Here is a 57,671-nt window from a genome sequence, read left to right on the forward strand (position 1 = left end):
ACTTAAAATACGGTTTTTAGGCTATGAAACACAGGTAATTAAACTGGCACCCCTGCATGCAGGCGAGCATTTAGAAATAAAAGCAATCGAATTGAAACCATCCGCGACCTTTTTGAACGAGGTAATTATTTCTGATCAACCCACTCTAAATTACCATAAGATCGATAAACAAATATATAAGGCTAAGCAATTCGAAACGGCAAAAGGTGGCACCGCGATTGATCTCATTAAGAACATGCCGTCCATCGCAATTAACGGCCAAGGAGAAATTACCTTAAGAGGATCCAGCGGTTTTTTCGTGTTGATAAATGGCAAACCAGTACAAACGGATGCACAAACCATATTAAGTCAACTTCCCGCTAATGTTGTGGAAAACATTGAACTGATTACAGCGCCTTCGGCGAAATACGATCCGGACGGCAAAGGTGGAATTATCAACATTACTACAAAGACCGGGGTGGATAATGGCTCTTTCCTTGCAATAAACCTGCAAACGGGCTTTCCCAGCTTTAACGATTACAATAATAAAGAAAGTCAAAAACGTTATGGCGCCGATGTTTCCTTCAACTATAAAAATAACCGATGGGATCTCACGGCAAGTGCTAACTACCTGCGCAATGACAATGCAGGGTTCAGGGAAGGCGATGTTTATACCATTATCGATCAAATTAAAACAACGTTTCCCTCCAATGGCGAACGCAGCTTTGATAAGTATAATTACGGCGGGCGTTTTAATATTGAATTAAAGGCCGATGACAAGAACACGTTTTCGCTCGGTTTTTTTGCAGGACATAAATTTCAGGACCGGGTAGCTGATATTTACTACAACAATACAAAAACAGCTTTAGAAAGACAGGAAATTATAGGAAAAACTTCTTATTTCAATGCCAATCTCCAAACGAAACAAGGCAATTTTGTACTTGGAAATTTTGGCTACACCCATCAATTTAATGATCAATCGAATCTATCCCTTTCGGTGCTTTACGAATATGCCGATTTATACGGTTCGACAGATAATAAAAATATCGAGGGCAGTACGATCGTTCAACATACCTTGAACACCTATAAAAATCCGCTCAACGGATTACGAGCTAAACTGGATTATTCGGTAAAAATCGGTGAAGGGAATTGGGAAAGTGGTTATCAATTCAGAGAAGACAAACAAAATGGGGATTTTATTTACGCAACAAAACAAGGAGAAACTTTCATCGTTGATCCCGAATTTTCCGGTTTGATAAACACAAGAAATTCGATTCATTCCCTATATAGTCAGTATGCGGGTAAGCATAAAAAGCTCGAATATAGTGGTGGTCTCCGCTATGAACACGCTGAACGAAACGTAGATTTACAACAGGAAGAAGCACCTCATGCACTGACTTTGGACAACCTGTTTCCGTCTGCTAATATACGTTATACGCTCAGTCGAGGCTGGCAGAGCAAAGCTGGCTTCAGTAGAAGAGTGCAGCGCACAAATAACTTCGAATTAAACCCCATACCCGAACGCGAACATTCGGAGACATTGGAGCAGGGAGATGCAGATTTATTACCCGAGTTTATTTATCTAGCAGAATTCGGATTCATTAAAACTTTCAAAAAGGGATCATTTTTTTCAACCTTATACTACCAGGATATTAAAAACCCCATTCAACGCGTAAACAGCGTGTACACAGATACCATTTTAAATCGTATTTATACGAATGCAGGCAAGGCTTATAGCTATGGTCTAGAAGCCGGTATCAATGCGCAAGCAACGAAGCGATGGCAATTTTATGTCGGCGCAAACTTGTATAAATATCAGATAAAAGGAAGTTTATTTGACGAAGAAGTCCATGTTGAGAACAGCGATTGGGTCTATACCATCAATTTTAACACAAACTATCAAATAAATTCGACGCTTAACGTTCAGGGAAATCTGAATTATTTGTCGGCCCGTCCTACGGCTCAAGGGAAGGATTCGCGTTTTGTAACGCCCAACCTTGCATTGAAGAAAACTTTTATGGACGGTCGATTCAGTGCGCAGCTTCAATGGCAAAACATCGATATGGGATTCATTAACGCCAATGAGCAACGAATTACTACCGTTGGTACTGATTTTTATACAACTACGAACTATATTTACGAAAAAGATATCTTGCTTTTGAACCTTAGTTTTCAATTAAATAAGTTGAAAAATAAGCTAAAACTACCCGAAAGCGAATTCGGTAACAAGGAATTTTAGCTTATTTATTTTTGTCATATTATTGTCATCCCGTATTTTGCTATTTTTAATAGGTCTAAATAACTATACATTTGTGCCGATTAAATTTCAAGCATCTTACCCAGACGTAAATGAAGCAATTTTTACTTTTAGCCAGCTTATACTTATTAGCCGTGTCATTATCCTTTGCACAATCACAAGAGGGAACGTTAGAAGGTCATGTCACCGATGATAAAGGTTCGCCACTGCAAGATGTAACTATCAACCTACTTGACAGTACCGATCTACGAAAAACAAGTTTGAAAACCGATCAAGGAGGTAAGTTTACCTTAAATGGGTTGTCGGAAGGAACTTATAAACTTGTTGTTAGTTATATTGGCTACAAAGAAACGACAAAAACAATTCAACTCAGCTCCAGCAAAGCAGCCAAGGTCGAAATTATACTGAGCCAGGATATAGTGCTCAATGAGGTTGTGATTACGGCTGGACGTAAGCCGGAAAGCATTGATGAAGTGCCTTCATCTATCAGCATTCTCAATGCACAAGAGGTCAAAGAACAAAGCAATATCAATCCATCCATTTCAACCATCTTAGGAAATACCATTCCCGGCTTGGGCACCGGAACGAACAAAGCAACAAATAGCGGACAGACTTTACGCGGTCGACAAGTATTGGTACTGATCGATGGGATTCCTCAATCCACTCCCCTGATGAATGGTGCACGTGATATCCGCACACTTGATCCCGCGATTATAGAGCGAGTGGAAGTAATCAAAGGAGCTACCTCCATATACGGCAACGGATCAGGAGGCGGTATCATTAACTTTATTACCAAAACACCTGAGACCGGTAAACATTTCGGCGGAGCTACCAGTATTGGAACAAGCGGAAATTTGGCTTACCCCTCCAATACGATCGGATATCGGATATCACAACTATTTGAAGGCACAATTGATAAATTCTCCTATGTTGTAAGCGGAACCTACAATTATACAGGCGTATTAAAAGACGCCAAAGGGAAAGTGAACGCACAAGCCGATGGTCTAGGTGAAAACAAACTCTATAACACGTTTATTAAACTCGCTTATAAGCCAAATGAACACAGTGCTTTTACAGCATCGTATAACCTCTTTAGAAGCGTTCAACACAGTGATTATATCAATGCGATCGGAAAATATGGAGAAACACCTTCTGTCGGCATTAAAGGCGATGACCCGGGTGAACCTGCGGGAACACCTTACAACCACAACGTTCTTCTTTCTTATCACCATAATGCATTGCCCTATAACACCTCCCTGGACATAACAGCGTATTACAATCGCTTCGTGTCCATGAATCGCTATGTCGAACAGGGAACTGCTTGGTATGGCCCGGGGCAAACAAAAATTCAGTCTTTTAAAAAAGGGATACGCTTAAACCTCAATACGCCTTGGACGATAAATGATAACTTTCAGGCAGAGATTACCTATGGACTCGATCTGTTAAATGACCGAACCAATCAAATTTTAACGGATGGACGCGTCTATATCCCAGATATGGACATGGTTAACCTTGCACCCTACGCACAGCTTAAACTTGATATGTGGAATCATCTAGTGCTGAAGGGCGGTGTTCGTTATGAGAATGCCCGTGTAAAAGTAGAAGACTTCAATACCATTGCTACGGGGCCTAATGGAGAAGGTAGCATAGCCGTTTCCGGAGGAAAAATTCCTTACCACGCCACCATGTTCAATGTTGGCTTACGCTACAATAAATATGATTTCTTAAACCCGTTCATTAGCTTTTCGCAAGGTTTTGCCATTAATGAATTAGGACGTATTCTCCGCAGAGCCACACAAAGTACCTTGGAAAGTATTGAAACCGATCCCATCATCACCAATAATTACGAAATCGGTATCAGCAGTCGTTTTGATATCCTCCATCTTACCGCAGCTTATTACATAAGCACCTCTAATTTTGGCGCTAATTTGGTTGACGTAGGTGGTTATTTAGTACCACAACGCGAGCCTGAACGTGTATACGGTTACGAAGTAACTGCCGACGCTTTCCTCCATCCACAATGGACAGTTGGTGCCAGCTATTCCTTTGTAGAAGGTAAGTCAGAGCAGGAAGACGGAACCAAAGTATATATGAATGGTATTCGTATTGCTCCACCCAAAGCAACGGCTTACCTTGCTTTTCGTCCGTCAGCAGCTTTCGATCTTAAATTAAATTGGGTGTATACCAGTAGCCGAGATCGTTTCGAACCTCGGTCAAACGGTTTATATGCAAACAGCGAAGGCCCGGTAGATGCGGTCAGCTTAGTCAATTTATCTGCGCTGTATAGAATCAATAGCAAGCTTTCATTAGGAATGGGTGTCGAAAATCTCTTAAACAGTTCGTATTATCCAGTGGTTAGCCAATATCGCGCCATAGATGCAGAATATGTTCGTGGCAATGGTGCTACGCTGAGCATGAATTTGTCCTATCGTTTTTAACCGAAGAAGGAACGTGTCTGAAAAGCAGGATCCGATGATCAGTATTCCTTGGCTGTTTTTTTCTTAAATTCCTGCTCCACTTCATCTTTGAAATGCTTGATCTTTTCCTTCCAAGCAGGTGCTCTATCTTTTATATCATCCACCATCGATCGACCATTTGCGTCTTTTTTTGTCACATACTTATAAGCTCCGTAGGCCGCAGCACCAAGTATTATTGTCTTAAATAATCCCATTTTTTTATCGTTTCTGTGTTAACAAATCGAGCATCGAATTGTTTTACCGGATTTCCTTCCACCATTCCTGAAAACGTTGCGTATCGTCATCAAGTGCTACTATTTGGCCGATCATAGGTGTAATGAATGATAAGTTTTCCGATTTCGCGAGCGCGCTTATCCTTTTTAAAGGTTCGTCCCAAGGATGTAACGAAAGTGCAAATTTTGATGAGTGTACCGGAAAAAAGCGTTTAGCCCCTAAGTCTTTGGCAGCCATCACAACTTCTTCAGGAAGCATGTGTATGGCCTGCCACGCTACATTGTACTGCCCGTTATCGAGAATGGCCAAATCAATCGGTCCGAATTGCTTACCGATCGCAGAAAAGTGGGTATCATAACCACTATCCCCTCCTATATAAATTTTTCGTGTCGGTGTTTCGAGTAAAAAAGACAGCCAAAGCGTGTTGTTTCGGCTAAAGCTTCGGCCAGCGAAATGACGTGTAGGGAAGGTATGCAAGGTTGTTAGGGAATTTAATACGACACGTTCATTCCAATCTTTTTCAATAATGCGGTCAGTATCATAACCCCAATGCTCCAAGTGTGCCCCCACCCCCAATCCGCAAATCACCTTCGATACCTTGTTATTCAAAGCTACGATGGTTTCATAATCGAGGTGATCGTAATGATCGTGCGTAATTAACAGGTAATCAATAGGCGGCATGTCTGCAGCAGTATAAATGTCGGTTCCTTTAAAACTTCTATTCGATTTTGGAATAGGTGAGGCATTTCCGCAAAATACAGGATCTATCAAATAACGTTTACCATCCAGCTGCAGTAAATAGGAAGAGTGTCCAAACCAAATCAGGAGATTCGCGTCAGAATCCAATTGCAGCAAATTTGTTTTCACAGATGGAAGCCGGTCAACAGGCCTATTTCTTGGATCCCGACCAAAAAGAAAGTCATAAAGTATACCGAAAAAAGAGTATCCCTTTGTTAGATTAGGTGTAAAATGCAAGTTTTGAAATTGCCCGTCCCGATAATTCGGTGATTGCCTTATTCGCTCCAATCGTTCTCCCGAAGGTGCTTGACCGAATTTATCTTGGCGAATATAAAAGAAAACCGTAATCGTTAACAAAACGACGGCGCTGAGAAGAATGATTATCATATGTTTTAATATCCTTATTGATCTCTTCATTGTACGAGATCGTGCTTACCATCACTAATTATCACAATTGTCACTGCAGGGTTGGAAACATCAGCAGATAAAAAGCATAGCAAGATAACAATTAAATCTCTTTGATCGTGCTGCTCTCTCCATTCATCCGAATCTTTCTCAACACCTGCAACAGCGAAAATATCACAATAGCCATGGCAAAATAACAGATTGCCAAGGTACACTGGTCACTGACTTTAACTAGACTCACCGTACTATAACTTAATACGGATGTAATTAGATAAGAACCTCCGCTGGTAATACCGCTTGATATGCCGGCATTTTGCGGAAAACGTGTTAAGCAGAAGGTAAAATAAACATTGTAAACGAAACCCGAACAAATATGCATTATTAATACAAAAAACATCAGCACATATAGATTAGTAAACAAGGTACCGGTAAAAAACATCGTAATAGCGATGATGCATTCTGTAAAATTGGCCACACGCAGTTTTTTTAGTAATGGGCGACTGGTTAATTGTTTTGCTAGCATTCCTCCGATAAAAAGACCTAAACCCGAGATGAGCGCACAATAACCCGTTACGACAGAGGAGAAATGGAATTGGTCTTCAATAATAAAGGGAGCCGTCATACCAAAAATCAGAACCATGGAATAGCTTGCAGCCAAAACGAAGAGTCCCAATGAAAATTCAGCTGTTCCCAATACCTTACGATAGCTCCTAATAATAGTAGGTATGCGGAATGCTTGTGTCAGGCGCATGGCCTCTCCACAGAAAATATACTCTAACAGCCATGAAAACAAGGCATAGAAGCCCAAGAAAATAAAGTTGGATGTCCAACCCCAATAGGATTGCAAATATCCACCTAAAAAAGGAGCTGTAATAGGACCGAGTGCCCAAACGACCGAAAGTAAGCCCATATAATGCTTCAGCTTTTCACCAGCGTATATATCAACCAAGAAAGCGCGCTTGGCAACCACGATCAACGCAGTCAGTATCCCTTGCAATATGCGTATCGCATAGAGGAAGTAAAGATCATGTACATAAGCGATTGAAAAATTGCTCAATGCAAATAACAATAAAGCGCCTAATACAATCTTATATCTTCCATAACTATCTACCAAGCTCCCTGCAACGAACATGGTAATACCATAACTGATCAAAAAGCAAGAAAGTGTCAGCTGAATACCGGCCGCCGTGGTATGAAAAACGGATTGCATTTCGGGAAACGAGGGAATATAAACATCCGTAACAAGCCCCGACAAGGGAATTAGAATAAAAGTCGATATGGTACTTATCTTTTCATATTTACTGTTATATAGCTTCATGATACCCCACTTTTTAGAGATACAAAACTAGGAGGCAGGAATCGATAGAAAAATAAGCAAATCAAAGATTAGTTAATGAAATCAAATATCATGTAATAAAAGGCTCCGATATTCTTTTGGACTTTTACCAGTTTTCCGTTTAAAGAAATTATTAAAATGTTGTGGATATTCGAATCCTAGACTAAAGGCAATCTCCGTAATTCGCCAATGACTATACTGCAGTAAATCGAGTGCTTCCTGGATGATCCGCTCTTGAATAAGATCACTGGTTGTTTTACCGAAATACGATCGCAAACTATAGTTCAAATGGTTGACATGAACCTGCAGCTGTAATGCATAATCGGCCGGGCTTTTTAAAGTCAGTGCATTATCCGGTGATTCGATCGGAAATTGCTTTTCCAGCAGGCTACAGAACCTGTTCACCAAATCACTGTCGGGCACCTTTTTTTCCAATACGCCTTGCCCCATTCGCAACTTAATAGTCGTGTAAGTGATTAAACGAAGAAAATCTTCAATAATGTGCTTCTTATAAACAAACTCACTATTATACTCTTTGAGCATCCATTCAAAATACTGAGATAATAAATCGTATTGTTCCGTTTCCAAAAAAAGAAAAGAGTATACATCATTACGAAACAAATTAAATAGATTAGACAGGGCCTTCCTGAGTTCATTGCCTATAAATAAATCATTAAATAAACATACGTAACCCTTTTGTGCCGGCGACGTATTTTCCCAGCCAAATCTCACATTGGTATTGGAAAAGAAAATGGCGGGTTTATCAATGGCAATTGTACCGTTATCCGTATGTAAAACGGCCTTACCTTGTGTCAAACAGATCTTGTAATAATCTTTACGGGAAAAGTGCAAACTTGCATAACAATTGTTTCTTTTTAACACATTGAAGTGTGCATTATTACCACCTCCTTCTAACAAATCGGGTGGCATTTTCCGACATGTCCTCCTATAGTATTCCTGTAAGGTTTCTGCTTTCTCCATCCATCAATAAGTTAATTAATTCAAAGATACAAAAATTAGGCACCTCATTAATATTTTAGATTGGGGAGATTACAATCGTCATCTTCACCTAGCACATCAAGAATAATCGAATTCAAGTTTATATAAAAATACGGTCAAGTTGTATCCTAAGCTTATGAATCGTGCCAATTAATAATTGCAATTGTTCTTCAAATTCTTGATAGTGCCCCTCCTCCAAAGCCTCACGGATGCCAGGTAATGTTTTAACTCCATAGCCCGTATAAAATCCAGGTGCATAAATACTATGCCGATACCAGGGGCGTCGGGGCAAGCCTTTTTCTAATAGCAAAGATTTTTCCGCTTGAAAAAGCTGTTGGTTTGCTATTTCCAGCGTTTTTTTACCTCCTTCGAAACGTTGCTGCCTTTGCTTGAGACGTTCAATAGCCTTGCCGAGGCTATCTATACCATTTTGTAAGCCATCAAAAGAAAATGTAGGCACGGCTGTCTTGAGTTTAGGCTGTACGAAAGTTTCCTTCGGATCAGCTGCGAATGCATATACAGAGTCATTTATTAAACGGTTTTCAACTGCAGAAGAAAGACGAAGATCATCAGTCAGTTTTTTTATCTCCTTTATATAGTTTTTAACAGCCTCCTGCAGACCTTCAAAGTGAAAAGGTAAGACATCGGCTTCCGATAATCGTAAAACAGCTCTACCTGCAACCTGAGACAAGGCAACTCCATAACTGAAGTCCGGATCTTTGAATCGGGTATAATGTGCATATGAGTCGTAGATGCTATGATAATCACCTCCTTCGCTTTCTCCACCAAAAGAAAAGTTAAGGCTTGGTATTCCAAGATGCTGTAAAAACGCAGAATAATCGGAACCGGTCCCTAACGCCTGCAAATCAAAGTCTTTTTTTTCGAGCAAGCTTTGTTTTTGTTGTAAAGAACTTGCCGATACAATCGAGTGCGCCAGTTTTCGGTCCAATACCGTTTTACCTGTTAAGGGATCGCGCACCCTGCCTGCTATCTCCGTTACAAAATCCTTCAATGCATGTGACCCACCGGCACTTAAAAAACCACGGCCGTTACCGTCTGTATTAATATATGCTATCGCTTTCTGCTCCAACTCCTTTGCATGTTGTTCTACCCATTCCGTTGATCCGAGCAAAGATTGCTCCTCACCATCCCAAGCACAATAAACAAGTGTCCTTTTTGGCTTAAACCCCTGCTTAACCAACGTTCCAATAGCTTTTGCTTCTTCTAACATAGCAGATAAACCCGCCACCGGATCGTCAGCGCCATTAACCCACGCATCGTGATGATTGCCACGAACAACCCACTCATCAGGAAAGGTACTGCCCTTGATCTTGGCGATCACATTATAGGCCGGTACAATGTTCCAATTTTGCTTTACCTTCAAATGCACTTTAGACTGGCTCCCACCCCCTACTCTGTAGGTAATAGGAAGCGCACCCCGCCAGGCTGCCGGCACCACAGGTCCGTCGAGGGCCTCTAATAAAGGTTTCGCATCGTGGTAACTGATGGGTAATACAGGAATCTTAAGAATAGTGGTCGCTTCTTCTTTCGTCAGACGCTTTGCATCCTTTGTTGCGCCGACCCAAGGAGTTAACGGATCCCCGGGATAAACGACCATATCCATAACAGAGCCTCGCTGCACCATGTATTCATTTTTAAAAGGTCCATCCGGATAACCAGCACCTTGGAAATAACCATCCTCTTTCGGATCAGAGTAAATGATACAGCCTATGGCACCGTGCTCATAAGCAATCTTGGGTTTTATACCGCGCCAGCTATTCCCATACTTGGCAATCACGATTTTCCCCTTTACATTCACTCCCAGACGCTCCAATTGCTCATAATCAGCCGGTAAACCGTAATTTACAAACACAAGTGGCGCCGTTACATCGCCGTCAGCACCCCAAGCATTATAGGTCGGCAATTGATCTTCCTGATTGGACACAGGGTCTCCTGTGACAGGCATTTCCTTCAATACGGCCCGGTAATGCGTTGGAGCCAATAATTCAAGTTGCCGTTCAAGGGGGGTCGGGAACAACACATGGTAAGTTTCTAATTCGGCATTCCAACCGTATTTTTTAAACCAATCTAAAATTTTCTCCGCAACCACCTTTCCTCTGGCGGACCCCAGATGATGGGGAAAGGCCGATAATTCCTGAATATTACTACCAATGCTCTCTTTCTGTAATAAGGCATCGAAGCGCTCTTCCAACACCTCCCCTGGTTGCGCCTTAAGTGCGGTAATTGTGCAGGTAAAAAAAAGGAAGAGAAAAGAAAATAGTTTAGTGAAATGTACTTGCATATAATTGGTCATCGTTACGATTTGGGTTATTCTTTTGTTAATTCATCCACTGCCTGAACCAATTGGGCAAACTCAGTTTCATCATACAACCGAGTCAGAAAACGTATTTTACCTGTGCGATCAATCAGCACATTTCGCGTCACCCCGGCTTTTTTATTGGCAAATTGTTGAAAGATGGCAGCCCCTGGATCCAGCGCCAAGGGATATGTAATCCCCATGTCCTGATGAAACTTTAAAACCGTCTCTAGCGGTTCGTCACGATCAACGCCAATCAATACTACATCTTTATTCTTATAAGCTTGCCAGATATCACGCTCGAGAAAAGGCATCTCTTTCCTACAAACAACACACCAAGAAGCTGTAAACTGCAGGATAACAATCCTCCCTCGTAAGGCCTTTAACGAAGTCTTACGACCATCGTGTAACACCAATTCAAAATCATCTGGCGCCTGGTCGCCAACCTGAACAATATAACCGCGGTCAACATCTTTGACTTGCGCGGAATCTCGCACTTCTTTAGCCATTGCGCAAAAAACAAGGCTCGTAAATAGTCCGATTAATAAGAGTCGTCTTATTTTCATCTCAGGCGTCTTTAGTATCTTATTTACTAATTTACTTATTGAAAGGTTCGGCAGGAATTTCTGCAATTCGACCTATAATAAGCAAATATATATAAAATCCACCATTATTATAGATTTTAGTCTAAAAACCACCTCGTTTATTAGAATACCATTAAAATCACATCATATTAGTTGCGAAAGCTTAACAATTTGCTGACATCTTCGTATAATAGCGCCGCTAAATTTGTAACATGTTGCAATTCTTCAGAAGTGCCCTTTTACGTCACACCATCGGATTATTCTTAATCAGCTTATTTGCATTGAAAATGATCGGAACTGTAACCGCTATTGTAAAGGAGAAATACTTTTCGAGCTTTAAGATTTGCACCGATTCGGAAAAGTCCGAAAAAGAGGAAAAGAAAGATCCGGAAAAGCAACAAAAAACCTTTGAATTTTTTGCGAAAAATGAAGAGAGCAATGCCCGGGTCGTAGAGCTAAGTAGCGAAAATTCGGGAAATTCACATGATTTTGCCTATTGTATTCCACATTTCGCTTCGGTTCCATCGCCGCCTCCCGACCTAGCCTGTTAAATTCCCTTTTTTCGAACGAGAAAATCACCCTAACATTTTATTTATATTTTATGAAGAAAAAGCACGCAGGTTTTACGCCTACGCCATTGCAACGGCTTCTCAGCATGTTGCATCCCGAACGTAAGACCATTAATTACATCTTTCTATATGCAATTATCATCGGGATATTTAGTCTAAGCATTCCCATTGGAATTACCGCCATTTTCAACCTGCTCAGCAATGGTGCTATGTATAGTTCGACCTATATTCTCATCATGATCGTCATTGCCGGTGTTGTACTCGGAGGAAGTTTACTCATCGGACAACTGAGTTTGGTCGAATACCTCGAACAAAAAATCTTTTTAAAATCGTCACTCGAATTTGCTTACCGTCTCCCACGGATCAAGCCCTCAGAATTGGAAGGTGAGAATTTATCTGAGCTTGTGAACCGTTTCTTCGATGTTATTATCATTCAGAAAGGAATTATAAAATTATTGATTGATATTATGGCGGCAATCGTTACCATTTTCTTTAGTGTTATCCTCTTATCATTCTATCACCCCGTTTTCCTAAGTTTTGGTCTCGTTGTAATCGTTGCTATAGCCGTTATCTTGGTTATCTACTACAAGCGCGGGCTCGATTCAAGTATTGAAGAATCTGCACATAAATATGAAACCGTTGCCTATTTAGAAGACGTCGCCACCCATATTGACAATTATCGAGGTAACCACGAGATGATGAAAAAAGTAATTACCGATACGGATCATATTACGAGTAAATATCTTGCTTCTCGAAACGAACATTTCAAAGTGTTAAAGCGCTTTTTTGCAGGTTCTGTGCTCATTCGAACGATTCTTTTCGGTGCGATGTTATTACTCGGCTCTTATTTTGTGGTTGAACGGGAAATGACTTTCGGGCAATTCGTTGCCGCAGAGGTTGTCATTGTACAGATTGGATATGCCATCGAAAAGCTCCTAACGAATCTAGACACGATTTTCGACATGTTAACCGGTAGTGTCAAGCTAGCAACTGTAACAGATCTTGAACTGGATGAGGAGGCCGATCATGGAAACTAAAATGAGTAGCCGGATAGCGGCTAACAAGTGGGAAAGTCTTTCCACCGCAGGACGCGATCAATTATTAAAAAACCGAGGAGCGATTCTTCTTGGTAGAATATTGCTTTTCGCAGGAGCTCTTTTCTTAATTATATTATTTTTGCCCTGGCGACAGACGATCCCTGGTAGAGGAACCGTAACTGCATTAAAACCTGAGGAAAGACCACAAACCATTCAAAATCAAATTGGGGGTCGTATTGAACACTGGGCGGTACAAGATGGTGATGAAGTACAAGCAGGTGATACGATTTTGGTAATTTCCGAAACGGCACCCTCCTACTTTGATCCCGAATTACCACAACGATTGAACGAACAACTATCTGCCAAAAAGAGCAGTGAGATGGCTGCGGATCAAAAGATGGTAGCAACAAAAGCGCAGATCGAAGCCTTAACTAAGGGACTACATTATCAGCTAGAGGCTGCACGGAACAAGGTTATACAGGCGCGAAACATGGTAAAAATAGATAGTGCGGATCTGGTAGCTACCGAAAGTTTCTATGAAACCAGTAAAGCACGCTTGCTACGCTACGAACAAGGCTATAAGAATGGACTTTTTTCACTTACCGATATTGAAACTCGTCGTTTAAATCTGCAAAACGATGAGGCAAAAGTCATAAGTGCTCAAAATAAGCTCACAAATTCTCGGCAAAGTTTGATCAATGCTGCAATTGACCTCGATAATATTCAGGCTAAATATAATGAATCGTTGGCCAAAGCGCAATCAGATCTAGGTTCTGCACTCTCGGGTAAGGCTTCAGCACAGGGTGATATTGCTAAATTAAGAAACGAAATTGCTAACATCGATGTACGACGGGATCATTATGTTGTACGCGCTCCACAGAGCGGATATATTGTAAAAACACTGAAAGCAGGTATAGGTGAGAACATTAAAGAGGGCGAATCGATCGCTACCTTACAGCCTAGCATAACGGTGATGGCGGTAGAATTATACGTAAATGCGATGGATGTACCGCTCATTCTTGATGAAAGTGATACACGTCTTCAATTCGAAGGATGGCCATCCGTACAATTCTCGGGGTGGCCCTCTGTAGCTGTCGGTACGTTTGCCGGTAAAGTAGCTGTTATTGACAAAGTTAGCAGCAAGGATGGAAAATACCGCTTACTTATCAAACCAACCACGCCGGTTCCCGTTAAGGACGAACCTTGGCCAAAGCAATTAAGACTAGGCTCCGGTGTATACGGCCGAGTTATTTTAAATGCCGTACCACTCTGGTACGAAATATGGCGTCAGCTAAATGGCTTTCCACCAAGTTTAGAGAAAGAACCAAAACCAACGGAAAAGTAGGGATTATGACAGGGAAAACAATACTTATTTTATTGGCGATCTTCGTTGGATTATCAATAAGCCAAGCGCAAGAGAATATTCGCGGTTCCGAATTAAGGGAGTTTACGCTCGATGATTTAGAAGATCTTTTAATGGCCAATCATCCTGTAGTTAAGCAAGCGAAACTTTTAAGTGAAACAGCAAAGGCACAGGTTGCACAAGCGCGTGGAAAATTTGATCCTGCGTTGAAAGCAGCTTTTAATAACAAACATTTTGGTAATACGCACTATTACAATCATTGGAATAGCGAGCTGAAAATACCTGTCTGGTTAGCGGGAGCAGATTTAAAATTGGCTTATGATCGGAATGTAGGCGCCTACACAAATCCGGAAACCACCACCTCTACAGCGGGTTTGTCCGGACTTGGCATCAGTATTCCGCTAGGGCAGGGTTTGCTCATTGATAGCAGACGCAATACATTAAAGCAGGCCAAGATTATGGTCAGTTACGCAGAAGCAGAACAACTGAAACAAATAAATGCGATTTGGTTTCTGGCTGTTAAAGACTATTGGGATTGGTATTATGCATTCCAGCAATATACCTTGTTGGCAGATGGCGTCAAACTTGCGGAAGAAAGATTTAAGGCAATTAGTATGCAAACACGATTGGGTGACAAACCCCCAATTGATTCGGTAGAAGCAGCAATAACGGTTCAGGAACGAAAAATGCAGCTGGCAAAGTACACGGTTGTGTTGAAGAACAGTCGACTCATTCTATCCAATCATTTATGGGATGCTACGCAGCAACCGATGGAATTGCCTGACAATGCAGTTCCATCAACGATAGACCATACGGAACTATCACCAAACCCGGCTACCCTCGGAAATCTGTTGCGACAAGCAGAAGAAATACATCCCGAGCTATCAAAACTTTGGAGCAAAGAGCAACAATTGTACATCGAAGAACGTTATCGCAAAGAAATGCTGAAACCCAAATTAAATGTATCCAGTACTTTACTATCCAGTCGCAGGAACTTCAACGAATATATACCTGATTATTACGACTTCAATTGGAGTAATTACAAGTTTGGACTTGAGTTTGCTTTTCCCCTATTTCTTCGGACTGAACGAGGAAAACTTAAGGAAGTGAAGTTAAAGCAAGAACAGTTACAATATGATTTGCTCATAACGGGCCGTAATATTAAGAATGATATAACGAGTAAATATAACGATCTTACCGCTTATAGCGTACAACTTGAGTTACAGGCAGCAAGCATTCATAATCAAGAAGCACTCTTGACCGGCGAGTTGCAAAAATTCGATCTAGGGGAAAGCACACTTTTCATCATTAATACTCGGGAGAGTAAACTGATCGATATGAAAATGAAAAAGGAAGATCTGATCGCTACTTATAATAAGGCTCTTGCCGAACTGTATTATAAGGCAGGATCAAGATTTGAAACAAATTAAATTTTAATGCATATGGCCCAACTTCTTTGTCCTTAATAAAGGCAACGCAAACAACCAAATAATCATCATTATTATAGTAGATAATAATTTATATTATTTTTATAATATAAAATTGCCTTCTACTTTTGTGCTGTCAATAAAGAAAATGGACATGAAAAAAATATTTATTATTAATGCAGCACAAAGTTTCGGTCATTCCGGTGGCCGCTTTAACAATACAGTTACCCTCGAAACAGCCAACTTTTTCCGTAACCTTGGAGCGGAGGTAAAAATTACTAACATTGCCGATGGCTATGATCTTCAAGAAGAAGTAGATAAATATGTTTGGGCAGACTTCGTTGTTTATCACACACCGATCTGGTGGTTTCAAGTACCTTTTGGTTTTAAAAAGTACATAGACGAGGTTTTCACACAAGGACATCAACGCGGAATATACCGAAGTGATGGCCGCAGATCAGCTAATCCACAAATCAACTACGGAACAGGAGGAATGCTTCACGGCAGAAGATACATGCTAACAAGTAGCTGGAATGCTCCTGAAACCGCGTTTACACTTCCCGGTGAGTTCTTTAAACAGCACAGCGTAGATGAAGGTCCACTCTTCGGCTTTCACCGGATGAACGCGTTTACCGGTATGGAACCTCTGAAAAGCTTCCATTTTCACGATGTCGAAAAAAATGTGCAAGTGGATCGCGATATGACACGGTATCGCTCCCATTTACAGGAAGTGTTCACCCCCCTCTTGCATGAGCTAAAGGCTTCTTAATTCGTTAGAAAAGAAACAATGTATATGAAAATTCATTTAATAGCAATAATCAAAAGCAAGCCCGAGCATACAGAAGAAGTAAAAGATAAATTGCAGGGCATGGTCATGCACAGCCGACAGGAAAAAGCCTGCCTTCAATATGATCTACATCAAGATCTTGAAGATCCATCACGCTTCACCTTCTATGAAATCTGGCAAGATGAAGCTGCCTTAAGCTTGCATAACGAGCAACCGTACATCAAAGACTTTCAAGCCTTGGCAGAAACGAAGTTACAAGATGCGCCGCTCATTTACAAAACGAAACTAATTTAAAAATGGAATATAGAAAACTCGGAAATACAGATTTAAAATTATCCGTTATTACACATGGTGCTTTTGCCATTGGTGGAAATATGTGGGGAGGAAACAACAAACAAGATTCCATCAACTCGATTTTAGCCTCGCTCGATCACGGGGTAAGCGCTATTGATACCGCACCTTTTTATGGCTTTGGTTTAAGCGAAAAACTTGTTGGCGAAGCAATTAAAACACGAGATCGCTCAACCATTCAATTACTCACCAAATTTGGTTTGGTATGGGATGGCAGCAATAAAGGAAAAGGTGTTTTCTTTTTTGATGCAGAAGAAGATGGCAAAAAAATCCCTGTGTATCAATATGCCGGGCAAGATAACATCATCAAAGAGGTAGAAGAGAGTTTAAAAAGACTGGGTACTGATTACATCGATCTCTTACAATTACATTGGCCAGATCAAACAAGCCCCATAGGGGAAACCATGGAGGCTTTGGAAAAATTAATAAAACAAGGTAAAATTCGTGCAGCTGGGGTCAGCAACTACAGTACCTCACAACTAAAAGAGGCAACAACAACCTTTCCGCCGGCTAGCAACCAAGTTCCGTACAGCATGCTCAATCGCGAAATTGAAAAAGAATTAGTACCTCATGCTATCGCAAACAATATTGGAATCATTGCTTATAGCCCAATGGAAAGAGGTTTATTGAGTGGTAAGTATTTCCGTGACGGTAAATTAAAAGAAGATGATCATCGACATGGTTATTTTGCACAATTTAATCTGGATAAGGTTCAGGATTTAGTACAAACGCTGGAGCCAATTGCAATGGATAAGCAGGCGACCTTATCTCAATTAGTGCTAAGATGGACTAGTTTACAAACGGGTATTACTGCCGTGCTGGCTGGCGCTCGCAATGCACAACAAGCAAGAGAGAATGCACTGGCTGCGCAAATTAATTTATCTGCTGAAGATTTAAAAACGATAAACAACGCACTGGGAAAATTGTAGCAGAGATAATCAGCTGTCTAATTTTTTGACAGCTGATTTAAATAAAGAAGTTTAATCCAAAATACTTTAACGATGTCGAACCGGCCAGTATGCTTGGAAGCATAGCCTGGCAAGATGAGAAACCAAGTATCCCATTTGCACGGTGTAGTAGCGAGTAAGGATTTTATAGCTCAAGGTGGTCACATCCTTGAAGGTACAGTTAGCAAAGGTTTCTTAGAAATCATGATCATTCCACACGATAGCAAATTGGAGCGGGTATTTGAAAAAGATTTAGGAGCAAATGTATTACATTTGAAACGCTAAAACAGATGGTATAAATAAATGTTCCCTCAACATCACCGTAAAACGGTTTTTATTCTTGCACCTCCTGCTATCGTCTGGGAATTCCTGACAAATCCAACTTTAATGCAAAAGTGGCTGTCAGACGATTCTATAGAAGTCATTACGGACTGGAAAATCGGGGGGCCTATAAGGATACTAGTAGATTTACATGGAATTCCCATGGAAAATAGAGGTGTTATTCTACAGTTTGAGCCTTTCCGTCTTTTATGCTACAGTCACTTAAGCTCTATTTCCCAGCTTGAAGACAACCTTGAAAATTATACAAACCTTGCATTTAATCTCGAAGCCCATCCAACGCATACTGCACTAACCTTAGATCTATCTAATTTCCCTACAGCGTCAATCTACAAGCATTTGGCTTTTTATTGGAACGTTACGCTTGAGTTACTAAAAAAAGTAATCGAGGAGCACGGATAGCTAGCCGTAGTAATCGCTATGATGGAAATCATTAATGATTATAGGGTGGATTGACAACAAATTGTTGTCTTTTCTTGTTATTTTTAAGACTAACACCACCACATTATGAAAACGATGATCCTATTTAAAACGATGCTGTTCTCCGTTTTGCTTTTTAATTTACCTACAAAAGCAGGTGCGCAAACGATGAAACAAGAAGAACTGGATAAGCGGGTACTGCAGTTTCTGAAGGACAAACAACAGCAATGGCATAACCTAAATGTACCGTACGCAGATGGACAACTATTACATGATCTCATTATCAAGAACAACTATCAGTCCGCTTTAGAAATTGGCACGTCCACAGGGCATTCCACCGTCTGGATCGCTTGGGCACTAAGTAAAACCGGTGGAAAACTGACAACGATCGAGCTAAATAAAGAACGTCAACGGGAAGCCATCGAAAACCTGAAGACGATCGGCCTATCGCATATCGTTGAATTTAAGCTTGGTGATGCCCATCAGGTTGTCAAGGAGGTGAAAGGCCCTTTTGACTTTGTTTTCTCCGATGCGGATAAAGATTGGTATATTCAGTATTTTAAGGATATAGATCCTAAACTCAAAAAAGGGGGGACTTTCACGGCCCATAATGTACTTCAATCGATCTCCGGTATCAGCGAATATTTAGATTTTCTCAGCCAACAATCAAGCTATGAAACAACGATAGACAAAACGAGTCGCTCCGGTATTGCTATCAGTCGCAAAAAATAACTCCCGGCAGCACGTCCGGGAGCATAACCAATATAAACCAACAACCAACCCTGTGCATTTCCATAATGCTTCCATCTATTCTTCTAGCAAATTTAACATCGTCAGACAACCTACATGATGTTATAATCATCAAAAAAACAGTAAATATGTTTTAGCCAACCAACGCATAGTACAGCGTATTTCCCATAGACATTATTGCTACTATTTTAAACATTCGTGCTACCCGCATAGATCTCTATAGCATTAGCTTTGACGTAAGTGACTTTATATCGGGTTAACAGTTATCGAAACGATCTCAAACAGCCCCTACGTTAATCAAGACCACAAAAACCATATTATAAACTAAATTTTACGCAAATGAAGAAACACATGATACAAACAGCGCTTTATACCGTCGCAGTTTACATGCTTAGTATGGGGTTATTTTTCTCCACAGCTGTTGCGGTAGAGCCATCCATCCAAAAAACAATCGTTGGAAAGGTAAGTGATGAAAATGGGCAAGCACTTGCGGGTGTTAGCGTCAAATTGAAGGGAACCAATAGCAGTACAAGCACCGATCAAAATGGATCTTTCAGTATCAGCATTTCGGACGATCAAGCTGTTTTAATGTTTAGCTATGTAGGCTTTTTAGCCCAAGAAGTGTCAATAGACGGAAAAACAAGCCTCGAAGTGGTATTAAAGAGTGACTCACAGGCATTAAGTGAAGTTGTGGTGGTTGGTTACGGTACCCAGCGGCGATCAAGCATTACAGGGGCGGTATCCTCTGTAAGCGCCAAAACGCTCACCGAATTACCAGTAGCCAGCACCGATCAGGCCTTACAGGGGCGAGTTACCGGTTTAACCGTTACTAATAACGGCTCACCCGGAACTTCCCCTATTGTAGCGATAAGGGGTATCAGTTCGATCAGTTTTGCTTCCGACCCACTTTATGTAGTGGATGGTTTTCCCACCGCTATATCAAACATTGATGCCCGGGATATCGAATCAGTTGACGTCCTTAAGGACGCAAGTTCTGCTGCCATATATGGTTCCCGTGCTACCAATGGTGTGGTGATGATTACCACCAAAAAAGGCGCGGCACGCGATCGCATACAGGTAAATTTCGATTCTTATTTCGGCATACAAAGTCCGAGTAAGAAGTTCAACTTATTAAATACTGCACAGTATTTACAATATGAACGGGCACTGAACGGCGCCGATGCGGCACTTCCTCCTCGTTTGGAACCTGAAAATTTTAATCAACCGATCTATGATGGTGCTACACAAACTTTTGCGCAAACGAATACGGATTGGCAGGATGCCTATTTTCGCAATAACCAGCCCCTTCAGCAATACAACCTTTCATTGAACGGTGGAAATGAGCAGTCACATTTCTATACGGGTGCCGGTTATTTCGATCAACAAGGTATTGCCGAAGGTCTCTATTATAAACGACTTAATTATCGGCTTAATTCCGAACACGTGATCAGTAAACTTTTCTCTTTTGGTGAGAATTTTTATGTGAGTCAATCCAAGCAACGTTTTGATGTGCCTGCGGGCAATCGCACACCCATTGTGAATATGATCCGTATGCAACCCTACCTACCGGTTTATAATCCCCACAATCTCGGCGGCTTCATGGGACCTCAAAACAGCTTCGATGCATCCGATCCCGTCAATCCCGTAGAAATAGCCAATCTCGTCGAAAATATCAACAATACCACACGTATCTTGGGAACGGCATATATAAGATTGACGCTTACACCCTGGTTGAAATTTACGTCCACTTATGGCGTAGATCATTCCAACATTGCTATACAAAATTACACCCCTATACATAACGACGGAGGTACCTCCATTGTCAATATCGCTACGATTGAAAACCAACGGCAATTATATACTACGCATCTTTTTACACAACAGCTGAGTTTCGACAAATCTTTCAATAACCATAACCTAGGTGCTACCCTTGTTTACGAAAGCCAGGGCCAACGTTATCGTAACGAAACGGCCAGCGGCAACCAGAGTACCAATCTTGTTAAAACACTTAACGGTGCTACCAACGTCACAGCAAATAGCTTATATGAAACAAACCTAATCCGTTCGATGTTGGCTCGTGTAACCTACGATTATGATGGAAGGTACCTATTCACCGCTTCCATTCGACGCGATGGACTGTCTGTTTTCGCACCGGGAAACAAATATGAAAATTTCCCGGCGGTATCGGCTGGGTGGAAGATAGATCGTGAATCCTTCATGGAGAACACGCCTTGGATTTCCGAATTTAAAGTGCGCGGAGGTTATGGTATCACCGGCATCAACGGCATCTTGCTAGGTAACTATCCTTACTTACAGCCTATTCAACGAAATCAAGCTACTTATGCGTTCAATGGAACCATTGTAAATGGGAATGGATCATTTTATAATGGTTTGAGCAATCCTGATTTAGCCTGGGAGAAAACGAAACAAACCAATATTGGCTTGGATCTTGGCTTTTTGGACAATAGAATCACCTTGGTAGCGGAGTATTTTAAACGAAAAACGGACAACCTGATTCTTACGGTACCCACTCCCACCAGCTTTGGTTTTAATGGCACGGGTACGCTAGCCAATGTGGCTGCCATGCAGAATCAAGGATTTGAGTTTCAATTAGGATACCATAAAACCAGCGGTGATTTCACTTGGAATGTCACCGGCCTGATGAGCATTATCCGTAATAAAGTTTTACGTTTAAGTAGCGAAAACGCATCGATCACAGCCGGCGGGGATGCCGACTTCGGAGGGGGCGGTCCACTCACGAACACCGTTGTAGGCCAGCCCGTCCAATCATTTTACGGCTACATTGTCGACGGCATATTCCAAGATCAAACAGAAATCGATGCTCATGCTACGCAAAATGGGGCAGCACCTGGTGATCTGAAATTTAGGGATTTAGACGGCAATGGTATAATCAATGATGCAGATCGGACCTTTATTGGCAGCTTTATGCCTAAATTCAGCTATTCATTGAACTTTTCGGCTAATTATAAACATGTCGATCTTAGCTTATTTTTTCAAGGTGTGCAAGGCAACGACATCTTCAATGCCACCCGCATCATTCGCGAAGGTATGCCACGACTTTTCAACGCTGATCAATCGGTATTGAACGCTTGGACTCCACAAAACACCAACACCTCCATTCCGCGTGCCGTTAATGGAGATCCTAATCAAAACGTACGACCATCTACCCGTTGGATCGAAGATGGATCTTATTTGCGATTAAAGAATATTATGCTTGGGTACACTGCACCGGAACAATGGATAAAGGGACTCGGTTGGACAAGCATCAGCCAACTTCGGTTTTACGTATCCGCCCAGAATCTGTTCACGGTGACGGACTATACCGGGCTGGATCCGGAAATCGGTTCCAAAAACGGCACGCTAACCAACGGTGTCGACTATGGACAATATCCAAGTCCACGCTCTTTCCAAGTAGGCATTCAGGCATCATTTTAATTATAATCCGATGAAGACGAAAAAACGAATCATACAATTCCTTGCAATTTCAATAGGATTCAGTTTATATGCGTGTAAAAAAGACGCATTGAATACCAATAATGAAAATGTGGTATCAACTGATCAATACTTTAAAACAGCCAATGAGCTACAAGCTGGCACTAACGCCATTTATGCCACCGTAAGAGGCATCAATTTGGTTGCCCGTGAATGGTATTTTCTTCACGACCTACGTAGTGACGACGTCGCTGCCGGAGGAAGTCAACTGGAGGTACCCAGAGCGCAGATACTAAACGGGAACGTCGATCCGACCAATAGCGTGATGAATGCTGTTTGGAACGGACTTTATACGGTTGTTCATAGAGCCAATACCGTTATTGAAAACGGTCCTAATGTAAGCGATGATCCGGCATTACGCGACCGCTGTTTAGCAGAAGCTAAATTTTTACGCGCCTGGGCCTATTTTGAACTGGTATCGAAATGGGGTGCTGTGCCACTATACACTGAAACCGTTAAGTCACCTTCCGATTACCAAGCACGAGCGGAGGTTGGCACCGTGTATCAATTCATTATGCAAGACCTACAAGAGGCTGCGAATATATTACCAGGTAAATCCACTACAGAGAATGGCCGAATAACACATGCGGCAGCTAATGCCTTACTCGGACGCGTGCTGATGCAACAGGGCGATTATACAGGTGCCAAAGAAGCGCTTCTCAAAATTCCAACTGCCGGTGCAGATGGTTATCGTTTAACCGACCGTTATCTAGATAATTTTGAAGAGGAGACTGAATTTAACAGTGAATCAATTTTCGAAGTTATTTATGTCGATAAAGGCGATAATGATTTTAATTGGAGTACTGATGATACGCCAAATGCAGCTCAATCGACCATACGGAACCAAGAGTATAATCCCGTTGCCTGGCGCAACTTAATTCCTTCCAACAAGCTGCTAAATGAATTTGAAAATACAGAAACAGGTGCCGAAAAAACAGATCCGAGATTCTCTTATAGCTTTTATCAAACCGGTGACCGCTACAACAATGGCGCAGATGTACTCACCGATGCAGATCAAAACAACAATTCATCCATTGTAAACGGGGTCCGCAAGAAGGTTAGCTTTCGGAAATTCATGATTATTTACAAGGAAAGTAAAAGCAGAGCTAGTTATCACCCGGGTGGTAATAACCAGCGAATTATCCGCTATGCTGAAGTGCTGATCAATTTAGCAGAGTGCGAAGCAGAACTGGGCAACCTGACTGCAGCTGTGAACTATTTAAATCAAGTGCGCGCCAGAGCAAGTGTTGCAATGCCTCCCTACCCTACCGCTCAATTTCCGGTATCAACGAAGGAAGACATGATCAAAGCCATTATACACGAAAAGTCCGTTGAATTATCAAACGAATCGTTGCGCAATATCGATATTTTACGCTGGCGGTCAAAGGGCTACTTTAGCGTTGAGCCCATCGCTTATTTCCGTCCGGGCAGAGACGAGTTATTGCCCATCCCTCAAGCTGAACTAGACAACAACCCACAAATCAGTGGCAATCAAAACCCAGGTTACTAATATTCGTTTAAACAAAATAAGAAATCAATAAATATGAGAAAAAAGATGTCCGTTTGGCTACTAGCCGTTCCGTTTATCTATGCTTGTTCTGGAAATCATCAACAACAGCAATCACAGAAAATCGACAAAGCAGAACAGAAGAAGCAAAGCTTTCTATCCGCTCCATTGATTCATTCCATTTACACGGCCGACCCATCCGCCCACGTTTTCGATGGTAAAATTTATATTTATCCTTCGCATGATATTGACGCAGGAACGACTGAAAATGATAATGGAGACCACTTTGCCATGCGTGATTATCACGTCTTATCGATGGATAGTATCAGCGGATCGGCAACCGATCATGGTGTTACGCTATCGGTTGAAGATATTCCCTGGGCAAAGCGACAGCTGTGGGCTCCGGACGCTGCTTATAAAGACGGCACCTATTATCTATATTTCCCCGCAAAGGATAAGGAAGATGTTTTCCGGATCGGTGTAGCGAGGGCCACAAAGCCAACAGGTCCTTTCAAAGCTTTCAAAGAACCGATCGCAGGAAGTTATAGTATCGATCCAGCGGTATTTGTAGACGATGACGGCACCGCCTATATGTATTTTGGCGGTATTTGGGGAGGACAACTGCAGCGTTGGGAAACCGGCACCTACCAAGCAAATGGTTCGCTCACCGACTTAAAGCAGGATGATGCACCCGCTATTAGCTGCCGCGTGGCCAAACTGAAAGCAAATATGATTGAATTTGATGGACCCGTGGAGAAAGCCATGCTTATCGACAGTGCCGGGAAGCCTATTTTAGGAGGCGATCATGATCGACGTTTCTTCGAAGGTGCCTGGATGCATAAATATAAAGACCGATATTACTTCACTTATTCTACCGGCGACACCCATTTTTTAGCCTATGCGATAGGCGATTCTCCCATGGGCCCTTTTACTTATGCCGGTCATTTTATGAAGCCTGTTCAAGGTTGGACGACGCACCACTCCATTATAGAATTCAAAGGAAAATGGTATATATTTTATCATGACACGGAGTTGTCGGGAAAAACACATTTACGGAATATAAAAGTAACGGAGCTTACCCACAATCCAGACGGAACATTGGGAATGATCGATCCGTTTGAAACCAATACAGCCCTGAATCAATAAAACCATATCGTGAATCACATCTTAATACATGACACTGCGCACAACCGCCATATATCAAGCAAATACCGGCGCCTCTTAAGCTTATTTAGCTTCTTAACCATTATATCATTAACATCACAGGCGACGATTAAACTACCGAGGCTCATTGCGAATGACATGGTGCTTCAGCGCGGCCGGCCGATTCATCTCTGGGGCTGGGCAAAACCTGGAGAATTGATAACAATAAACTTCCAAGGGCATCAACGCACAACAAAAGCCAACTCGATAGGTGACTGGCAGGTCCACCTACCTGCTATGCCGGCAGGTGGACCTTATGACATGGTTATTCAGGGAGAGAATACGATCCAATTGAACAACATCTTATTGGGCGACGTATGGTTCTGTTCCGGCCAGTCGAATATGGAACTACCGATTTCACGGGTAGCACCAAAATATCAGCAGGAAATCGATACGGCCAGGTCATTTACTATTCGCCAGTTCAAAGTGCCTTTAGACTATGATTTTAATAGTACCGCAACTGACGTCGCTTCAGGGAGCTGGAAATCAGTTACGCCGGATGAAGTGCTTAATTTCTCAGCTGTTGGCTACTTCTTTGCTAAACATTTGCAAGAAAAGCTACAAGTTCCCATTGGTATCATCCACTGTGCTGTGGGAGGCTCTCCGATTGAGGCTTGGTTATCGGAAGAGACTATACAGAAATACCCTGATTTATTAGCCAAAACACACCTGTATAAAGACAGTTTAGTAGTTGATAGCATAAAAAAAATCGATCAACGAAAAACCGAAATTTGGCATGCAACTTTGGATGCAAAAGATAAAGGATTGACGGAAATTCCAAAATGGTATGAAAGTCCCTATAGGTTTCAAACAGATCAAGTTATTCAAATACCGGGGAGATGGAATGAGTGTGGAAGCGTTTGGTTAAAAAAAGATTTTAACGTACCATCTTCTCTTCTTAGGAAAGAAGCAATGCTGCACTTAGGAAGAATTATAGATAGCGACCAAGCTTATATCAATGGTATTTTAGTTGGCTCTACCGGATATCAATACCCACCGCGGCGCTATAAGATCCCGCCCGGGCTTTTAAAGCCGGGAAAAAACACCTTGGTGGTTCGTGTAGTAACTCAAAGCAAGCATGGTGAATTTATACCGGATAAAGATTATGCGCTAACAACCTATTCTGACACCATCAGCCTAAAAGGAGACTGGAGCTTTCAAGTCGGTGCCCTTACACAAGCCTTCCCAACCGATCTTGTAACCTTTCAATACCAACCAACCGGGCTATCTAATGCAATGGCAGCCCCTCTTTTTCCGTATAGCATCAAAGGCATATTATGGTACCAGGGTGAATCGAATATCGCAACTTATCAACGTTATACTGCTTTGCTTAGGGATTTAATCAATGAGTGGAGAAAAAAATGGAACGATCAGAACTTGCCTTTTCTATATGTGCAACTACCAAACTATAATCCCAAACAGCAACAACCGACAGAGAGCGCTTGGGCAAATTTACGCGAAGCGCAACGACTTGGCTTAAAAACTGCTCATACCAACATGGCTGTGGCCATTGATTTGGGGGAATGGAATGATATACATCCTTTGGATAAAAAAAATGTAGCCAAGCGACTGGCCTTATTGGCTCTGAAAGATGTATACCACCAGAAAGGGATTGTGGCTTCTGGTCCCGTACTGAAATCATGGAAAGTAAAGGGCAATCGGGTCGAACTTCTATTTGATAATCAAGGAGCGAGCTTGGATGTGCGACTTGAAAACAATTTATCAGGTTTTACATTAGCCGGTAAAGATGGTAAATTTGTTTGGGCGAACACTGAAATACAAGGAAACACGCTTATCCTTACAGCTCCTGATATTGAGCGACCGACAAAAGTACAATACGCCTGGGCGGACAATCCCATAGCAGGGCTTTACAATACTGCTGGTTTACCTGCTTCGCCATTTGAGATCGATTTAAGTAAACAAGCTCCTTGACAGGGTTTAGCCATTTCTATCACAATGAAGGTATACAATGAATACAATTGATCCTTGACGATAGCTTCGCATACGGTTTAAATGCGTATGATAAATATCGATTTACAAATTAGTTTTTGAAATCAACGACTTTATAGTAAGCTTTTTTACGTTCAAGATTGCGATCAAATAGCAAGGGATAATTCTTCCTACCCTGTACAGGATAATGATCTAACCACGAATAACGGTCCGATAAATTCCAGAAGGTCACACTCGTGATATGACTTTTATATTTTCTAAAAACGGAAAAGATCATTTCATACTGTGCTATTTGCTTTTCTTCAAGTGCTGGGGTTAAAGCATCGATCTCACCCGGGCGTTTCCTTCTTCTTTCTTTTTCCCAAGGATACACAGATACGTCCAGTTCAGTAAAATGTAGCTGCAAACCAAGCGAAGCGTAACGTTCAATGGCTTGTTCTAGATCAGAAGTTGAAGGCTCGAAAATTGACCAATGTCCCTGTAACCCTATCCCATGAATAGGGACACCGTCATCCACTAGTTTTTTCACCAAACGGTATATCCTTTCTCTCTTCTCCGGACGTTCGCTGTTATAATCGTTATAAAATAGGAGGGCATTCGGATCAACTTCATGCGCATACTCAAAAGCCTTCGCCAGTATCTCTTCACCGGCAATCTCCAACCACTTAGATTGGCGCAGAAACTGCTTCGGATTGTCATCGATCGCTTCATTCAGCACATCCCAAGCATAAACTTTCCCTTTGTAACGCCCAACCACCGTCGTAATATGGTCTTTCAATCTTTTTAACAATGTATCTTTAGAAACCAACGCTCCTTGATCATCAAGAAAAAACCAATCGGGAACTTGTTCATGCCAAAGCAGCGTATGGCCTCTAACACGCAACCGATTTTTCTGTGCAAAGGCAACGATACTATCCGCAAGGGCCCAGTTATACACGTGTTCTTGGGGGTGTATGACTTCCATTTTCATGGCATTCTCCAGTGTAACACTATTAAACTCTTTTTGTAATAAATGCGCCTCTTTTCCGGCAAGCGAATGTCCATTAACTGCTACACCTATGGGGAAAAAATTCTTATAGTAATCCTTTAATCCCTTCGTTTCATCTTGTGCTCTCAGTGACTGCATACCTAGTAGGATGAAGAATAAATAAATAGAGATTGTACGAGATGAAGAGATGGTATTCGTTTTTAATTTCTGATATAACATATTGGCTATAATAAGTCTGGTTACGAATATATTGTTAATAAGTACTTATCAAAAGTATCCGTTTACTGAATGATTACGCCGATGTTAATTGAGAAAAAAAAGATAAAAATGTTTAAATCTAGCTAAAATTTCAATTTCTTCCCTATACTTCCCTCACTCTACGAAGATCTCCCTGTTCTTGGAAACTGATTGCATAAACTCAGAAGGGGTTAACTGGTATTTCGCTTTAAAGACTTTAGTGAAATAATTAGGATTGGCAAAGCCGGTCTCATAAGCCACCTCAGCCACATTCATATCGCTCTTCTCCAGTAAATAGGCTGCTCGTTCTAATTTCGCGGTCCGTATAAATTCAACTGGCGTCATACCGGTAAATTCCAATAGGCGGTTATAAAGTGATGCCCTACTAATAAACAGGTGTGCACTTACACTTTCGACTGACAATTGGCTATTGCCCATATTTTCGTGTATATAAGCGACAACTTTCTGTAAAAACTTTTCTCGTTCAGAAACGACTTCATCTTCGGGTACGGTAACACTTATCTGCCTTGAATAAGTGTCTTTAAACGCTTGGTTTAAAGACAATAAATTAGCGATCTTCGTCTGCAAGACGGCAAAGTCAAAAGGCTTAGTCATATAATCCGTTGCTCCTGATTCCAAACCAAGCAAGAGCCCTTTTTCTTCATTCGATGCGGTCAGCAAAATAACCGGAATATGCTTCGTTCGTTTATCCGACTTCAATTTCCGCACCAAATCCAGTCCATTCATCACCGGCATTTGAATATCACAAACAATGATATCCGGGTGATGAAAAAGGGCCCGTTGCCATCCCTCCTTTCCATCGGTAGCTTCAAATACCCGATAGAAAGATTTTAAGTTATCTTTGATATAAAAGCGAAAATCATCGTCATCCTCTATAATAAGAACGGAAGCATGCGGAGCAACCAACTCATGTTCCATTGGCACCTTATCGTATAGCCTGGTCAGCGTTGTTTCGTGTGCCACCGGCATTGTTCCGTCTAATGAAGACGTTGCCCGTTTAAGCTTCACATCAAAAGAAAAAACACTTCCTTTACCGGGTTCGCTTATTACTTGTAATTTACCATCATGCATATTTACAAAGGTGCGAGCAATGGATAAGCCGATACCTGTCCCCTGGTTCAGTATCGCTACTCCTGTGTCATATTGAAAGAAACTATCAAATATTCGCTGTTGGGCTTTCTTCGGAATACCAATGCCCGAGTCTTTTACCGCAATATGCAAGGAAATAAACTCATCACTCGTATCATGCTGTACCTCCTCCAAGTTTACGGATATTGCTCCACCCTCCGGGGTAAATTTGAACGCATTGGATAAGAGATTGAACAAGATCCGTTCGATCTTATCGTGGTCGAACCATACGGATGCGGTTGATAAGGAGGTATAAAATGCATAATCGATTTTTTTTCGGTTTGCGAGATCGTTAAAGGAATCACTGACTTCTTCAATAAAGAAAACAAAATTACCCGGCGTACACTGCAGACGTAATTCCTTCTCCTCCATTTTTCTAAAATCAAGCAGTTGATTCACTAGGTTCAGTAATCGACGGGTATTTCGCTTAATCAAATTCAGCTGGCTGGATTGCCCTGGTTCCCGTGCCTGTTCTATCAAATTATCAACTGGGCCCATAATGAGCGAAATCGGCGTACGAAATTCGTGACTCAGATTTGTGAGGAATTTGATTTTCATCCGATCCAATTGATGTAAATGCTCGGCTTCTTTCCGTTCTTGCTCTAAAAGCTGTTTCGCATGCAGTCGCTCTTGTTCCAATGCAAACTTTGTTTCGAGTTTCTTTATACCGCGATGACGTATATACAATAAAACACCTCCTATTAGCAGTGTGTATACGATATAGGCATAGATGGTACGCCAAAAGGGAGGGGCCACCACAATCCGTATCTTTCTACCTTCGTAATTCCAAATGCCATCGTTATTACTTGCTTGTACATGGAATATATACTCGCCCGGATCCAAATTCGTATAATAGGCACGATGTTCCCTCTCTGCTGCAATCCAATTTTTGTCAAATCCCTCCAGTTTGTACCGATATCGATTCTCTTCGGGCACCGTAAAATTCAATGCTTCAAAAGAGATCGAAAAGTTTTGTTTATAGGCCAATCGTATCTCGTCAGCCATCAATAGCGAAATGCCAATTGGGCCTTCTTTTGCAGGTGAAATCTGCTGATTATCGATTTTCAGATCCGTTAAAATCACTGGCGGCACGTTTTTATTTATCTTTAATTGTGCCGGATTAAAATGGTTGAAGCCCTTTTGTCCACCGAAGAAAATTTCGCCGTCGCTAAGACACAAACCCGACCCCAACATGAAGGCACCTGTCTGCAAACCGGCATGATAAGAATAATTTTTAAAACTATTTTCTTTAACATCATACGAACTTAATCCTTTATTGGTACTGAACCACAACTTGCCGGAATTATCCTCAAGAATTTTCTGAACCACTCCGTTGATCAAACCATCATTTTCTGATAGGGTGATAAACTTTTCGCTTCCTTTTTTTAGATATCCTACTCCATTGCCTCCCGTGCCAACCCAAATATTCCCTGCTCGATCTTCCTTAATGGTTAACACGTAATTACTGGGCAACCCACTATTGCCTTTATTGTAAAATGAAAACCTGTTATTTTCAGGATGATAGATAGAGATCCCGGACCCAAAGGTACCGATCCAAATGCGACCGTCTTGATCCTCTTCAATGGACCGGATGTAATTACTCGCAGGTTGTTTCGGGTCATCTTCGCGTATCGCTGTATGGACAAATTTATCTATACGATCGCTGTCGACATACAGCAAATTAACCCCTCCACCATTTGTTCCAATCCAAAGGTTGCCCTTTCTGTCTTCTTTCAGACAAAAAATATCGGCATGGTTTAAATGCTTCTCCCCCTTGCCCTTTATATATTGCTTGCTACGTTTGCTTTTAGGATCGTATAAAAACAGGCCATCCATATAAGTTCCCAACCACAAGCGATTGTTATGTCCCATTTCCATAGCCAAGACGCTCAAGTCATGTTCGCAATCACGTTTTAGCTTAGGTATCTCCATATGTTTCAACAAATTCGAGGAACGATCATATAGATGTATCCCCCCTCCATCGGTACCGACAAATACCTTCTGGTCATATTCCGCAAAAGCCGTTACAATCGACGAATGCAGCCCATAAGGGTCGAAAATATTCCCCTCCTTCAAATTAAATTGACTCAGGTTTTTGTCATATTTATTGAGCCCGCCCTGATAAGTACCTACCCAGTAAATCCCTGCACTATCAATAAAAATAGAACGGATCGATCGGCTGCTTAAACTCTGCATATTTCGTTTATCCGGTTTAAAACTATGGATTTTGAGAGCGGACACATCCAATACATCTAAACCTTCGTCGGTACCTATCCAAAGCCCGTTGACACCATCGGGGGTCAAAGCATATACTTTATCACTACTGATTTTTAATGCCGCTGAGGTTGAATGATAGTTTACGAATGTCCATTTCTCCTTTTCCAACATACTGAGCCCCCCCATTGTTCCCACCCAAAGATGCCCCACCCCATCCTCTGCGATGGAGGTTACATAATCGTCTGCCAGGCTCCGCTTGTCGGAATCCCGATGTTTAAATGTACCCAATAATTTGAGCTTATGGTCATAAACATACAGACCGCTATCTGTACCGATCCACATTTGTTGTTTTTTATCTCTAAAAACAACAAATGTATTCTTTCCGGAAAAAGTGCGCATCAATTTAACATAGCCGTCATGATCAACGAGGCGCTTCGTATGGGGATTAAAGATATATAAAGCACCATAGGAAGCGACCCAAATATTTCCTCGGCTATCATCCCCGATGCTCGTAATAGCCGTACTGAATTTTTTTCGGAGCGGTTGTCCCCTGTAATTAATGATGGCATCTTTATGACGATCATAAAAACTCAAGGCACCCCCATTAGTTCCGATCCAAAGACATCCATCTTTACCTTCGTACAAAGCGGTAATGTGGTTTGCCCGGAGACTTCCATTTTGTTGGGGATTGTGCCGATATACCTTAAAATTCGTTCCATCAAACCGGTTGAGGCCATCTTCGGTAGCCAACCATAACAAACCAAAGCGGTCCTTCCAAATACCAAACACCGTATTGGAGGAAAGACCATCTTTTGTAGAATAGCTATTAAAACCAGTAGGTAACTCGAGCCCATGTATAACGCAAGCAAAAAAACATAGACAAAAAGTGACCAATATAGCGTAACGACAAGTATTGCTTCGCATCATAACAGGCTCCTTTCAGAAAAACTGATTAATTAGTTAGTTGATGCCAAAATAAGAAATTAGAACTATATTTTCATATAAAAATACTCAATAAACGTTTTAGCGACACTAAAAAATAAATATTTCATTATTAACATGTTACAAACACAACCAACGTTGGCAATTTTAACACTCATTTACAAGAAATAAGTACTATAATTTATTGATAGGACCATCGGCTTTTTGCTTTAAAACAAAGGTTTTGCTTTAATAATACAGGAGAAGGTGTCTATATTAAAGGAACCTTCTTCTTAATCAACTTTTCTTGATAAAAGTTGAGCAAAATCAAGGCGATCCAGTTCTCACTAAAAATTCGGTTTCCATCCCTCTGTTCTGCGGAGCCGCCCCCATTCACAGTTCCTTCCCTTCGCTTTTTCGCATAACACTTTGGCCTGCCCTGCTAACCGAATTTTCTTTACGCTCATCCTGGAAGGCCGTTGTGCCCTGCGTTATAGCCCCTTTGCAAAACCGTTCCGAAGGATGTCAATGGCCTAGTCTATTGAGGCAGCAACTGGCAGTCAAAGATGGCCTGCCCAGTTACCAAGCGAAGCATCCGAAAATCAGTGAATCGACGAACGAAGGGCATGGCCATTGCGCAAGAGGGTGACTCCGATTCACGGATGGACATCTGACCACGGGTTGCAACGGAATAGACAAGCCAAGCACCTTGCCCCACTTGGGTGCTTCCAAGTGGGATGTATAAAATAAAGGTTCGATAATCATTCTATTAAAACGCAACAACTTTTTGCGAGACACAATGGTCATTTAAATAATTTTTGGCTGAACCAGTACAGGTCGTTCTTCCATACTTTAAAATCGTGTCCACCGGATTCAACGTAATAAATATGGGGCACTTGGTGTTTTTCCAAATAATCATGCAGTCGGCTGCTAAAGGTGATTAAGCGATCTTCATCTCCACATGAAATCCATAGAAGCTTAAGCTTGCTTTTAGCGTAAGCGGCGTCAGGAACAAGTTCTTCGGGCATTTTAGTATTAGGGGCCGACGAGAAACCACCTATCCAAGCAAAGCTCTCAAGATGACCGAGGCCGAAATTTAATGACTGTCCCCCTCCCATTGAAAGCCCCGCCAATGCACGATGTTCCTGATCAGTATACACCGGATAATTTTGCTCGATAAAAGGTATCAAGTCCTGGAGCAGCTCTTGTTCAAATCGAGCAAAGGCTTGTACTTTTACACTGTCGAAAACATTGCCAACAGCACGATCATCCTCCATTGCACGGCCATTCGGGAGTACAACCAACATTGGTTCTATTTTCCCTTCTGCATATAGATTATCCAAGATGATATGCGGTTGCCCATTAATAAACCATTCTTTTTCATCTCCTCCAATGCCATGCAAAAGATATAAAACCGGATACTTTTTCTTGACGGAAAAGCCAGGCGGTGTATAGATGAGTGCCTTACGATCTTTCCCTACTACAGTAGATGGATAAGATATCGTATCAATTTTACCCTGTGGAATATTGTTCTGCAGTTTATCGAAGCCCACTGGTGCAGCTCCAAGCTTATCCTGTGCTAAACAACTGCATGTCAATGCAATTAGTCCAATTAAAAGAGCACAACCTGTTGTTTTCATCCAATTATTTTCTTTTATTTATTTTTTTACTCGCTTTTATAAGCACCATGCTGCCTTCGGCGTTTAATCGCTTTTTGGGCTTATATCATTTGCCTTGGTAGCATATAGTCCAATAAGTGCACCGGTAAAGCCACCGGCTACATCCGTTGACAGGATATCTCCCGAAACAGTCCCACCCAGGTTTTTAAAATTCTTTCCGTCAAAAGCATAGTTGAATTGGTAACGATCCCCTTCGGCCGAAACCTGCAATTCAATGGCTTTGCCTTCCTCAATTGGTTCACTCGCGATAAGTTCAGATTGACCATTCTGCGTGCGTTGTAAAACAAGGTAATGCTGTTGCTGTTTTTTGGTAATACCGAAGACATAATGAAACGTCTCCTTTTGTAAGCAAACAATCCCTGCAAGTTCTTTTTCGGATGTCGGTTGATAGGACATACGGACTGTTGCAGAAAAATTTTTATGTTGTTGTCTATAAAACAGGGTCGAGGTGGGCTTCACTTCGTTCATGTTAACTTCGAAAGGTTTTATTCGTAGTCCTTCTCGACCGATTTGGATGAAGTTTTCTCGAGGGCCTCTTACACCGATCCATCGCAAATCCAAGGTCTTTCCCTTAAAATCATCATTAAACACAAAGTTTCCATTGGGCAGAAAGCCATTTTTTCCGGTCTTGTTTATCACACCTGATGGCACTTTCAATTTCACAGGCATTGGCTCTAGCCCCCCCTCAAACACGGGGAACTCACCGGACCAATCAACGGGCAATAAGAAGGTCTCCCTACCGGTGTTCACACGGTTTGCCTCATTAGGTCTAACACCTAAAAAAACACCGTAATATTTCCCATCGGGACCTTCCACCAAATCGGCATGGCCTGCCCAATCCACCTTATTTTCTCTATCCTTTGGCAAATGCCGTTGACTCAGAATCGGATTTTTAGGTGCTGGTTTGAAAGGTCCTTTAGGGTTTTCGCTAACAAAAACAACTTCACTATGTTGATCCCCCGTACCACCTTCTGCACACATCAAATAATACCGCCCATTTCTTTTATAGAGATGCGGGCCTTCTATCCAGATAGGCTTCTTACTGATATCGACGCCACCGTCAACAATCACCCTATCTGAACCTGGTATGATCTGATCACGCTCCAAATCGTAATCCCATATTTTTATAACTCGATGACCATTATATTGCTCCTTGCCCTTCTCGGGTGCATCGTTATGCACAACGTAAGCTTTTCCGTTGTCGTCAAAAAACAGCGCTGGATCAATTCCTTCAAAATCAAGTTTAATCGGGTCGCTCCATCCCTTCAGTGGATCTTTCGTTTTTACCACCATGTTCCCTATCCCCCCCGCAAACTGAGTTGTGATCATATAAAAGGTCTCGTTATGAGGATTGTAGCTAATATCCGGTGCATATATTCCCTCGCTCATACCCGCATTTGTTACCTTCAGCTGCGAAGGTCTATCAAGCACATGACCGATTTGTTTCCAGTTTACCAAATCATTGGAATGAAAAATAGGAACCCCCGGAAAGAACGCGAAAGACGAGTTTACCAAGTAATAATCATTGCCGCGGCGGGTAATGCTTGGATCGGGATAACAACCCTGCAATATCGGCGTATAGAACTCATTAGTGTTTAACGGATTTTTTTTATAGACCTCATCCTTTCCCTCATATTTAAAATAGGTAAAAAGCGGAGTGGAATTCAATCGATTCTCGGCATTATTGTTTATCTGCGCTCGCGAAGGCCATGGAAAAAACGCAAAAAATACAAGTAAAAAAACAGGACCGATCGGAAAGCGCAACGACTTACTTTTAGTTTTCTTCATCATATAAATTCTATTATTGTTTTTTGTCTTCTGTCTGTATGATCGTATTCTCATCTTCGTTTGTATTCACTTTGTGGAGGGCCTAAATACGAAGGTTTCAATCCACCCATATCCAATAGAATCTTCTGAAACACAATACCTGGATCCAATGGGCGGATGCGAAGCGTATGAAGTCCGGGCTTTTCAATGAGGTGTGTAGTAGCGGTTTCTATAATCCGCTTCGCCTGCCACTCCCCCAGCTCCCCTCTATAATGTCCATTGATATTCACTTCTTGCTCCGCTCCTCCGTCGATTGACACTGCGTAACGCAAGCCTTTATTCGCATTGAAATTTAAGCTTGGCGAGGTTAATATCACCAATTTCACTTCGCCCGTCGTCCGGAGATCTACCTTATACTCGAGATATACCTGCTCATCCGGAGTTTTTGTCACAGGAGAAGTTGTCACGCCAGAAAGTGTTTTTCCGAGATCAGGTATGACCGTCCACGAAACGCCACCACCGCCACTACTAGCATCATAATTTTCAGCCTCCATTGATACATAACCCTCGACTTCCATGAAAATTTTGGGCATCGGCTTCATGGTAGGCAAATAGCTTACATGAGGCATGGTACTTTTGCGTGGTTCCTGCCAGATCTTATAGCCAATCCGTACCTGATCCATCATATGTGACCATTTCCCATTTGCTATATCTTTATTATAATGTACGGTTAATATCGAATCGCGTTCAAAACAGGCTTTTACCTTATCAGCCCAATAGTTAGCCTGTTCGTCATTCTTACTGGCAAAATATTTATTTTTGGCTACAGCATAGTACATTTCATATAAATTGGAACAGGCATTGATCGGAAAAAGCACCAATTCATCAAAGGCATCCCTATATTGTTGGGGCAATATATAGTAAAGCCTCATGGCATCAATCAATAAATTGCGATAGTCCATAACCACCTGTTCAAACTCACCATAATGCTGCAAACTATAAGTATTTTCGTCTAACAACTCGGGTGTAACACGATGATTATATTTCGTATAGGTATTAATCAAACGGGCCGATTCTTTTGCATATTGTTCGCCGAACTGCTGTGCGCACCAAGCTTCGGTATGTTGTAATAAATTGGATGCTTTAAACTGATCGGGGTTCCATGCCATATCCAGAAAGAATGAAATCGGATATTCCATCGGTTTTAAATCACCCACATTTACAATCCATATCTGATCTACACCATATTGATAGGCTAGGTTCATCTGCTCCCAGACCCGCTGCACCTGGCTTACATTAATCCATTTGGAATTTCTAGGACCCCCTACGTAATCGAAATGGTAATAAATTCCATAGCCTCCACTTCTTTTTTTCGCAGTAAGGTCGGGTAGTTTACGTATATTTCCCCAATTATCGTCGCAAAGTAACAGGGTTACATCATCAGGTACACGCATTCCCCTATCATAATAATCCTGCACTTCCTTATAGAGTGCCCATAGTTGCGGTGTTTCTTTTGCTGCTTTGCCTGTCTCCTTTCCAATAATTTTTCGTTGATCGTTCACAATTCGCTCCAATAGCTGAATGTTGTTCTCCTCGCTCATAGGCTCGTCTCCATCACCACGCATGCCAATCGTAACGAGGCTTTCTCTTGCTCCCATCCTACGGATACCATCTCGCCAAAAATTCCGAAGGTTTTCCTCATTTTTCTGATAGTCCCACGGTCCTTCACCATAACGTCGCCATTCATCATGGGCCCTAGTCAGCGGTTCATGATGTGATGTACCCATAACCACTCCCATCCTATCGGCCCAAATTGCATTTTCGGGATCATCATCATAGAAAGCGCTTCCCCACATAGCCGGCCAGAGGTAATTACCTTTTAGGCGCAGAATAAGCTCAAAAACATGCTTATAAAATTCATGGTTAAAGCCCCCAAACTTTTCTTTGGCCCAACCAGATAATGCGGGTGCTTCGTCGTTCAGAAAAATGCCTCGATACTTTACTTTCGGCCGGCTGATTGCCCTGATCGAACGGGCATAGACAGCGGGATGCCGCTGTATGGGAACGTCTGCCCACCAATACCAAGGGGAGACACCCATCTGTTTAGATAGCTCATAAATACCATAAATTGTTCCACGCCGATCACTCCCCACGATAAGTAAGGCTTTTTCAACACCTGGTAACGGGTTGTCTATCGTTTGCGTTAACGATGCTTCCCACTGCCCATGGATTGCAGATACATCGATCTTTTTCTGTTTTACTAATTGATCGATCAATGGATTCTGACCCAAGGTTCCTATTAAGAGCAATGTTTTACTTCCTTTCGGCACTTGATTATGTGCTGCTGTAGGCTTAACACCCGTTACCTTTTCAAAATCTTGTCGCAGCTGATCTATTGCCCAAACAACAGCCTCCGCTTCATTTTCTCCCCGCACAATAGGAATTGTATTAGCACCTTCCACCAGAGGCAGATAACCCGGTTGCTCCGCAAAATCAACGTATACCGGTACATCAGTGGTCGCAGCCATCACAAGTGGGTTCATCTGTAACATCAAACCCATTAGCACCAAAAATCGAAAGATAGATCGAACTGTTGTCAGGTTATTTATCTTCATCATTTATGGTTTTGTAATCAAAAAAATCAACATCCACATATCCTCCTGCATTTTTAGTTGCGTAATTAAATAATCCAAATCGATACCCCATAAAGTGAGGTAAGGTATATGTCATTTTCAATGGTGTTCCAATGGAAATCCATTTTTTCCCATCTAGACTAAAAAAGAAATTGGCAACATCCTTCTTATCCCTAAAATCGCATGCAGCTTTCAGATATACGCGCTGCTGATTTAATGGAACTTTTGCAAGCTCTTTAGGACTATCACTTGAAGCATTAATCATGACCAAATACTTTTGATTACCCGCCGATCGGACACCGAGTATGCCATATTTTTTTTGCAAAAGAGACAACCCTGCAAAATCACCATCTTTCATTTCGGCCACTTCTAGGGCAATAGTGCCACTACAAGTAGGACCTATTGTACGTTGCGTTAATGTATTTCTTGCTTGTAGGAAGTTGGTATCAATGCGGCCGGTTTTCAACCGCAGATATCCTTTACGCTCAGTTACCGACCAAAGGCTATCCACTGGATTATGATTCCACTGCCATACCGGCGGCAAGTTTGGCTCCCCTTTTTTGCGGCTGAAATCATCCGAATTAACGATGCCTGGAACCAAGCCTTTACTTGGAGGTAGATTTAGCGCCTCGGGCACCTTACCATCAATGCCCAAAACTGGCCAACCATCCTTCCATTGAACCGGTACCAAAAACGGAATACGACCAACCGCACCATAATCTTGGAACAGATAAGCGTACCATTCGCCATTAGGTCGATCAATCAAGCCTCCTTGTGCTACCCCTTTATCCTGCAACATCACCCGTCCTTCATAAGGTCCTTTCAATTGATCAGCACGATGGACAATGACGGTACGCATGCCCCCTGGAGGCCAAGAAATGTTGAACAAGTAATACTTACCATTTACTTTAAACAGTTGTGAACCTTCTGCCGGTAGTCCACCTTGGGTACCACTAGGTGTGCTGGGTAAAGTTGCATTATCGATCAACACCTGTTGGGTTTCTGGTTTTATACCGGAAAAGTCTGGCAATAACTCCACGATATGCAGTTGCCCGCTGCCCCAAATCATATATGCTTTATCGTTCTCAAAAAAAAGTGTATGATCGTGCATGCTCGGCTTGAACTCTTTTATTTCCCAAGGACCTTTTTCTATATCCTTCGTCATATAGATATAGGTTTTGCCCGTAGTCTGTGCAAATGTACTTACATAATACGTCCCCTTGTGATATCGAAGGCTACTGGCCCAAGAGCCTTTCCCATAGCTATTTTTACCATTACTCAAATTGAGTTCATCCATATCGGCCAAAGCCTGATGCGTGTAACCAATTAGTTCCCAGTTGACCAGATCTTTGGACTTCATTAAAGGTAAGCCCGGATTCATATGCATCGTCGTACTACTCATATAATAGGTATCTCCAACACGGATCATCGACATATCCGGCACATCTGAAAAAATAACAGGATTTTGTGCTTTTCGATTTTGGGCTATACTATTTAAGGGAATCAATATCATCAGTAACGCCCCACTTAAAATTAAGAATCTTTTCATCGTTTGTTTTAATTGACAACCACCATAATATGCCGCCTTCATTATTTTATAACTAATTATATCCCGGATTTTGATACGCAGCTTTTTCCGCCTCCGTCATTTGCATACCATCTAATTGCCCTTGTGGTATAGGACGCAGATAGTGGAAGGGCTGAATACTACGCGTTACTGTCGTCGGCGTATGATCGCCAATACCGCTACCACCTATACGATAGCTAGAAGACAGTTCAGTCCATTTTTGCGTCCGTACTAAATCATACCAACGGTAACCTTCTCCGTAATACTCCCGAGAACGCTCAGCCAAGATATAGTTAATATCAATCATTGTAGGCGTAGCAGTTGTCATTTGTTCACTGTAATCCGCCATCTTTTCCATATTCCCTGCATTGTCAAACGTCCATTTTCCCGCCCGTGCCCGGATCACATTAATGAGTTCTCTAGCGGATTTTCCTCCCTGTGCCGCAGCCCCTTTTACGGCTGCTTCTGCGGCTATAAAATAAAGTTCAGAAAATTTGGCAATATTGAAAGGCCTTGTACTTCCTGCATTTGGCTGACCTAGGCCATCGCCATTATCCGTGCGATAGGTTCCCAATTTCCAAAGTCCGGGATGTCTTAACCTGCTAAGTCCTTCCGGCGAAATAACAAAATCTGCCCGACCTGGCAAGGCTCCGGCACCGACATTACTTTTTGTTGCCCAATTCGTATAATCAATTGGTGTTTCCGGTTCTTCGTTCAAAAACGTCAATATCGGATCCCCCGGATTCACCGGTAAGTTATTCGCATTGTATAAGATCGTCTGAGAAACTCCGGCCTTTGGCCAATTTCCGCGATAAACGGTCACAAAGGTGCCATCATATCTGGAATCATTTATTTTATCCGCAAAGGTATTTTTTATCACATCGATGGTTGGCGCCATCCGCGTCCAGGGGCGACCCAACGACTGCACTGCCTCGCGCTGCACGGAGCTCACGGCATTCGACCAAGAAGCATCACTACTACTTCTAAGCAGCGTGTAATTCCAGGTAAACATCCAAACAGCGAAATTATCAGGGGCACCACCGCTTCCGTACTCTAAACTTCCTCCATTATAAAATGCACTCTTCTCCGTATGATCCGCATACAGTAAAATCTCATTGTTGCGATCATTAGATCCAATGTGTATGTCATAATAACTTGGTTGTAATCCAAAGGGACCCGGAGAATCAATAGCTTCCACCGCTATATTGTAAGCCTGTTGAAAATACCACGTCGCGTCATGTCCGTCCGGATCGGTTCTCCCAACCTCTGGATAAGTAGGGATGTTATTTGGGTTTTCAAGCCACCACGCGTAGGTAAGATATGCTTTCGCTAAATAAAGTCGTGCAAGCGTTTTTGTTACTCCACCCGTTACCCGTCCGGCATCCGGCAGATTCTCCACCGCTAAGAGTAAATCGGGAAAGATCGCTTTCGTATACACTTCGGGCACGGTATTACGCACTGAAAAACGAACGGGGTTGGTATTGAATTGCAGTTCGCCGGCACCTAAATCCAGCGGCACCCCCCCATAGGTTTGCACCAGTAAAAAATAATCAAAGGCACGAAAAAAACGGGCTTCAGCCACAATTGATTCAGCCACGCCGACATTAGCCGCATTTTCGATGATTCCACTGGCCGTATTTATATTCGGGAAGCTTACATTCCATACAAAACTAGTGGGGTGGCTCGTAGCACTAATCTGCCCGACACCTGACAAGTCCATATCTCTAAAGTTTCCATCTGCACTCTGTGCGTAAGTCGCTTCGTCTGTACCCGTGATACAAGAATTATAATAATAGGCCTCGCCATATAAATAGCGCAAATGTGCATACATAGATGTTATGCCCCCCAAAACACCTTTTTCAGTGGAAAAATAATCTGGAGTAAAAATACTCCGTGGCTGTTCGTCTAAAATTTTTGAGCAACCAGCCATTAACAATAGCGCCAAGGCAGCCGTAAGATAACGTTTTATATTTATAATCGATTTCATTTTTTATTTCTTTAATGATTAGCAACCTAGGTAATTAAAAAACGAGATTAAGACCCACTACATAATTACGTGTCGCAGGCGCATTCGTACCAATTGTCAAGATCCGATTCGGATAAGACGATACCGCTGAATTTTCATCACCGAAAGAGTTCGTTTCCGGATCCATGCCAGATTCACGATGGTAAGGAGAAAACATAACAAAAGGATTTTGTACGGTAAAATATGCGCGTAAGCGCATATTCGGGCTTTTAATTAAACTTCGATTGAAGTCGTACCCCAAAGAAATCGTACGCAGCTTCAAAAAGGAAGCGTCAAAATACCCTAAGGTGCTACCATACTTCGGATTATCGCCGCTAAGTGGCCCAGCAGGGTTTGGATACTTTGCATCTGTATTCTCCGGTGTCCAATAATCGACTTTCACGTTATTGTTACGGGTAGTGAGCGTATTCAGGTAGCCCCCTGATCCATACAAAGTACTCACCAGTAATCCGCCGCTTTTGAAAAAACCCACCACACTTAAATCGAATCCTTTGTAGGCTAAGCGCGTATTAAAACCACCTTCAAAATCAGGATCAACGTTCATCACTTGTCGATCATCCGCATTAACGGGTCTAACCGGTGTACCGTCTTCATTGTAACCACCCGTATACTTCACCTTAATCATTCCTACACTACCCCCAGGTTCCAAAATGTTCAAATAGGAATCTCCTTCCTGCCATAAACCTATTTTTTCATAGTCATAAATTGCGTTGATATTATAGCCAACAAACCAGGAGTTGCCCACATCCTGCGTGGCGCCTGATGCAAGCGCAGTCAGCTTATTCCGGTTTGCATAAAGGTTAAATCCGAGATCCCAGGTTAAACCGTCTCGCCCACCAGCTAAAATATTCCCATTTAAGGTCAACTCGATTCCCTTATTCTGTGTCTGCCCGATATTCGCTGTATAACTCTGTACACCTGAAGTAGGTGGCAAACCGACACCTAACAATAAATCTTTCGTATGGGTTGTATAATATTCAATTGTACCCGATAAACGATTGTTCAACAACGAAAAATCAAGCCCATAATTCCACGTTTCTGAAAATTCCCACCCCAGGTTGCTATTCGGCAGCTGGGTTACATAATAACCAACAGCATAATTTTCCTCACCGAAATTGTAAGGCCTTGTGCTTAAACGCCCTAAGGTAGCATAAGGAGCAATGGCTTGATTGGACGTTTGTCCGTAGCCTACACGCAACTTCAACATATTTATCCAGCTCAGACTTTTCATAAACGATTCATTGGCGATATTCCAACCCGCAGACACCGCAGGATAAGTATGCCAACGATGTTCAGGTGCCAACCTAGAAGAAGCGTCTGATCGAAGCGTCGCCGATAGCATATAGCGATTATCATAATCATACATAACTCTTCCCATCCATGACATCAAGCCCCATAAGGTATAATTCTGCTGATCTGGATTTATCGTAATCTCTCCCGTGGCTTGTCCTAGATTATAGAACTGGAAAGCCTCAGACGGAATATCCCTGGCCGACATCGCCGAAGAATTAAACTTTTGTCGTTCCGCAGAATAGAGTCCAGTGAAATTCAAATGATGTTTTTCCGCGATCGTCTTATCATAAGTGATCAGATTTTCCACGGTCCAATGATACGTATGCGCGTTACTGATTCCCGCAGTAGATATCGTTTGTGGATTCACATTGTTGACACCCTCTCCGGTATAATTACCATTATTACTTTGAATAAAATCCAGCCCAAGGTTAACACGGTATTTCAAACCTTCTACCCAAGGGATACTCACCTCACCATACATCGAATTATAGGTAGCAAAACTCCTGGTTTCATTGAGCCACATCCCATCATCATGAAGCCCCTCTACCACTTTTCTCGTCAACACGTAATTGTCGCCTAACGCGGTATTCACGGTTCTTTTCAGCGTGCCATCTTCGTTATAAGGGTTAAGGATCGGTGAAGCAGCCAATGTTCCAAATAGCCCAAGCTGATTACCTGCACTTATATTATAATTGCTATTGGTAGTGAAACCCACACGAAAGTGTTTACCAATCCCTTGATCAATTGAACTCCGTAACGAGTACCTTTTGTATTCTTGCGTAGGAATCAATCCTTGATTTTGATAGAATGCAGCCCCAACATTATAGCTTCCCTTTTCCGTACCACCCGAAATTCCAATGTCATGACTATTTACTGCTCCGGTTTGGTAATTCAGATCCTGCCAGTCTGTGTTCACATGATCAGCTTCATCCACGCCATTTGAAAAAATACCGGCAGCCTTACGTAAAGCTACAAACTCCTCCCCGTTCATCATGGGATATGGCGCAAATAACGTCTGTGCGCCATAATAAGCATTATAACTAAACTTTGCCTGCTCACCTTGTCGCCCCTTGTTAGTGGTTACCAATATCACGCCATTTGCACCTCGTGAACCATATATAGCCGTTGCGGAGGCATCCTTTAACACATCTATACTTTTGATATCATTTGGATTAATGTCTCCAATTGAACCAGGAAACGGGATACCATCCAAAACGATTAACGGATTATTGTCCGCTGTTAAGGAACGTGTACCACGGATACGGATTTGCATGGTTGCGCCCGGCCGTGTGGATGTTTGTGCTAATTGCACGCCCGGCAAGCGCCCTTGCAATGCTTGTGAGATATTCGGAGTAGGCACCTGATTTAAGTCACTTCCGCTAATCGACGCCACAGAACCTGTGACCGACTCTTTCCGCTGCGTACCATAACCCACCACTACTACTTCAGAGAGTATTTCCGCATTTTGGGAAAGGTTTATATTAATTAACGTTTGTCCTGACACTTTTACTTCTTGTGGTATATAACCCATATAGGAAAAAACCAAGGCAGCATCTTCACTTGGTACATTTAGCGAATAATAACCATCTTCATTAGTTTTGGTTCCTATCGTAGTGCCTTTTACTTGAATACTGGCTCCTGGAAAGCCATTACCTGATTCATCAACTACCCTTCCCTTTACCGCATGCTGCGCTTGCACATCCAAAGTCGATAGTATAAAAAAGGAGACCATCAAAGCAAGGCCAAAAAGTTTCAGCCATCGCCCTTGCCCCATAACATAGGTTTGTAAAATTGGGTATTCCATAAAATAATTGTTAGCTTATAACATAGGTTAAATTGTATATAACTCTTGTGACTCAGAAGTTGATCAATCCGCCTATCAATAAAATCATTTGCATAAAAAAGTAAAGACTTTTTGGGCTGGTTTATATATGTTGATCACAACGAAACAAAAGTATCTATACGCACAAAGGAACAGCCTATAAAAATGTCGATATTCTTAGCAAAAATGTTTAATCAGAGGTTAAAAAACATCATTTTTTAGCCAAACGGCGTAATTTAGGTAGTTTTTAACGCCAACGTTAGCATTAATTTGAATTTGCTTTTAAACAAATAAGGTCTGATTGTTTCGCTGATCGCTTCTTAAACAAAAGAAGTGCTATACAATACCGCCATGGTCTTTATAGCTTAAACAAAAATGCCCCTTACGGGGCACACTTTCACCAATAACCGATCATTTATATAAAAAATCCTATGAGTTATTAACTAATCTTAAGTACATAAGCTGGCTGGTCCTTATCTATGTCCTCAGGCAAGGTCACTGCTAACCCAGTCAGGGTTTGTTCGAATTTTAGTTTACTACTAGTACCAAGGAGCGTTACTCTCTTTACTTTATAACTATCTACCTTCAAATTTTTAATCAAAACATTTCCAGTCTCGGACAGCCCCATTAGAATGGCATATATTATTCCGGCCTTTGTTGTGAAGCGTATGTCTTCAGCGGTTAAAGGCTTGTTCTTATCCTCATTGAACCCTGGGCCAGATAGTGGGGCGGTACCTTCAGTCGCTGGCCCCTCGCCGAACACCTTCCAAGGCCTCGTCGCAATGATAGCCTCACTGTTAACGCTCATCCAGGAAGCGATCCCCTCCACCGTTTTCAACGCTTCTGAATCAATGGAGCCATCGCCACGGAGTGGTATGCTTAATAAAAGGTTGCCATTCTTACTGACGATATCAGCCAGGGTATGGATTACCGTTTTCGCACTTTTGTAACTTTTATTGTCATAGATTCGTCGATCGTAATGCCAAGATCCGATGCAGGTACAGGTTTGCCAGGGCTCTTTTTCTATCTTGTCGCTTTGCCCTCGTTCTATATCCCATACCATGCATTTTCGTTGCTGCTCATTCAATATTTTACCATTGATAACCGCTTCCAACTTTCCTTTATTTTTTTGCTGATTGACATTGTAGTAATGAGCGGCAATCCGCAAGCCGGCATCATCAATTGGCCAAAGAGGGAGTACGGTATCATCAAAATAAACCAGATCGGGGTCATAGTTGTCTATTAGCTCAACTGTCCGATCATGAAAGTTTTCACAATAAGCTTTGGAAGGAACACTCACTCCCGAGCTCACATCCCAGCTCCATTGGCGGTGAATCATGTTGTGGTCTTCGCTGTTTTCGCTCAAAGGGTGGTTCTGCGCATACAGCTCTTGCGGGTCAAGACCATCCCACCATTTTCCGGTTCCTTCGGCCTTTGTTATCTTTCCGTCATAGGGAACACCTTTGAGTGGGCCCTTGTTATCGGCCCCTTGGGCAGTTTCATACCAGGTCCAGGCATGTGCAGCGTGTACACTTACACCAAAACGCAGTCCGCGTTTCTTGGCTGCCTTTGCCCAACCGGCAACCAAATCTTTTTTCGGCCCTATTTTGGTTGAATTCCAAGGCTGGTGACTGCTATCATAAAGATCCATATTATCATGGTGATTGGCTAGTGCTACAAAATATTGAGCGCCGGCACGCTTATATAAATCCAACAGCTTTTCGGGATCCCACTGATCGGCCTTCCATTCGTTGATTACGTCTTTAAAACCGAATTTAGAGGGATGACCGTACTTCTCCACATGGTAATTGTATTGGTCGCTGCCCTCCTGGTACATACCCCTTGCATACCAATCACCTCTTTCGGGCTGACATTGTGGCCCCCAATGAGCCCAAATACCAAATTTTGCATCACGGAACCAATCAGGAACCTGATATTGCTCCAACGATTTCCAATCCGGTTTAAAATCGACTTTTGCAATAGGCGCATGGGCATGCAATGTATTAATACTCGACCCAACCATTGATTTGCTCACCCAAAGTGAGGGGATAGCCATTCCCAAAGCCTTTATTACAGTTCTTCTTTTCATTAATTTCTTCTTAAATGTTCTTATTGGTATGAAGGTGATGTTAAAAAGTTTATTCTTTGGTTTTATAACAGGATATTACCAACTTTTCAAAGCTAGGGATATCTATGGTATCCGTTTTGTCCATTATCGACAAATTATATCACTTTTTCGATTTTTTCTTTCTGTTAAACCTTGCTCTAGTTCTCATTGTTTTATTCTTTATTCATACTGAAAACTGTACTTTATCGACTTTTCTTATTATATTTAGAAAACATAAAGATGGCATGGATGAAAAGAAGACTAAACGGGAATTTATCTTATTGAATGTCGGGCAAGCCGTTCATCATGCGGATTGGAACTGGAAAAATATACACAGTCCTTTTGCCCGTATTCATTTCATCGAAAGTGGATCGGCCGAAATCCTACGTGAAGATCACTCCTATACATTAAAAGCGGGACACTTGTACCTAACACCACCCCATACCAAACATAGTTATAGCTGCACGGGTAAGCTGTCACTTTACTATATTCATATCTATGAAACTTTAGGCAAACAGCTGAGTATTTTCGATATGCTCGATTTTCCCGTTGAGATTAAAGCCGATGAGTTACTCGTTTTCCTTATTAAGCGCTTGGCTGCTATCAATCCCAAGCTTGAACTACAAGCCTATGATCCGAAAGATTATGATAATTCGCCAACGTTGATAAAAAACATCAGTCAGTATACACAAAACCACCCCGGGTTAGAGATGGAAACGGAGGGTATCCTGAAACAGATCTTATCGCGCTTTCTGGTAGCGGCTTCTGACAGAAACTTAGGGCTGGATGAACGCATTTTGAAGGTTATTCAATACATTCACGGCAATATAGACAAGCCAATAAGCATTAAAGAACTGGCGCAAATATCCTGCCTGACGGAAGATCACTTCATTCGCCTTTTCAGCAAACAGATGCAATGCACGCCTGGAAAATACATCAATCAGAAAAAGATCGAGCAGGCACAACTGCTAATGCTGGTAAAGAACATCAGCATCAAAGAACTTGCCTATCAACTGGGCTTTGAAAACATATCCTATTTCAATCGTCTTTTCAAAAAAATAGCGGGCGAAAACCCGGGTAAGATGCAACGCCGCATGTTGGCACCCAAGGAGCCACCACGGTCGAGATAATGATTACATGAAGCGCTATTTATAATGGAAATAGTCAACATCCACATACCCCTCTTCCGTTATGTCATTAAAACAGTAAATTCCTAAGCGGTCGCCCCGGTAATTACCCCAGGCCAATTGATAGGGTTCTCCAAAGGAGATAAAATCCGCCCCATTAAAACTATAGAAAAACTGGGACATACCATCCAATCCCCATTCCGATTTCAGCCAGATAAATTGTGATGAAAGCTGCCTCGCTCTTATGACATGATCGTTTTTTCTATATTCTAAATAACAATTGCCTTCTTCCTTCACGATGCCGATAGCCGCATGCTGAGAGGAAAAATGACAAAGACCATTTTTCTGTCCTTCTGCCATATTCGAAACATCCATTTTGACAATAACTTTGTTTTCTGCCTTTCTGAAACTCCGCTGGGTAAGAGTATTGCCCGCATACATCAGTTTATTTAACTGCAAAGGACGGTAAGCTTTTAGGCGCAACCATCCCGGACGTTCCGATAATGAAAATTTTTCTTTTCGTGGTTGGTAATTCCACTGCCATTGTGATGCTAATCCATGACGATCGAAATCATCGCTCCGTTCGATGCTCAATTTTTCCTTTTCTTTAATCGGAATACGGCCACACCAGGTCATTGTTCCAATTTTCTGCGGGAGCACCTTCCCGATTATCGGCCAATCATTTATCCAAGTAACAGGCAAAAGACTTACAATACGCCCACTCCAATCACCGGTACCGTGGTGCGTTAGAAAATACCAAGCCGAGTCCGGTCCCAAAACGATACCACCTTGGTTGGGTTCAAGCGCTTCGAGGTTGGGCAATGCAAGCTGCTTTTCCTCTTGATAAGGCCCGATCACTTTTCTTGATCGCTTTGCCATCACATAACGCCCAATACCCTCTTTATGCTCACTAAAGATCAAGTAATACCATCGGTTAACCTTTATTAACTTATTTGCTTCCCTCCCATTACCGGAATTGATCAAGACAGCGGATTTCCGATCTATACTTCTTCCGTCTGACGACATATTGAAAAGATAGGTTTTGTACTCATCCGAAAAATGGGTACCAACAAAATATCCTTTTCCGTCATCATCCCACATTACCGTACAGTCATCCCAACCTTTATCGGAGAGCAAATGCGTCAGTGGCTCCCATGGTCCCTTCGGGTGCGAAGCAGAAGTCATAAAATATCCTTCATCGGGGGTTCCAAAGAACAAGTAGAATCGCTTGTTATGATATCTCAATGTCCCTGCCCAGACACCTTTACCATAGCGGTTCATGCGCGTCCAGTTCAATTCTTCGCTTATCTGGGTCAGGTCGGTTATTGCATTTCCACATATTTGCCAATTCACAAGGTCTTTGGAATGCAGGATAGTCATCCCTGGAGAGAACTGAAAAGTGGAGGATATGGCATAGTAATCATTGCCTACGCGAATACAGTCCATGTCGCTATAGTCAGAAGGGATGATCGGATTGAGGTAAGTTCCATCGCCCTGATCTCCCCATTTTTGCCAGTCACCCCATTCTCTCTGTTGTTGGGCAAAAGAAAAGAAGCCAATGAGTAGACTGCATACAATGGCAAGTACATGTTTCATCTGTAAATAATTTTTATTGATCGGTTTCTAATAATTTATAGTACCCCTACGTATATCTCCAGTATCTTTTCCAGTTACTTTAAATGACTGCTACAAAGCGACGTCTCTTTACGCTTTTAGTGGCTTTAATTGGTTTCTATACGATTGCTCAAAGATACAGGAATTAGCAGGCAGCCTTTTACTTCTTATCGACTTATTATTGCACTTTACCGATTTCTCTATCTACAACAATACGCTAAAGGTAATGACCTGTAATTGTCGTTACCCTGATTTCGAACTTCGGTTTAGCGCATCATTTCTCGTCTCTTTTTAACAAGTTCTTTTTATACTCATTGGGTGTAACACCAAATTCGTCCTTAAAGTATTTTCTGAAATATTTGGCTTCGTTAAATCCTACCAAAAGGGCAATCTCGCTTACATATAGCTGGCTTTTTGCAAGTAAATCTGCAGCTCGCTTTAGGCGGATGAATCGAATGAATTCGGATGGAGTCTTATCAGTCAATGCCACTATCTTTTTATAGAAATTAACCCGACTCATTCCCATTTCTTTGCATAAATCCTCAACTAAAAACTCAGCGTTGTTGATATTCTCTTCAACGATGGATACGGCTCTTTTTACAAATTTCTCGTCCATTGAGACTATTTCAATTTTGCCAGGAGAAATATCGACCTTTGCTTTGAATCTGTTCTGTAACAGTTTTTGTTTTTCGATGATTTTAACAATCTTTAACTTAAGAATCTCTATATTAAATGGTTTAGAAATATAGTCATCTGCTCCCGCTTCAATTCCTGAATATCTGTTTTTGTCAGATGATTTAGCAGTAAGCAGTATTACGGGGATATGCGATGTACGCATATCTTCTTTTATTTTTTCACAAAATTCGTATCCGTCCATTTTTGGCATCATTACATCACATAGAATCATGTCAGGCCATTGATTAAATACAATGTGATGGCCTTCTTCTCCATTGTTGGCAATAGCAATACGATAATCGTTACAAAACAGACCGGTTAAGAAACTACAGAAATCCTCATTATCGTCAATAATCAAAAGTAACGGTAAGCTGTTATTTTGCGGCAATTTATTCAAATTAGCCTCGGTGTCTAAGGATATTTCATTTTTTACGCTTCCGGGATAAATGATATCTTGATTTTTCAGTACGTCCAATGTGGAATTTGTCATGGGAATTAATACCGTAAATATGGAACCTTTCTCTACAACACTTTCAACAGATATTTCTCCGGCATGGAGCTTTACGAACTCGCTGACCAGATGCAATCCTACTCCCGTACCAGGAATACCATGTACTTCAGCACTCTCGATACGGAAAAACCTTTCAAAAATTTTATTCAAATATTCCGGGTTAATGCCAGATCCCGTGTCTGACACTTGAAAGCAGAACTGCTTTTCTATAACTTTATTGCAAATCCTTTCCGAAAGAAAAACGCTGACATCGATATGTCCTTCACGTGTGTATTTAAAAGCATTGGAAATGAGGTTTACCATGATCATATACATTTTTTCCCTATCAAACTGCATCGATAAATCTTTCTGAAAAGTTGTGAAGGTGAGTTTAATAGATTTTTCGGCGGCCAGCGGAGAAAAAGACGCGCAAATATCTTTGGCAAATTCGATAATATTCCCTTTAGATAAGTTCAAAGTCAATTGATTTTGATCAAGCTTTCTAAAATCAAGTATTTCATTTACCATATCCAATAACCGCCGCGCATTTTTATACATCATATGTAAAGTCGACTTTTCATCTGGATTTATAGGAGACGTTAGGAGCTTTTCCAACGGACTGATTATTAATGAAAGCGGTGTTTTAAACTCATGGCTAATATTTGTAAAAAATTTAAGTTTAAGTTGATCGACCTCATGTAATTTTTCTGCTTCCAACAGCCTTTGTGCATGCTCGAATTTTTCTTTTTGCTTGTTCAGCTTATGTTTTATGAATAATGTAATAAAAAGGCCGGCAGTGACGATATAAAAAGTCCATGCCCACCAGGAAAACCAAAAGGGTGGTCTAACAATAATCTTTAGGACTATCGGTTTTTCTGACCAAATATTATCTTCGTTCCCCGCGTACACTTTAAGCTTATAGCTGCCGGCGTTGAGATTGGAGTACGATACGGCACCAACACCATTCGCTATCTCTATCCATTGCTCTTCTAATCCCTCCAAGATGTATCTATATTTATTCTTTTCAGGATGGATAAAGCTGAGGCCGGAGAAATGAACGGTGAAATTGGTTTCATCATGTTGAAGAACAAGCTGATCTAGATCGACTATCGATTTATTAATAATGATGCGTCCGTTATAATTCACATGGGGCTTGATCACTTGGCCGGCTATTAAAAGATCGGTGAATCTAGGTTTGGGAACAAAATTATTTACCGGAATATCTCGTGGGTTAAATGCTACATAACCCGCGGTTGTGCCCATGTAAATTATACCCCTCTTATCTTTAAAGACAGCATTGGGGTTAAAGCTGGAACTCGGTAACCCATCATTGATGTCAAAAGAGATAATATTCGGTTTAATTTCAGGCATTTTATGGTTAAAATAAATACGATTCAGCCCATTGCTTGTTCCCGCCCAAATATTTCCATCGCTGTCTTCTACCAACGATCGCACATCATTGCTTGACAAACCATTGATAGTGGTTATACGATGAAACGTTTTTGCCTTCGGATCATAAATATTAATTCCGTTTTTCGTTGCCATCCACATAAGTCCCTTGGCATCAGTCATTAATTGAGATACGGGCATGCTCGAAATGGAATCTTGAAGCCTAGAATCGGAAAAAAAAGGAACAATTTCATTTTTTTTATAAATCCGATAGATACCTATGTCTGAACAGAAGTAAATCTTTTTGGAAGAGTCAGTAAAAGTTGACAAGATGAAATCTGATCGCAGCGGACTATTCTCCCTATTATAGTGTGTGAATACCTTTCGCTGAGGATCCAAACGGTTGATTCCTCCGCCAAGTGTGGCTATCCATAAATTATGAGCAGGATCTTCCGTTAAAGCATAAACACTTCGGTTGGACAACGAATTGGGATTGTTTTCATCAAATCGGTATTGTTTAAAACCTTGATTCTTATATGCATTTAAACCGCCTAAAAATGTACCGATCCAAATTGTCTTTTGACTGTCCTCGAAAATCGAGGTGATAATATCAGACGATATACTATATTCATCGTTCAAGTTGCTACGAAAACGTTGGATACTTCCAGCTTGTTCGTTATATTTTATTAAGCCTTTACCATTGGTACCAACCCATAAATTGCCCTGCTGATCTTTATAAAGACTACTACAATCAAAAATTTCCGCATTCCGAATAAATAGGTAATATAAAGGCGATTTCCAAAATTTAAACATACTGGGGTGATAGTACGATACGCCATTTTTATAAGAACCAGCCCATACGATACCGTCATTATCGCAATAAAGACTAATAATGGAATTTTGACTCAGCGAATGTTTATTATAAACATTATTTTCAACGATACGGATTGCCTTGCGTTTTTTGTCATAAATATTTATTCCTCCATGATCAGTACCTATCCAAATCATACCTTTCGAATCTTGTATAACACATCTTGCAAAGCTATGAGAAAGTGCAGGGTTAGTATCCACGCCCAACAAAGTCCAATTATTTTGTTTCAAATTAAAGTATAGGGCTCCTTTATCATTAATTCCAGGGTATACCCAGATATCTTTATCTGCATCTAGGAAAATATTTTTAGGTATGGTAGCACTTTTTGATTTTTCTTTTATATAGGTATTACGAACATCAACCCCCCCGGTCTTTGTATTGACGCGCTCTAAAACGCCATCCTCGTGCAATACCCACATAAAATAATCTTGGATTTTCATATCGGTAATAGGCGATGGAATAAGATCTTTCGTATGGGGTGATTGCTTAAAAACCGATACCTTCTTTGCGCTCACGTCATATTTGTAAATTCCTTTTCCGAAGTAGGCTACATAAAAGTTTTTGTCTTTATCCACTTGTACGGAAATAGGATATGAAGGTAACCCCATCTTGTTTAAAACGGAATCGATATTACTTGTAAATGATTCGGTACGCCAATTATAGAATAGGTAGGTATTTCCTTGTAGCCATAAATTGCCGTTTATATCTTCGACAATTTTTCTCAGATTCTCATATAGATAGCTATTTGTGCCATTTATATCCCCATTAAATGTTTTGAATGCAATACCGTCAAAGCGATTTAATCCGGTACTTGTACCGAACCAAAGGAAGCCCCTACTATCTTTAAATATACTAAGTACTTCGTTACCCGACAGTCCATTTCTGTTATCAAAGTGTGCGAACTCATAAGGTTGAGCATAGGTGAATACAAATCCAAATAGAACTATTGTTAATAAAAGTACTAGTTTCTTCATTGGTTGACCGGTTCGGTAATTAGCCTCGGCAAAATAAACAAATAGTGTCAAGTAAATCGGCAGCTGATCATTTTATCCCGTAATTAGAAACATATTATCCCCTTAAAGAGAAATATTGATCCCCTATTACATACATTTCATCACCTGTTATTTAATTACCTGCCGCTATTTTTGTTTCAAAGGAGCCTTCATGGTTTTAAAGCGATTGGTATACACTGTTTCGCTAAGCTCCCAATTATAAACATTCTTTCATCTAATTTATTAACTTATGAAGAAAAAAATTCTATGCGGAATTATTCCGGTGTTCTTAATGTTTTCCTGTGCCAAAATTCATGAAACCGTATCTCCTGGCAATAAAACGGCGGTAAGATCTAAACTTGCATCAACGCGTCAGCAGCAAATACCACCCGATATGAGTGGGATGAGCAGTAATGCCTTTCAACTAGTTTCCAAAATGCATGTCGGATGGAATCTCGGCAATACATTGGAAGCAATTGGCGGCGAAACCTATTGGGGAAATCCGCTCACTACGGAAGCCATGATCAGAGCTGTTAAAAATGCAGGAATCAACGCCGTCCGTCTTCCCTGTTCCTGGAATCAATACTTAGAGGATCAAACAACATATAAAATAAAAGAAAGTTGGTTAGCGCGCGTAAAGGAAGTCGTCGATTATTGTGTAAACAACGATATGTATACCATCCTAAACATCCATTGGGATGAGGGGTGGTTAGAAAAAAATTGCACGCCCGAGATGCAAGAATCGGTTAATAAAAAACAAAAAGCATTATGGGAACAGATCGCCGTTTATTTCCGTGATTATGATGAACATTTACTATTTGCAAGCAGTAACGAGCCTGATGTAAACAACAGTCAAGAGATGGCGGTTCTTCATTCCTATTATCAAACATTTGTTGATGCAGTACGCAATAGCGGAGGCCGAAATACCTATAGAAATTTGGTGGTTCAAGGACCTTTGACAAACATCGATTTATCGGACGAATTGATGACGCTACCCCACGACCCAACGGGAACGGGTAGAATGATCATGGAAGTGCATTATTATGCTCCTTATAACTTCTGTCTGATGCCGAAGGATGAAGATTGGGGCAAAATGTTCTATTTCTGGGGCGAAGAATTTAGAAATTACGCGGTGGGCGAGTATGAAGGCCGTTGGGCAAACTGGGGCGGAGAAGATTACGTACGCGAACAATTCAATAAAATGAAGCGCAGATTTACCGATCAGGGAATCCCGGGAATCCTCGGTGAATTTTGTTCTGTTAAAAGAACCTTTAGCGACCCGACTATTCAGAACGCGCATGATGAATCGAGGAACCGCTTTCATGCATGTGTGGCTCAAGAGGCGAAAAACGCCGGATTTACACCTTTCTTATGGGATGTGGGGGGCGTTTTAGATCGCCGTAACAATATGGCGGTAATTGATCCATATATCTTTTATGGTTTGATGTGGGGAGCAAATACGGGTAGATATCCATTTTAGCATTCATTTAGCGGTTGGGGTATATGGTGATACAGCTTTGAACTTCAAATAAGTTTATCAACGCCCAAGGAAAGGAACCTTGGGCGTTTGAATGAATACGGAAAATTCCCTCGCCTTTTTCTAATAGAACCATCTATATTATGGAATAATAGCCTTCATTAACATTTTCGCATCACATCTGTAACATTCTATGCCCTTCTGTATTTTACCCTGTATTTACCTTTACAGAACCAACTAGGGTAGCATAAAACCAAAACTGTTATAAACTTAATTAACCATGAACTTAGCCAAATTACCTGGAAAAGGTTTTTTGCCTGTAATCAGGCATTGGAAGCAGACAATTTTGTACCTGCTTTTTTATTTGAGCCTAACACCTCTGTTAGCACAAAGTACAGACAATATTAATGTCTCAGGAATTGTAACCAATCGAACAAATGGCGCTAGATTATCCGGTGTATCAGTACTTGTCAAAGGCACAACAAATCGTACCCTTTCTGATGAAAATGGCAAATACGCCATTGCGGCTATCAAAGGCAAAACCTTAGTATTTTCTTATTTAGGTTATGTTACGCTAGAAGTAACGGTAACAGGCCCTAGTATGGATGTTTCTTTAGAAGAGAACACCCAGACATTAAGTGAAGTTGTTGTTGTTGGCTACGGAACGATGAAACGTAGCGATCTCACCGGATCTGTGATTACCATTACTGCCGACGATATAAGCAAATCCGTCAATACTTCATTAGACCAGGCCTTACAAGGAAGAGTTGCCGGAGTAGCCGTTACACAAAACTCGGGCGCTCCGGGAGGAGGTATCTCGGTCAGTATACGCGGAACAAACTCGTTTAGCGGTAATGAGCCCTTATACGTCATTGATGGTGTGCTTATTGATGGTAACACGCGCGACAATTCCAGCGCATTATCTTCGATTAACCCCGCAGATATCATGTCAATGGAAATTCTCAAAGATGCTTCAGCTACTGCCATTTATGGGACAAGGGCTGCAAACGGCGTGGTAATGATCACCACCAAACGCGGGCAAGCAGGGAAAACAAAAGTTGCTTATGAAGGATACTTGGGATTACAACAATTACCAAAGACCTTAGACGTGTTAAACTTAAGAGAATATGCAAGCTATCAAAATTTACGCAGTAGTGTCATC

General features: G+C 41.6%; 37 protein-coding genes (2 of these 37 cut by a window edge). 20 read left to right on the forward strand and 17 right to left on the reverse strand.

The features are described from left to right. Positions 1 to 2,218 carry the 3' portion of a TonB-dependent receptor domain-containing protein gene (locus RYH73_RS18475; protein WP_335314948.1) on the forward strand. It extends 230 nt beyond the left edge of the window, so 2,218 of the gene's 2,448 nt are visible here — the last part of the coding sequence; the start codon falls outside the window, past its left edge; it ends in the stop codon at positions 2,216 to 2,218. 110 nt (positions 2,219 to 2,328) lie between these two features. Beyond that, positions 2,329 to 4,674 (forward strand): TonB-dependent receptor, encoded by a 2,346-nt coding sequence (locus RYH73_RS18480; RefSeq protein WP_335314949.1) that lies wholly within the window; start codon positions 2,329 to 2,331, stop codon positions 4,672 to 4,674. A gap of 38 nt (positions 4,675 to 4,712) precedes the next feature. Here RYH73_RS18480 and RYH73_RS18485 read toward each other — a convergent pair whose 3' ends face one another. The 6 genes from RYH73_RS18485 to RYH73_RS18510 form a co-directional block, all read right to left on the reverse strand. Continuing rightward, complete coding sequence (locus RYH73_RS18485) at positions 4,713 to 4,907, reverse strand: YtxH domain-containing protein (protein ID WP_335314950.1); 195 nt, start codon at positions 4,905 to 4,907, stop codon at positions 4,713 to 4,715. Between the two features lie 43 nt (positions 4,908 to 4,950). Then, complete coding sequence (locus tag RYH73_RS18490; protein ID WP_335314951.1) at positions 4,951 to 6,051, reverse strand: MBL fold metallo-hydrolase; 1,101 nt, start codon at positions 6,049 to 6,051, stop codon at positions 4,951 to 4,953. Between the two features lie 121 nt (positions 6,052 to 6,172). Next, the gene (locus RYH73_RS18495) at positions 6,173 to 7,387 is read right to left on the reverse strand and encodes an MFS transporter (protein WP_335314952.1); all 1,215 of its coding nucleotides are present in this window, start codon (positions 7,385 to 7,387) and stop codon (positions 6,173 to 6,175) included. 81 nt (positions 7,388 to 7,468) lie between these two features. Then, positions 7,469 to 8,386 (reverse strand): helix-turn-helix domain-containing protein, encoded by a 918-nt coding sequence (locus RYH73_RS18500; protein ID WP_335314953.1) that lies wholly within the window; start codon positions 8,384 to 8,386, stop codon positions 7,469 to 7,471. Positions 8,387 to 8,504: 118 nt separating this feature from the next. Then, positions 8,505 to 10,718: a M28 family metallopeptidase gene (locus RYH73_RS18505; RefSeq protein WP_335314954.1), complete on the reverse strand. Its 2,214-nt coding sequence runs from the start codon at positions 10,716 to 10,718 to the stop codon at positions 8,505 to 8,507. A gap of 14 nt (positions 10,719 to 10,732) precedes the next feature. Continuing rightward, positions 10,733 to 11,287, reverse strand: a complete 555-nt coding sequence (locus RYH73_RS18510) for a TlpA family protein disulfide reductase (RefSeq protein ID WP_335314955.1) — start codon at positions 11,285 to 11,287, stop codon at positions 10,733 to 10,735. A gap of 230 nt (positions 11,288 to 11,517) precedes the next feature. Here RYH73_RS18510 and RYH73_RS18515 point away from each other — a divergent pair, with 230 nt between their 5' ends. The 14 genes from RYH73_RS18515 (at position 11,518) to RYH73_RS18580 (ending at position 27,450) form a co-directional block, all read left to right on the forward strand. After that, positions 11,518 to 11,856 carry a hypothetical protein gene (locus RYH73_RS18515; protein ID WP_335314956.1) on the forward strand — a complete coding sequence of 113 codons (339 nt, stop codon included), beginning with the start codon at positions 11,518 to 11,520 and terminating at the stop codon, positions 11,854 to 11,856. A gap of 50 nt (positions 11,857 to 11,906) precedes the next feature. Next, positions 11,907 to 12,911 (forward strand): ABC transporter transmembrane domain-containing protein, encoded by a 1,005-nt coding sequence (locus tag RYH73_RS18520; protein ID WP_335314957.1) that lies wholly within the window; start codon positions 11,907 to 11,909, stop codon positions 12,909 to 12,911. Further along, positions 12,901 to 14,256: an HlyD family secretion protein gene (locus RYH73_RS18525; RefSeq protein ID WP_335314958.1), complete on the forward strand. Its 1,356-nt coding sequence runs from the start codon at positions 12,901 to 12,903 to the stop codon at positions 14,254 to 14,256. Before RYH73_RS18520 ends, RYH73_RS18525 begins: the two co-directional genes overlap by 11 nt. A 5-nt stretch (positions 14,257 to 14,261) precedes the next feature. Next, positions 14,262 to 15,704, forward strand: coding sequence for a TolC family protein (locus tag RYH73_RS18530; protein ID WP_335314959.1), 1,443 nt, complete (start codon positions 14,262 to 14,264; stop codon positions 15,702 to 15,704). Positions 15,705 to 15,855: 151 nt separating this feature from the next. Continuing rightward, the gene (locus tag RYH73_RS18535; protein ID WP_335314960.1) at positions 15,856 to 16,470 is read left to right on the forward strand and encodes an NAD(P)H-dependent oxidoreductase; all 615 of its coding nucleotides are present in this window, start codon (positions 15,856 to 15,858) and stop codon (positions 16,468 to 16,470) included. A gap of 24 nt (positions 16,471 to 16,494) precedes the next feature. Further along, positions 16,495 to 16,782 carry a putative quinol monooxygenase gene (locus RYH73_RS18540; RefSeq protein WP_335314961.1) on the forward strand — a complete coding sequence of 96 codons (288 nt, stop codon included), beginning with the start codon at positions 16,495 to 16,497 and terminating at the stop codon, positions 16,780 to 16,782. Positions 16,783 to 16,784: 2 nt separating this feature from the next. Further along, positions 16,785 to 17,768: an aldo/keto reductase gene (locus RYH73_RS18545; RefSeq protein WP_335314962.1), complete on the forward strand. Its 984-nt coding sequence runs from the start codon at positions 16,785 to 16,787 to the stop codon at positions 17,766 to 17,768. A gap of 114 nt (positions 17,769 to 17,882) precedes the next feature. Continuing rightward, positions 17,883 to 18,071, forward strand: coding sequence for a hypothetical protein (locus RYH73_RS18550; RefSeq protein ID WP_335314963.1), 189 nt, complete (start codon positions 17,883 to 17,885; stop codon positions 18,069 to 18,071). An 18-nt stretch (positions 18,072 to 18,089) separates the two neighbouring features. Beyond that, a complete protein-coding gene (locus RYH73_RS18555; RefSeq protein ID WP_335314964.1) occupies positions 18,090 to 18,527 on the forward strand; it encodes an SRPBCC family protein in 438 nt (145 codons plus the stop codon). A gap of 105 nt (positions 18,528 to 18,632) precedes the next feature. Further along, positions 18,633 to 19,277 carry an O-methyltransferase gene (locus RYH73_RS18560; protein ID WP_335314965.1) on the forward strand — a complete coding sequence of 215 codons (645 nt, stop codon included), beginning with the start codon at positions 18,633 to 18,635 and terminating at the stop codon, positions 19,275 to 19,277. A gap of 357 nt (positions 19,278 to 19,634) precedes the next feature. Beyond that, positions 19,635 to 22,751: a SusC/RagA family TonB-linked outer membrane protein gene (locus RYH73_RS18565; protein ID WP_335314966.1), complete on the forward strand. Its 3,117-nt coding sequence runs from the start codon at positions 19,635 to 19,637 to the stop codon at positions 22,749 to 22,751. A 10-nt stretch (positions 22,752 to 22,761) separates the two neighbouring features. Beyond that, on the forward strand, positions 22,762 to 24,318 hold the full coding sequence (locus RYH73_RS18570; RefSeq protein WP_335314967.1) for a RagB/SusD family nutrient uptake outer membrane protein: 1,557 nt from the start codon (positions 22,762 to 22,764) through the stop codon (positions 24,316 to 24,318). Positions 24,319 to 24,351: 33 nt separating this feature from the next. After that, positions 24,352 to 25,461, forward strand: a complete 1,110-nt coding sequence (locus RYH73_RS18575; protein WP_335314968.1) for a glycoside hydrolase family 43 protein — start codon at positions 24,352 to 24,354, stop codon at positions 25,459 to 25,461. A 9-nt stretch (positions 25,462 to 25,470) separates the two neighbouring features. After that, positions 25,471 to 27,450 (forward strand): sialate O-acetylesterase, encoded by a 1,980-nt coding sequence (locus tag RYH73_RS18580; protein ID WP_335314969.1) that lies wholly within the window; start codon positions 25,471 to 25,473, stop codon positions 27,448 to 27,450. A gap of 109 nt (positions 27,451 to 27,559) precedes the next feature. Here RYH73_RS18580 and RYH73_RS18585 read toward each other — a convergent pair whose 3' ends face one another. Both RYH73_RS18585 and RYH73_RS18590 read right to left on the reverse strand, forming a co-directional pair. Further along, positions 27,560 to 28,675: an endo-1,4-beta-xylanase gene (locus tag RYH73_RS18585; RefSeq protein ID WP_335314970.1), complete on the reverse strand. Its 1,116-nt coding sequence runs from the start codon at positions 28,673 to 28,675 to the stop codon at positions 27,560 to 27,562. Positions 28,676 to 28,828: 153 nt separating this feature from the next. Continuing rightward, positions 28,829 to 32,986 carry a hybrid sensor histidine kinase/response regulator transcription factor gene (locus tag RYH73_RS18590; RefSeq protein WP_335314971.1) on the reverse strand — a complete coding sequence of 1,386 codons (4,158 nt, stop codon included), beginning with the start codon at positions 32,984 to 32,986 and terminating at the stop codon, positions 28,829 to 28,831. A gap of 301 nt (positions 32,987 to 33,287) precedes the next feature. Between RYH73_RS18590 and RYH73_RS18595 the strand changes: the two genes are divergently transcribed. Then, positions 33,288 to 33,629 (forward strand): hypothetical protein, encoded by a 342-nt coding sequence (locus RYH73_RS18595; protein WP_335314972.1) that lies wholly within the window; start codon positions 33,288 to 33,290, stop codon positions 33,627 to 33,629. A 154-nt stretch (positions 33,630 to 33,783) separates the two neighbouring features. Here RYH73_RS18595 and RYH73_RS18600 read toward each other — a convergent pair whose 3' ends face one another. The 7 genes from RYH73_RS18600 to RYH73_RS18630 all read right to left on the reverse strand — a co-directional run bounded on the left by RYH73_RS18600 (position 33,784) and on the right by RYH73_RS18630 (position 47,856). Beyond that, a complete protein-coding gene (locus tag RYH73_RS18600) occupies positions 33,784 to 34,620 on the reverse strand; it encodes an alpha/beta hydrolase (protein ID WP_335314973.1) in 837 nt (278 codons plus the stop codon). Between the two features lie 63 nt (positions 34,621 to 34,683). Next, positions 34,684 to 36,450: a glycoside hydrolase family 43 protein gene (locus RYH73_RS18605; protein WP_335314974.1), complete on the reverse strand. Its 1,767-nt coding sequence runs from the start codon at positions 36,448 to 36,450 to the stop codon at positions 34,684 to 34,686. A 47-nt stretch (positions 36,451 to 36,497) separates the two neighbouring features. Beyond that, a complete protein-coding gene (locus tag RYH73_RS18610) occupies positions 36,498 to 39,044 on the reverse strand; it encodes a glycosyl hydrolase 115 family protein (RefSeq protein ID WP_335314975.1) in 2,547 nt (848 codons plus the stop codon). Beyond that, a complete protein-coding gene (locus tag RYH73_RS18615) occupies positions 39,028 to 40,608 on the reverse strand; it encodes a glycoside hydrolase family 43 protein (RefSeq protein WP_335314976.1) in 1,581 nt (526 codons plus the stop codon). The genes RYH73_RS18610 and RYH73_RS18615 overlap by 17 nt, the downstream gene beginning before the upstream one ends. A 52-nt stretch (positions 40,609 to 40,660) precedes the next feature. Then, complete coding sequence (locus tag RYH73_RS18620) at positions 40,661 to 42,613, reverse strand: RagB/SusD family nutrient uptake outer membrane protein (protein ID WP_335314977.1); 1,953 nt, start codon at positions 42,611 to 42,613, stop codon at positions 40,661 to 40,663. 34 nt (positions 42,614 to 42,647) lie between these two features. Next, positions 42,648 to 45,749 (reverse strand): SusC/RagA family TonB-linked outer membrane protein, encoded by a 3,102-nt coding sequence (locus RYH73_RS18625; protein ID WP_335314978.1) that lies wholly within the window; start codon positions 45,747 to 45,749, stop codon positions 42,648 to 42,650. Positions 45,750 to 46,206: 457 nt separating this feature from the next. After that, positions 46,207 to 47,856: an alpha-L-fucosidase gene (locus tag RYH73_RS18630; protein WP_335314979.1), complete on the reverse strand. Its 1,650-nt coding sequence runs from the start codon at positions 47,854 to 47,856 to the stop codon at positions 46,207 to 46,209. Positions 47,857 to 48,119: 263 nt separating this feature from the next. On the opposite strand from RYH73_RS18630, the gene RYH73_RS18635 reads away from it, so the two are divergent. Continuing rightward, on the forward strand, positions 48,120 to 49,004 hold the full coding sequence (locus tag RYH73_RS18635) for an AraC family transcriptional regulator (protein ID WP_335314980.1): 885 nt from the start codon (positions 48,120 to 48,122) through the stop codon (positions 49,002 to 49,004). Between the two features lie 15 nt (positions 49,005 to 49,019). Here the strand turns inward: RYH73_RS18635 and RYH73_RS18640 are convergent, their stop codons facing one another. Then, complete coding sequence (locus RYH73_RS18640) at positions 49,020 to 50,597, reverse strand: glycoside hydrolase family 43 protein (RefSeq protein ID WP_335314981.1); 1,578 nt, start codon at positions 50,595 to 50,597, stop codon at positions 49,020 to 49,022. A gap of 292 nt (positions 50,598 to 50,889) precedes the next feature. Next, the gene (locus tag RYH73_RS18645; RefSeq protein WP_335314982.1) at positions 50,890 to 55,014 is read right to left on the reverse strand and encodes a hybrid sensor histidine kinase/response regulator transcription factor; all 4,125 of its coding nucleotides are present in this window, start codon (positions 55,012 to 55,014) and stop codon (positions 50,890 to 50,892) included. Between the two features lie 268 nt (positions 55,015 to 55,282). On the opposite strand from RYH73_RS18645, the gene RYH73_RS18650 reads away from it, so the two are divergent. Both RYH73_RS18650 and RYH73_RS18655 read left to right on the forward strand, forming a co-directional pair. Beyond that, positions 55,283 to 56,512 (forward strand): glycoside hydrolase family 5 protein, encoded by a 1,230-nt coding sequence (locus RYH73_RS18650; RefSeq protein ID WP_335314983.1) that lies wholly within the window; start codon positions 55,283 to 55,285, stop codon positions 56,510 to 56,512. Between the two features lie 277 nt (positions 56,513 to 56,789). Continuing rightward, on the forward strand, positions 56,790 to 57,671 hold the beginning of the coding sequence (locus RYH73_RS18655; protein WP_335314984.1) for a SusC/RagA family TonB-linked outer membrane protein. Its footprint extends 2,307 nt past the window's final position; the window shows 882 of its 3,189 coding nt (coding positions 1-882); it begins with the start codon at positions 56,790 to 56,792; the stop codon falls past the right edge of the window.

It is taken from the genome of Olivibacter sp. CPCC 100613 (assembly GCF_036959255.1).
Taxonomy (GTDB): domain Bacteria; phylum Bacteroidota; class Bacteroidia; order Sphingobacteriales; family Sphingobacteriaceae; genus Olivibacter.

Bases quoted from the DNA above. Each gene is read 5' to 3' on its own strand.
- RYH73_RS18645 (WP_335314982.1), bottom strand. From the start codon at position 55,014: ATGAAGAAACTAGTACTTTTATTAACAATAGTTCTATTTGGATTTGTA.
- RYH73_RS18570 (WP_335314967.1), top strand. From the start codon at position 22,762: ATGAAGACGAAAAAACGAATCATACAATTCCTTGCAATTTCAATAGGA.
- RYH73_RS18545 (WP_335314962.1), top strand. From the start codon at position 16,785: ATGGAATATAGAAAACTCGGAAATACAGATTTAAAATTATCCGTTATT.
- RYH73_RS18555 (WP_335314964.1), top strand. From the start codon at position 18,090: ATGTTCCCTCAACATCACCGTAAAACGGTTTTTATTCTTGCACCTCCT.
- RYH73_RS18575 (WP_335314968.1), top strand. From the start codon at position 24,352: ATGAGAAAAAAGATGTCCGTTTGGCTACTAGCCGTTCCGTTTATCTAT.
- RYH73_RS18630 (WP_335314979.1), bottom strand. From the start codon at position 47,856: ATGAAAAGAAGAACTGTAATAAAGGCTTTGGGAATGGCTATCCCCTCA.
- RYH73_RS18515 (WP_335314956.1), top strand. From the start codon at position 11,518: ATGTTGCAATTCTTCAGAAGTGCCCTTTTACGTCACACCATCGGATTA.
- RYH73_RS18505 (WP_335314954.1), bottom strand. From the start codon at position 10,718: ATGACCAATTATATGCAAGTACATTTCACTAAACTATTTTCTTTTCTC.
- RYH73_RS18610 (WP_335314975.1), bottom strand. From the start codon at position 39,044: ATGATGAAGATAAATAACCTGACAACAGTTCGATCTATCTTTCGATTT.
- RYH73_RS18650 (WP_335314983.1), top strand. From the start codon at position 55,283: ATGAAGAAAAAAATTCTATGCGGAATTATTCCGGTGTTCTTAATGTTT.
- RYH73_RS18480 (WP_335314949.1), top strand. From the start codon at position 2,329: ATGAAGCAATTTTTACTTTTAGCCAGCTTATACTTATTAGCCGTGTCA.
- RYH73_RS18565 (WP_335314966.1), top strand. From the start codon at position 19,635: ATGAAGAAACACATGATACAAACAGCGCTTTATACCGTCGCAGTTTAC.
- RYH73_RS18615 (WP_335314976.1), bottom strand. From the start codon at position 40,608: ATGAAAAGATTCTTAATTTTAAGTGGGGCGTTACTGATGATATTGATT.
- RYH73_RS18585 (WP_335314970.1), bottom strand. From the start codon at position 28,675: ATGTTATATCAGAAATTAAAAACGAATACCATCTCTTCATCTCGTACA.
- RYH73_RS18525 (WP_335314958.1), top strand. From the start codon at position 12,901: ATGGAAACTAAAATGAGTAGCCGGATAGCGGCTAACAAGTGGGAAAGT.
- RYH73_RS18520 (WP_335314957.1), top strand. From the start codon at position 11,907: ATGAAGAAAAAGCACGCAGGTTTTACGCCTACGCCATTGCAACGGCTT.
- RYH73_RS18600 (WP_335314973.1), bottom strand. From the start codon at position 34,620: ATGAAAACAACAGGTTGTGCTCTTTTAATTGGACTAATTGCATTGACA.
- RYH73_RS18510 (WP_335314955.1), bottom strand. From the start codon at position 11,287: ATGAAAATAAGACGACTCTTATTAATCGGACTATTTACGAGCCTTGTT.
- RYH73_RS18495 (WP_335314952.1), bottom strand. From the start codon at position 7,387: ATGAAGCTATATAACAGTAAATATGAAAAGATAAGTACCATATCGACT.
- RYH73_RS18560 (WP_335314965.1), top strand. From the start codon at position 18,633: ATGAAAACGATGATCCTATTTAAAACGATGCTGTTCTCCGTTTTGCTT.
- RYH73_RS18640 (WP_335314981.1), bottom strand. From the start codon at position 50,597: ATGAAACATGTACTTGCCATTGTATGCAGTCTACTCATTGGCTTCTTT.
- RYH73_RS18605 (WP_335314974.1), bottom strand. From the start codon at position 36,450: ATGATGAAGAAAACTAAAAGTAAGTCGTTGCGCTTTCCGATCGGTCCT.
- RYH73_RS18535 (WP_335314960.1), top strand. From the start codon at position 15,856: ATGAAAAAAATATTTATTATTAATGCAGCACAAAGTTTCGGTCATTCC.
- RYH73_RS18540 (WP_335314961.1), top strand. From the start codon at position 16,495: ATGAAAATTCATTTAATAGCAATAATCAAAAGCAAGCCCGAGCATACA.
- RYH73_RS18485 (WP_335314950.1), bottom strand. From the start codon at position 4,907: ATGGGATTATTTAAGACAATAATACTTGGTGCTGCGGCCTACGGAGCT.
- RYH73_RS18590 (WP_335314971.1), bottom strand. From the start codon at position 32,986: ATGATGCGAAGCAATACTTGTCGTTACGCTATATTGGTCACTTTTTGT.
- RYH73_RS18500 (WP_335314953.1), bottom strand. From the start codon at position 8,386: ATGGAGAAAGCAGAAACCTTACAGGAATACTATAGGAGGACATGTCGG.
- RYH73_RS18625 (WP_335314978.1), bottom strand. From the start codon at position 45,749: ATGGAATACCCAATTTTACAAACCTATGTTATGGGGCAAGGGCGATGG.
- RYH73_RS18550 (WP_335314963.1), top strand. From the start codon at position 17,883: ATGAGAAACCAAGTATCCCATTTGCACGGTGTAGTAGCGAGTAAGGAT.
- RYH73_RS18635 (WP_335314980.1), top strand. From the start codon at position 48,120: ATGGATGAAAAGAAGACTAAACGGGAATTTATCTTATTGAATGTCGGG.
- RYH73_RS18620 (WP_335314977.1), bottom strand. From the start codon at position 42,613: ATGAAATCGATTATAAATATAAAACGTTATCTTACGGCTGCCTTGGCG.
- RYH73_RS18530 (WP_335314959.1), top strand. From the start codon at position 14,262: ATGACAGGGAAAACAATACTTATTTTATTGGCGATCTTCGTTGGATTA.
- RYH73_RS18490 (WP_335314951.1), bottom strand. From the start codon at position 6,051: ATGATAATCATTCTTCTCAGCGCCGTCGTTTTGTTAACGATTACGGTT.